Below are 57,671 nucleotides of genomic sequence, written 5' to 3' on the forward strand. Positions count from 1 at the left end.
TTTCGGATTAGGTCCTTTTGCTAATGACTTCCCGTTTTTACCACGTGTAGAGTTCAACAACTTAATTTTCCATGATGCAACTTGGAACTTAAAGAAAAGTCATATTGAACCACTGTTAAAAAGTAAAAATGACAATGATAAATTAACAGAAGCGATACAAACATTGCGCGACAGTTTAAAAATTCCGCAATACGTTATGCTTGCTGATGGTGATAATGAATTGCTTGTAAACTTTGACAATCTTACCTCAGTACGTATGCTACTGAATACCGTAAGCAAACGAGGTTCATTCAAACTTACGGAGTTCCTATTTAGCGAACGCGGTATTGTAAAAGAAGGAAGTGAATATTACACAAATCAAGTAGTAATTTCATTTTATAACGAACAAAAATTAACGCAAAGCAAGCAGAGCAATGAGTAACAACATACAAAGAAATTTTATCCTAGGAGACAGTTGGCTGTATTACAAAATTTATACCGGACCAAAAACCTGTGATGCTGTGTTAACGGAAATTATAAAGCCTGTTGCAGAGCAATTAATTGAACATGGAATTATTGATAAATGGTTTTTTATCAGATATGCCGATCCAAAACACCATGTACGTGTTCGTTTCCATTATACACGTCCAGAAAATGTTGGATTTATCATTAACGGATTGTATCCAAAGTTTAAAGAGTTTATCGATCAAGATTTAATTTACAAGATTCAAATTGACACCTATCAGCGTGAAATAGAACGTTATGGAGCCAATACTATGGAATTGGCTGAAGCTATGTTTTATCACGACAGTAAAATGATTGTGGACTTTGTTGATATGATTGAAGGTGACGAAGGTGAAGAATTGCGTTGGTTATTCTCTATCAGAGCCATGGACTCTCATTTAACTAGTTACGGCTATACCGATGCTGAAAAACTTGTCATTATGGAGCGTTTAAAGACTGGATTTGGAAACGAATTTGGAATGGGACGACCATTAAAAAAGCAATTGGACGATAAATTTAGAGCTGAACGTAAAAAAATTGAAGAATTCATGGTATTCACCGCGGAGGAAAACCCTGATTATGCTCCAATTTTAGATGTGCTAAAACAAAAAGAAGACGGAATTGCCGAAATAGCAGCAGCCATTATCAAACACAAAGACGACGAGACACTCATGATGCCTATTAATGACCTCATGGGAAGTTATTTACACATGTTGATGAATCGTTTATTCAAGTCAAAAAACCGTATTCATGAAATGGTGTGTTACGATTTCTTATATCGTTACTACAAATCAATGATTGCGCGTAAAAAGCACATGAATAAAAACAAGAAGAAGTAACAGTATTAACAAATAATTATCAAGCAGATAATAATAATGTTTTAGATTTAAATCATAATACATATTCATTTAAACCTTATGCATTATGAAAAAACAAAATGCAAAACTCCTTTTAGCTAAAAAAGTAAGTTCTATTGTAAAAAAGAAGCTATTAAAGGAGGATTACATCCAAGTAATGGAACCAATCCTTCTATTACTGAATCAAAAGATAATCGTTAATTTCAATCACATATTCGCAAAAAAAGTCTAGCAATCAGCTAGGCTTTTTTTATGATAAGTTATTGGTCATCAGAGAATCAACTTTCACCATTCTTATTTTTTTTCTCCACATAAAACTGTTATTATTGTAACGATTGACTGCCACTAATTTTCAATATATGCACTTACAAAAATCATTTTTTATTGTTAGTTGTTTCCTTTTTCTCTGTTTGCTTTCACTGAATGCACAAACCGATTCACTTCAAGGAAAATCGTATGAGGAATTGATTAAGTTATATGAAAGTACATTATTTAAAAATCCATATAATGCTAGAACCTATGCTTATGCAGCTAATAAACTTGCAGAAAAAGAACGTAATCTTCAAAAATTAGGTTGGTCAACATTTCATATTGCGTATGCAAATAGCTTCATTCCATCATATGAAGAAGCAATGGAAGGAATTGAAAAATCAATAATCATAGCTGAGAAAATAGATGATAACTTTCTTTTATTCAAAAATCATAATCTTAAAGGAAATGTACTCTCAGAAACCGATAAAGAGTTTAAAGCCTTAGATGAATATAAAATTGCTAAAAAATATGCTGATTTAACAGGTGATCCGTTAAACAAAATAGTTGTAGCAGTGAATGTAGCGTACATAAAAAAAATTCACAAAGACCATAAGGAAGCTATAAAAATTTATAAAGAAAATCTAAACATACTTGATAAATTAAAAACTTCCAACCCAAAAAAAGACACTTACAAGAAGCAGATACTCTTCAATCTTTCGGACTGTTATTTACGAATCAAGAAGCCCACAATAGCCAATGAATACAACGACTTAGCTTTGAGTATATGTAGTGATAAAGAGGCTCCTGTTTTATTTAATTCATTGTTGATGAACAAAGCAATTGCCCATTTTCAAAAAAAAGAATATGATTCTTCAATGGTTATCGCTAAAAAAGTAATAGCCTATTTTTCAAGTATTCATCAAGAAGAAAGATTAATGATTCCTTATTTCTATCTAGGAAGAAATTATTTTAAAAAGGAAAAATTCAAAGAGGCAATTCGTTTTTTAGAAAAAGCAAATGATATCATAAGAAAGAATAAAATTGCATATAGTGATCAAAAGGATGGATATGAAATACTATATGAAAGCTACAATAAACTTGGAGATTCTATAAAGGCTGTTAAATATTTAAATATTTACTTAAAATTAGACAAAAAAGCGGATAGTATAAACATAGACTTAAACAATAAGATTCATAATGAAATTGATATTGTTCCTCTACAAGAGGAAATTGATTCTTTAGGATCTTATACCAACTATTTATACGGAGCTTCTATCCTTTTATTACTTGTTTTGATTGGATTTGTTGTTTGGTTCAAACTAAAGCAAAAACAAAATAAAGTTCGTTTCCAAGAATTATTAGTCACCATTGAACTTCTAGAACAAGATAAAAAAAATACAACTCCTGAGGTTGTTGTAAAAGAAGCTTCAAGTACAGTTACAGATGAAAATGCATTGCAAATCTTAAAAAATTTAGCAGTGTTTGAAGAAAAAGAATTATACTTAAGACAAGATTGTAACTTAGCTTATGTCGCTAAAAAATTAAAAACAAACACTACGTATTTATCAAATGTAATCAATACGTATAAAGAGAAATCATTTAAATCCTACCTTTCTGAATTGCGAATCAATGCCGCTTTGATTAAACTCAAAAATGATGAAAAATTACGCTCGTATACCATCAAAGCCATTGCCGAAGAATTTGGTTTTAAGCGTTCTGAAACCTTTTCCAGAGCTTTTAAAACACAGACAAATATGTATCCTTCAAACTATATCAAAAATATTGACAATCATATAGATACATAAGTGACATTTTATAAAACATCACCATAAGTCTTCAATATATTAATGTTTTTTTTAGATATTACAATTGTTAACTAAACAGATATGATATGAAAATGCTAAAATTAAGAAAAGTAAAAATCTCTAGAGTAACAAACCCATATTTGATTACAGGAGGCGGACATCAGCAAGCTCAAGGTAATTCAGATAAAAATACTAATACTGTGACGCTTGGAGATTGTCGACATACATATGATGACAAAGATCAAGCCTGTCAAGAACATACTAACTATACTGGAACAGTAGGAAGAACTGGTGCTCCAGCTTCAGGAAGCCAAACTGAAAATGATCATTAAGTCTAAATATTCATAAGACAACCTAGCTAATTATTTACGAGCCTTCATTATATAAAATGGAGGCTCATTTTTTGTTAATTAACAGTCTAACTATATGATTTCTATGCTACGTTCGTTATCTTTATAATGAATTTCCCAAAAACCTAATGGTGTATTTTTTACTAATTAAAAATTAAGTCGTGAAAAAACACAAATTAGGACTCAACAAATTGGCTCTATCCAAGTCAAAAATCGCTGAATTAAATCGTGAAAACGCAAAAGGTGGCTGTAACACTGCTTCTACCAATCCTTTTTGCATTGCAACAGGATATTATGATGAAACCTGTGATGTGACTGCTTTATGTAATACTGCAAATCATTGCGGTGCTAGTAATGCTTGCCCGCCAGCTACTGCAAATTGTAACCCAAACCAAACCGTACAATTTTTTACATGTATTGAATCCTGTTAAACAAAAAAATTAAGAGCATTCTAGTATAGTATATTCCCTTTTGATAAAACTGTATTTATTCATTAACCATAAAATTTTAATCATGAAAAAACAAAAATTAGGATTAAACAAATTAAGTTTGACAAAATCAAGAATTGCTGAATTAAACAAGTTTAGTGCTACAGGTGGAACAGGAAGAGAATCTACAGCGCCTCAATGTATTTTTACAGGTCCTTTAACAGGATGCGTTGTTTCAGCCAATTGTCAAGGTGGCACAAATGATTGTGGTACAAATAATTGCGGCACAAACGATCCAACATGTAATACACAAGCTATTTTGTCTTGTTTATTTGCTTGCTAAGGAACGAAAAATGCAAAACAAAAGCCTCAAAGTGTCCATCTTTGAGGCTTTTTATATATGGTAATCATGAAAAAAATGTTAATGTATACTTTTATTTTCTACTAAATACTTCTCGTAATTGATAGAAGATACGTTGCATTACCGTTAGCTCTTCTACCACAATTTCAGCTGTTCCTTCCATTTCTTGTTTAAAATCGATATCCTTCTCAAAAGAACTCGATAAGGAATCTACTTTTAAATAAGCTACATACATTGCTGATCCTCCTTGTTGACTTAGCTGTGGCACACCTGAAATATTAATAATTTCTCCAGACAAACTTCCCCATTCTTGGTACGGATAACTATCCAACTTTATAATTACTCTTTGTCCTTTCTTAATTTTTCCTGAATTCGCTACTGGAAAAGAAACTCTTCCTATAATTCCTTCTATTTCATCTGGAATAATGGTAAATAAATCTTGTCCTGCAGTTACATTTTGGTATTTTGACCAAATATCAAATACGGTAACTTCTCCTTTTATAGGCGATTTCAACACAAATTGTTGTTCCCATTGCAAAATTTGATTCTCTAAATCTTGCTTCGCTTGCTCTAAGTTTTGATCAGTTGAAATTTCTGAACTTTTATCACCAACAGATGCTTGACGTAAGTTATTTAGCAGACCCAAAATAGAATTCTCATCGTTCTCAATAGCAGATAACAATCCTTGATAAGCGCGTTGATTGGCTAAATACGTATTCTCTATACCTTTATATTCTCGTTCAGAAGTGCTTCCTTTTGCTAACAAACGCTTGTACCTTTCATGGTCTTCTTTAGCATTTTGCAACTCTTTTTCCTGTATTTTGAGTTGATTTTTACTATCTTGTAAACGATTACGAACTCTACCCAATTGCAAACGTATATTCGCAGCTTGGTTTTGATCTTCACTAAAAATGGTATAATTCAAATACGTTAAATATTGTGCTCTAAATTGATTGTACGTAGGCTGTATAGGTCCTAATTTCAATTTTGAAGGAAGTACATAGTGCAACGAATCAAAATCACTTTCCTTAGCCATAAAGTTCTCGAGTTTTTGTTTTAACAACTGTACATCTTCATAATTTGCCGTATTCTCAATAACAGCCAACACCTCATCTGCTTCCACTTTTTGTCCAGCTTCTACAAAAATACTTGTCAATTTCCCCGAAGCCTTTGCTGTCAAATGCGCTGGCGGGTTTTCAGAAGTAATGGTAACTCTAGCTCCAATAATATCGTTATAACTCAACAAGGAAGATCCTACCAAAAAGAGAATTATAATAATAAATACTACTGAAATTCCCCATTGAATTACCCAATTTGGCGCTTGGCCAAGTATCTCCTTAACCTGATCGGAACGTTCGTCAAGATCATTAATTTTCTTGCGTCTCTCTTCCTTTTTTTCTTCCTGTTCTTCTTGTTTCTTCTTAGCCATATTAGTTTCCTAGCTCTAATTGATTTTTTACTAATGTGTAATATGCTCCGCGTTTTGCGGTTAGTTCTTCGTGATTTCCTAGTTCTATGATTTTTCCTTTATCTAGTACTATAATTTGATCTGCATTTTTTACGGTACTCAAACGATGCGCTACAACCACTACTGTTTTTCCTCGGTAGAACTCTTGTAAATTCTCCATAATAACCTTCTCATTATTAGCATCTAAAGCACTAGTTGCTTCATCAAAGAAAATATACTTTGGATCTTTATATACCGAACGTGCAATCAAAATACGCTGCTTTTGTCCTCCAGAAACATTGACACCACTCGATCCGATTTTTGTATTATATCCAGATGGCAATTCTTCAATAAATTCTTCAATATTGGCAACTTTTACTGCGTGAATCAAACGCTGCTTGTCTATAATTCCTTCCGAATCAGATTCTGTAATATTTCTCGCAATTGTATCTCCAAACAAGAAACCATCTTGCATTACCGAACCGCAGGCTTTACGCCAAACTTTGGTACTCATATCACTCAACTTGTGTGGTCCAATATGAAGCGAACCTTCGTTAAACTCATAGAATTTCAACAATAATTTAATCAACGTTGTTTTTCCACTACCACTGGCACCTACAATAGCTGTTACTTTTCCTTCAGGAATACTCACTGTTAAATCATCTAAGATTAATGGTGAACTCTTTCCTCCATAACGGAAACTTGCATTGGTAAGTCGGATAGTTTTATCTTCTGGTAACTCTTTGATATTTTCTTCAAAACGATCTTCTTCATCATCTTTATTATGAATCTCAGACAAACGCTCCAAACTGATTTTTGCATCTTGTCCAGATTGAATGAATGTAATGAAGTTATTAATTGGTAAGTTTAACTGTCCAATAATATACTGTACCGAAAGCATCATACCTAAAGTAAACATTGGATCGTCAATTACAGAAGTTGCTGCAATATAGGTAATGATAATATTTTTAAGTTCGTTGATAAATCGTCCACCTGTATTTTGCGTCTGCGAAAGCGCTAAACCTTTAATAGAGATTTTGAATAAACGTACCTGAATCGCTTCCCATTCCCAACGTCTTCTTCGTTCAGAACCATTCAATTTAATTTCTTGCATTCCAGAAATTAGCTGATACAAACTACTTTGGTTATCTGAAGATTGATCGAATCGTTTGTAATCGAGTTCTGCCCTCTTTTTCATGAACAATAATGTCCAACCAATATATAGCGCCGATCCAATAAAGAAAACCGTAAAAATTGGCATATTATAATATGCTAATACAGCTCCAAAAATAATCATATTAAACGCAGAGAACAGTGTATTTAACGTCGTAGATGACAAAAAACTTTGAATTCTGTTATGGTCATAAATACGCTGAATAATATCTCCCGTATTTTTGGAATCGAAAAAGGCAATCGGCAATCGCATCAACTTGATTAAAAAATCGGAAATCAGGTTGATATTGATCCGGCTGGTCATGTGTAATAAAATCCAACCTCGAATCAGTTCCACGGTTGTTTGCGAAATAAAGAGCGTCAATTGCGCAATTAATATTAGGAAGACAAAGTTTTTATTCTGATAATTAATACCATAATCCACGACCGATTGGGTTAAAAACGGAAATATCAATTGCAGCAAACTTCCGACGACAAGTCCTAAAATTAACTGAACAATATATTTTTTATACGGTTTAAAATACCAGAATAAGAACTTAAAACCATATTCTTTCTTTTCTTCCTTCTCCAATTCATAAAACTCTGGAGTTGGCTCTAATAATAATAAATATCCTTCTGCACTTTCTGGATCAGCATTGCTTCCTATCCAACCTTTAATAAAATCTTGCTTAGAATACTTTACCAAACCATGCGCAGGATCGGCAACATATACCGTATTTCTTTTAATTTTATATACAACAACGAAGTGACGTTGTCTCCAGTGTGCAATACATGGATATGGAACTTCGTCTACTAAGGTTTTATAATCGACACTAACAGCCAGTGTATGCAAACCGATTTCTTCAGCAGCTTCGGCAATTCCCCCTAAAGAAACACCTTCTCTAGTAATATTGGCTTTCTTTCTCAGAAAGTCAATGGTATAGGCACGCCCAAAATGCTTTGCCACCATACGCAAACACGTTGGTCCGCAATCCATCTGATCTAACTGTCGGAAAAAAGGAAATTCTCTCTTTATCATTAACTTTCTTTCTTGTGTAATTTATAGTTTGGTTTTTATTTTTTGAGAAATATATAAGCGATCTCCTTCATTTTAATTATTCACACGACATTTACGATGATTTCTCAAACAACTGTTGTTTTTTTCAAAAAAAATTGTTCTTTATGAGAAAAACACGCACAAATATATACTTTTATTTAATTCACGCCAAATAAAAAATGGTCATTTGTACGATATTTTCGCATAAATTGATATATTTGTAATGTAAAAACCTAAAAAATTACCCAAATGCTCGTAAAATTCACGGTAGAAAACTATTTATCTTTCAAAAATAGAACCTCTATTGATTTCACAGCGACTTCCCTTACCGAGCTGCGAGATACGAATCTATATCAGACACCATTAAAAAATGTGACCTTATTAAAGAGCATGATTATCTATGGAGCTAACTCCAATGGAAAGAGTAATTTGTTCAAAGCAATCAGCTTTGCGCGAAAGTTTATGATTAATTCTTCTAAAGATTCACAATCAGATGAACCTATAGAAGTACAACCTTTTTGCTTATCTACGGAAACCATTGAAAACCCAAGTTTCTTTGAATTGGTATTTGTATATGATGCGGTAAAATATCGCTATGGTTTTGAAGTTGACGAAACAGAAATACATAAAGAATGGTTGTATATGACAACGAAAAACAAGGAACAACTCTTGTTTGAAAGATCGTTTCAAGATATTACCATCACTAAAAAATATGATGCTGCAAGTAACAACTTGACGTCTATTACACGAAAAAATGCCTTGTTTCTTTCAGTATGTGCACAATTCAATATTCCAACAGGAATGGCAATTTTAAAAGCTTTGAGCAGTGTACACTATATTTCAGGAATGCAAGACCGTTACACTGTTAATTTTACAATTGATATGATGGACGATCCAACGAAAAAGAAATACATTGATAATTTTATTGCCAGTGCCGATTTAGGATTTACTGAAACAAAAGTAGAACGTTTCAAACTTACGGAAGAAATTTTAGAGAAAGGAAACGTACCTAAAGAGATTCGAAAAATGATTTTAGAATCGGACGAGGAAAATGTCGTGGTAAGCACCAAACACAGTATTTATGATGAAAACAATGAAGAAGTGGATAATATTTACTTCAATTTATTTGTGAATGAATCTTTGGGAACAGGAAAATATGTGGCGCTTTCAGGACCAATTATTGATACGTTAATGCACGGAAAAACCTTGATTATTGACGAATTTGACGCGCAATTGCATCCACATTTGAGCAAAGCTATCGTAGAGTTGTTCAATTCTAAAGAAAATAATCCACATGGAGCGCAGCTTATTTTTGCTTCTCATAACCCGGCATTGATCAATCCAAAACGTAAACTTTTCCGCCGTGATCAAATCATTATTACACAAAAAGATCAATTTGGCGTGACTAACATGGAATCACTTTACGATAAAAAAATCCGAAAAGATGCTTCGTTTGAAAAAGACTATCTCGAAGGAAAGTATGATGGAATTCCAGATATTAAAATTGATGATGACTTCCGTTTATTTGATGAATAACCTTTAACTATTTAATCTTTAAACTATTGATAATGAAAAAGACTTTACTCCTAACACTATATACCTTTATGACAACTATTGGATTTAGCCAATCAAAAGTAATGACACCAGAGCAACTTATTCAACTAAATAGAGTTTCTGCTGTGGGTTTAAGTGATGATGGAAAACAAGTCATCTATAAGACATCAACTTTTGATCTAAAGACAAATGAACGCTCCACTAAATTTTTTACAGTTTCTGTAAATGGAGGCGCTGTCAAAACCATTGAAGAAGTTGGGGATTTAGTAAAAGATAAAAATGTATCACCAGATGGAAAATGGAAATTAGTCGCAAAAGAAGTAAAACTTCAAAAAGTAAGTGGCTCTGATCATTATGAAGATGTTCCAAACTCCAATGTTTACATTTACAATCAACTCAACTATAGACATTGGGACAAGTGGGAAGATGGTGCTTTTAGCCATGTATTCCTGCAATCTGCTACTGATTCTAATGATAAAGGAATTGATTTGATGGAGGGAGAACCTTATGATTGTCCACAGCAACCTTTTGGCGGTGATGAAGACTATATTTGGAGTCCTGACTCAAAAAAAGTGTTATACGTTACTAAAAAATTAGCAGGTACGGAATATGCTGTTAGTACAAATACGAACATCTATGAATATGACCTAGACACAAAACAAACCGTCAATCTTACCGAAAAAAACAAAGGCTACGATACACATCCTGCTTTTTCGTCAAAAGGTACACTTGCTTGGCTTCAAATGAAAAGAGACGGATATGAATCTGATAAAAATGATATTATTGTTAGGTTGCCTGAAGGATATGTAAATCTTACCGAAAATTGGGATGGCACTGTTAATGGATTTATTTGGAGTGTGGACGGATCAAAAATTTATTTTAATGCGCCTGTTGGCGGAACAGTTCATGCCTTTGAAATTGATGTTCCAACTGGGAAAAAAAAGCCTTCTAAACCGAAGCAAATTTCTAAAGGTCAATTTGATGTAAATGGCATCATTGGTCAAAGTGGAAATCAGTTAATTGTGAACAGACGTGACATGAATCATGCGACAGAGATTTACAGTCTAAATCTCAAAACAGGAGCCATGAACCAATTATCCAAGGCAAATGATGATATTTATAAAGACATCAAAATGTCTAATATTGAGAAGCGAATTGTAAAAACTACCGATGGAAAAGATATGGTTACTTGGGTAATTTATCCACCAGATTTTGATCCAACGAAAAAGTATCCCACACTTTTATATTGTCAAGGTGGTCCACAAGGAGCATTGTCGCAGTTTTATTCTTTTAGATGGAACTTTCAAGTAATGGCTGCCAATGGCTATATCATTGTTGCTCCGAACCGAAGAGGAATGCCTGGTCACGGTGTGGAATGGAATGAACAAATTTCAAAAGATTATGGTGGACAGAATATGAAAGATTACTTAGCTGCTATTGATGATATTGCCAAAGAATCTTATGTAGATAAAAATAAATTGGGTTGTATTGGAGCTAGTTATGGAGGATACTCTGTGTTCTATTTGGCGTCAAGACATGAAGGTAGATTTAAGTCATTTATTTCTCATGATGGAATTTTCAATTGGCGATCTATGTATGGAACTACGGAAGAATTATTCTTTGTGAATTGGGATCTTGGTGGAAATTATTGGGATAAAACAAATGCAGCTGCTCAAAAGTCGTATGCGGAATTCAATCCGATCAATTTTGTTGACAAATGGGATACGCCTATCTTGATTATTCAAGGAGGAAAAGACTTTAGAGTACCGATCGGACAAGGATTAGAAGCATTTCAAGCAGCTCAACTACGAGGTGTCAAATCAAGGCTTTTATATTTTCCAGAAGAAAACCACTGGGTACTTTCTGCACAAAATAGCTTAGTTTGGCAACGAGAATTCTTTAAATGGTTGGATGAGACTCTGAAGAATGTAAACTAAGAAAAGGAAATATTTGTTCGAGCATTATCATAAATGCTGTATACAACTTATCAAAGTACTAGTAAAACTGATGCTTCAATTCAATTTCCATAGTTATGCCTAGCTCTATTAGTAATGATTGATTTGATATTTACCAAAAACCATTAAATGAGATCACTATGTTAAAATTCCTAAAATCGTGATATATCTATTTTTATTTCTTTTATTTTGAGTCAACTACTTCGAAACAAACCATGAAGTATTGAAAAAGGAAAATTAAAAACATTGTGACACTTGCGTCATATTGTTCAAATTTTGATTATCTAACTAAAAAACCAAAATGATTAAATTACTCAACCTCAAAAAGGTGGCAAGAGTTCTGACTTTTACTTTTGCCTTTCTTATGTTCGTATCGAACAGTTATGCACAAAAAAACAACAAAGAAAAAGACAAGAAAAAAGACAATGTAAGTTCCATTTATAATGGCTTAACATTCAGAAGTATCGGCCCAGCATTCATGTCTGGTAGAATTGCTGACATTGTAATTCATCCAACGAATGAAAACTTATGGTATGTAGCAGTTGCCTCTGGTGGTGTTTGGAAAACCGAAAACGCTGGAACTACTTGGAAATCTATGTTTGATGGCCAAGTAAGTTATTCCATTGGTTGTATTACATTAGATCCGCAAAATCCAGAAATTGTATGGGTCGGAACAGGAGAAAATGTTGGTGGAAGACATATTGGTTATGGAGACGGAATCTACAAAAGTGAAGACGGTGGGAAATCATGGAAAAACATGGGACTCAAAAAATCTGAACACTTATCAAAAATTATCATTCATCCAACAGACTCTAACATCATGTGGGTTGCTTCACAAGGACCACTTTGGAGTAGTGGCGGTGAACGTGGTGTGTACAAATCAACAGATGGTGGAAAAACTTGGAAGCGAACACTTGGCGATGCTGAATGGGTAGGTGCTACTGACATGTTGATTGATCCAAGAAATCCAGATTTATTATATGCCGCTACTTGGCAACGCCATCGTACAGTGGCAGGATATTTAGGCGGAGGACCTGGAACAGCTATTCACAGATCAACAGATGGCGGTGAAACTTGGACAAAGTTAACCAATGGTTTACCAGGTAGCAATATGGGAAAAATTGGTTTGGCAATCTCTCCTCAAACGCCTGATGTCATCTACGCTGCTATAGAACTGGATAGAAGAAAAGGTGGTGTATACAAAAGTGAAAACAAAGGCACGTCATGGAAAAAAATGAGTGATGCTGTTTCTGGTGGAACAGGACCGCACTACTATCAAGAATTATATGCTTCACCACATAAATTTGATCACCTGTATTTAGCGAACAACTATATGTTAGAATCATTTGATGGAGGAAAAACCTTTACGCAAATGAATGAATCAGAAAAGCATGTGGACAATCATGCTGTGGCTTTTAAAAAAGATGATCCTAACTATATTTTAGTAGGTTGCGATGGTGGTTTGTATGAAAGTTTCGACAGGACTAAAAACTGGAAATTCATTGACAACTTACCTGTGACACAGTTTTATAAAATAGCTGTAGATGATGCTGAACCTTTCTACTATGTGTATGGAGGAACGCAAGACAACAACACGCAAGGTGGACCTTCTCAAACAGATAATACTAGTGGAATTCGCAATTCTGATTGGTTTGTTGTTTTGGGCGGAGATGGTCATCAACCAGCCACAGAGCCTGGAAATCCTAATATTGTGTATGCACAGTGGCAACAAGGAAACCTGAATCGTCACGATCGAATTACAGGTGAAAATGTATACATTAAACCACAACCAGACCTAGGTGAGAAAACAGAACGTTACAACTGGGACGCTCCTATTTTGGTAAGTCCGCATAATCCTAAGCGAATTTATCATGCTTCTCAACGCGTTTGGAAATCGGATGATAGAGGAGATTCTTGGCAAGCAATTTCAGGTGATTTAACCAATAATATAGAACGTATTCAAACGCCTTTTTACGGAAAAAAACAAAAATGGGACAATGCATGGGATATTTACGCCATGTCTAGCTACAGTACAATTACATCTCTATCAGAATCACCTAAGCAAGAAGGATTAATTTATGCAGGAACTGACGATGGTATCATTCAAGTCACTGAAGATGGAGGTGCAAACTGGAGAAAAGTAGATTTTTCAAAAATCAACGGATTACCAAACACCGCTTTTGTAAATGATATTAAAGCAGACTTATATGATGAAAATGTTGTGTATGCTGTATTTGACAATCATAAATACGGTGACTATCAACCATACCTATTCAAAAGTTCAGACAAAGGAAAGACTTGGCAAAATATAGCGAACAACCTTCCTAATCGTACCTTATTATGGCGCATTGTTCAAGATCATGAAAATTCTCAATTGATGTTCTTAGGAACTGAATATGGTGTATATTTTACGCTTGACGGAGCCAAAACATGGACAAAATTAAAAGGTGGAATTCCAAATATCTCTGTGCGTGATTTGGCTATTCAGAAAAGAGAAAATGACTTGGTTGCAGGGACATTTGGAAGAGGGATTTACATTTTGGACGATTATTCAGCGCTTCGCACAATGAATACTGACAACGAAGCAAAACTATTTAAACCAAGAGATGGAAAGTGGTATATGCAACGTAGAATTTTAGGAAGAGCCAAAAAAGCAACACAAGGTGACAACTTCTTTGTAGCTGACAATCCTCCATATGGTGTTGAGTTTACGTATTATCTTAAAGATAGTTACAAATCAAAAGTAGCGCAGCGTAAAAAGCAAGAAAGTGAAACTGAGAAAAACAAAGGAACTGTCGGTGTTCCAGAATGGTCTGTATTAGAAGCAGAACAAAAGGAACTAAAACCGCAAGTATGGTTGTTTATTTCCGATGCAAATGGTAACATTCTTAAAAGAATTAAAGCAAAAAATGCCAAAGGAATGCACCGAATCAGTTGGAATCTTTCCACAGAACCTACCAACACTATTTCTTCAAATAACATAAATAGAAACGGTAGCGGATATATGTCAGCACCAGGAAGCTATAGTGCTCAGCTTTTCAAGCAAATTGAAGGGAAATACACAAGTCTTGGAGAAAAGGTTTCGTTTGCCGTAAAAGCATCTAATAAAGGCGCATTAAACGGAAGTTCGCCTGATAAAGTAGTAGCGCACTGGAAAACGATTGCAGATTTATCAACAAAAGTAAGTGATTTAGGAACAGATGTAAGAGATACCAAAAATGCTATTAATGTCATGCTTAAAGCATATGACAGAGCACCGAAAAGCAATGAAAATCTTCATACCAAATTACTTACATTAAGAGATCAAATTTTAGATATAGATCAGCAATTTAACGGAAGTAAAGTACGTAGAGAAGTAGGTGAAAAAGATGAATATCCAACCATCAGAGATTATATGTGGGCTGCAAGTGCTGGTACAACATACGGACCTACAAAAGCACACCTAAAGTATTTAGACAATGCTACTAAGCTCTTCAATCAAATGGCTACAAAACTACAGGAAGTTAAAGATGCAATGACTCCTTTAGAAGGTCAATTAAAAAACATTGGAGCACCTAGAATAAAGAAGTAAAAAAACAAAAGCACAACAATACAAAACCTAAGTTATAAATATGTAATTTAGGTTCTGTTGTGTTTAATACTAAAAATGGAAATAGAAAATCTAAATAGAGAGTTAGCAGCAGCTGGAGCACACAACAATTATCAGTATCTAGGTCAAAAACTAACGCCATTGGAAGCTTTGGTTAATGGTCCTTTCTCAGCCAAACCTTATGTAAATATTTTGGTCAAATATCTGAGTCGTGTAGCAGTTAAAAATAAAGATATGATTATCAGAGCGCTCTCTGAAAAAGGACTGTACACTGCCACAAAACCTCTTCTAGATTTATTTGATGATCCACAAATGACAGAATTGCAACTTTGGACAGTGGGTAATGCGCTTCATGTCTTAGATGATACATCTAGCTATGAGAAGATTATCCATCTTACCTAAAGATCCCATCTTGGCAATGCACGACAAATGCTCTTATCAATACTAGGGCGCTCAAAAGATAAAGAGGCTTATAAGGTTTTAATTGACTGTCTAAGCGACGATCAACTAAAAGGACATGCAATAGCAGCTTTGGGTCAATTTGGAAATGTAGCTGCAATTGAAATTCTTGAAAAAATAAAAGTTGAGAAAGGGAAATATGAGTTTAAGGCAAAACTAACAGCTTTAAAAAGATTGCACGCACTCCTAAAAAATTAATTATCAAAATTTTAGCAATGCTCAAAAGAAAAAAATTCAAATACTCGGACTTACCACCAGGCGATCGAATTCGAAAATTGATGGAGGAATATGTAGCACCTGAATTATCTAAAATTGGGTTTAAATTGCTAAAATCTAAATTGACATTCAAACGAAAAATTGGGAATTTTACTCAGGAAATACACATTTCAAAAAGCGATCGAAATTTTGGAAATACAGTCGTTTGTTTTTGGGCAATTCTATCTGTAAATTCTAATTTTTATGTGAAATGGCATGAAAAAACCTATGGAATAAAACCTATAAATGAGATTATTGACGCCTGGTACGACAATCATATTGAAACCTGGAAATCAAAATATAGAAGTGGTACAAAATATGACTTAACACAATTTGACAATGTCAAACTCATGAATGACTTGACCAAAAATATCTTGAATATTGGAGTTCCGTTACTCAATGAAGTCGCCAATTGGGAAAGTGCAGCAGACTATCTACTAAAACACCAAAAATTTGGAAGTATTTCAAAAATCTTTGACGTTTATATCCTAGCAAATAAAAAAGAAAAAGCAATTCAGTCATTACACATTGCTGAAGAATTTTTCAAAACCTATGAAGATGTACCCGAAGAAAGGTTAACAGAAATAAAAATTAGAAAAGACTACTTACAAGCACTTAACACTAATTTTAGTTAAAAATGAATCATACAATAGACAGCATTCACAAATCAGAATACCAAGAAGTTGTTGCGGTTTGGGAAGCTTCTGTTAGAGCCACGCACCATTTCCTCAAAGAAGAAGATATCCAATATTTCAAACCGCGTATTCTCAATATCTATTTAGATGCTGTAGATATACTTTGTATCCGAAATGAAAAAAAAGAAATCATAGGTTTTATAGGAGTTGCAGCGCACAATTTGGAAATGTTATTCATTCATCCTGATTACAGAGGAAAAAGCATCGGAAAATCACTGCTTAACTTCGCGCTGAAAAATATGCAAGTCACCAAGGTGGATGTGAATGAACAAAACGAGCAAGCACTTGGTTTTTATAAACACTTTGGTTTTCATGTGGTCAATCGTTCTGAAGTAGACGCTTCTGGAAAGCCTTATCCAATTTTGCATATGGAACTAAAGAATAAGTAATTATATTATTTTTTACGCTTTCGCAAAGACATTCAAAGCAAACTCTTTTTTCCATACTACACTTTTATCCGTTCGGTAAAAGTGACCTTTTCTACACCATACGTTCAAGTATAACTACCTATTTTTAAAATTCAACGGTTTTTACGCTTACAGAATTTGATTTTTTATGGCATATTTACGAACGTGCTACAAAAAGGTATTCGCATATAACTAACCTTAATAACCCTTAAAATGAAAAGACTAATTGTAATTGTACTACTATTGGCTGTTTTTGGCGTGCTTCTAATGAACATGGCTGGATCAACATCAAATAGCAGTAATTTTATATTTGATACACCAGCGTATCAAGGAAACAAAGATTTTCAAGATCCTGAAAAAAGAGCTGCTTTTGCGGATGCTTGGGATAAGTATGTACACCGATATACGGTAACTTCTGCTAACTATAATTTAAGTGGTGGATATGACTATACTGTTCCAGGAAAAACCTATGTGGATCCAAAAGAATATCCTGATTTCTTTAAAGATGCCGCTCAAATTCCAGTGCGTTGGGAAGCCTTTCCGGGAAGAGTTTTATACTATTTAAAACAAAAATTTATTGACACCTACGGATTTGTGAAAGGAACCGATAGAATGTATAAAATGGTAGATATTGGACCTGTAGCGTATCAAGCTGAATACAAAGACAGTATCGTATATATTCCTAAAAGTCCTTGCAATCCAAATCCTGACAATCTAAAACTATTTGATCCACTTGGACCAAGAGGTTGGCTCGATGAATATTGTGAAATGGGCATCAAACGAAATTCCTCAAAAAAAATTACCAGACTTCATTTTACCTGTGAAAACCCAGAGTACTATTGGACAATGTGGAAAGTTGACCCAAATAAAGTATTAGATATCTATCAAAAAACATTAAAGAACCCTAATATTCAGTTAGAAGATTTATACCTAACAGATGCTAAAGGAAATGCTGTAATTGACAGAACGACACAATTGCCTGCATACAATCCAATTAACAAATGGAACAGCGGTACTGAAATGTCCGAAACTAGTGGTGGCGCTATGCATTTAACCAGTCCTCCAAATGAATTGAGTGCAGAAATTGTATTAGCAGGTGGCGGTGCTGTATTGCGAAGCTATAATACAGAAGAAAACGCAGATGCCAATACGCTTATTTGTTGCAGTAAATACGGAAGACGCTTTAGACACAGTGATCCACATATTGGGCAAAATGTGTATCAAGCAGTGCAAGAAGGCTTAGAGGTTACCTTATTAAATCCTGTTGGATTGTATTTACAAGAACCATTATATCAATATTTTGAACTTCCAGATAATGCTCCTGAAGGGGCTAAAATTCAAGACTGTTTCAAATTTGTACGTGGTGAAGTTCATAACAAGCCAGACCAACTTAGCTATCCAAACAATATGATTTTACACATGATCATGGAAGTTCCAGATAGTTGGGACAAAAGCATCACATTGGAAGATTTTAAAGTGTTTGGAAAGAATGTAAAATACGGTTCACAGGTAATGGAAACCATCAAAGTACAACTGGCTGCAGCAGGAAAACCAGCTTCTGCAAAAACTAAAGCACAAGAGCTTGACTGTACTGCCGATAATGGAATTGTAGGTGTAGATTATTTTGTGGATGCTAATATTTTAGAAACAAGTATTGACAACTACAATAAACTGAATGTATTTTCGAATGTTACGAGCAATATTACACAAGTTGCACAAGGAAGTACTGTAGACAATCTTGCGGTTGTAATTAGTAATGTGGTTGATAAATATGGAAACGGAATTCCTTCAAATAAATTTAAACCTGAAAACTTCAATATCAGCTTTCCAGATACTAATATTGAGGTCACAGCAAACTATGTTGGAAATGATGCAGCTTATGCTACGCTTACCAAAAACGAAGAATACACGTTTAATATCAGTGTAAAAGTTCCTACTGATTTACCTGTTGGACAATACAGCATTTTAGTAACAAATAACGGCTTTGGCTTGGCAGTTCCACACATGATTGAAGTTGTTTCTGCGAATGCACTAGAAAAATAATAACCATTTAAAAATTATACAATGAAAACAAAAATTATAAGTTTTATCACAGTTGTAGCAATCCTTATGGTTATTGGCTGCAAGAATAATAAAAAGGCTAACTACGTAGATATGTCTGCTGCAAATGCTTGCGGTGTAGGATGTGATACCTTAGTTTTTTTACCAAACAATCCAATAGATGTAAAAATATTGAATCAGCAATGTGCCAATACCTTTGCTTGGCAATCGTTCATTGCATTAACATGGCCTTCTAGTCCTGTAGAAGCTGGACAACCTGATAGATCAAAAAGTGTGAAAGATTGGGGAAAACCTGGCGATTTAACACCGATGGCATTGGGTACTTATAAAAGTGCTGAAAGTATTTTTACGGATCAAGCTCCAACACGATGGGGAAATAATTTAAACCAATTAATGGACACAACTTCTACAGATAATAAATCTGCTAGATCGTTCGCAGACTTTAGTAAGTTTGATGATGATGCGGAAGTTGTTGATCAGTTGTTTCAAGCTTCAGGAGGAACATCATGGCTAACCGATCAAAACGGAAATTTAATCTGGTATGAAATCAAAACAAATTATACTGAGTTTGATTATATCGTTTCAAATAAATTGTATGATTCAATCGCACAACAGCAATTTGCAAAAGAAACAGGAATATGGTTGCCAAATGGTTCTATTGAAATTAAAGCTGCTTGGCGTGTAATTCCAGAAGTAGACTATAATAAGTTGAAAAGTCGTTATAAAATTATTACCGCATTGGTGCCTCAAAATGTTGTGGTGAAAAGCAGAAAAGATGTTACAATGACTGACTTTAAAGAAACAAAATTAGGTTTGGTAGGATTACACATTATTAAAAAAACACCAACGATGCCACAATTTCACTGGGCAACTTTTGAACATGTAGATTTGGCTCCAGAAACCAATGTAAAAGAATCTGATGTAGATTGGTTATTGTACAATCCAGAGAAATATAACGATCCAGTAAATCAAACTCCTAGAGTTGGAAAAGACCCAATAACAAAACCTGTCCAAGTAATTAAAGAACATGAAGCTGGTGTAGGATTGGATGCAAAAGTATTGAATACGTTTGTGAAAGAGAAAATTGCCAAATTAAATCCTGATAGTGTATTTCAATACTATAATTTAGTGGATAGCCAATGGCCATCTAGTGCGGTAGCTGATAGTGATAATAACATATATACACCGCTACAAAATGGTGGGCAGACACCAGTTATTATGACGAATGTAACCATGGAAACGTACATACAGAAAATTTCATGTTTGGATTGCCATATTAATGCTGGAGTTAGCTCTAGAACTCCAGAAGGTAAAGAATACGCTTCTGATTATAGTTTTATGTTTGGAATGGCTAAAAAGCAAAAACCATCAATAATTGAAGTGCCAAAAAAAGAAAAAGCGATGAAATAATATCAGTCAACTATAACAACGTGTTATCAAATGATAACTACACAAAAAGGTCGCTATTTCTAGCGACCTTTTTTAAACATTTTCTTCTATATTTTTAATTATAACAACACTAGCTACGAACAAGTTTAGTCAAATAACGATATATAGCTGATTCATTTATTAGAAAAAAATGTTATTCTATCAATAATCTTTTTGTAGTTGTTCCTTTATCAGAAACGACTTTTACTAGATATAATGCTCTTGTCAATTCTGAAACATCAAAAGAATGTCCTGCTGTAAAACCGCCTTGGAATGTTTTGATTTGTTTTCCTGTAACATCATAAATATGTACTTCTTCTACACGTTTGTCTAGTTTGAAACTATCAGAAGCAGGATTTGGATATAAAGAAAGCGTATTTGATGTATTTTGGAATTCTTCTGTACTTAAAACTGATTGCTGATTTCCAAAGATTCTAAATTGTCCCGCAGGAATTGCAATCGGATCTGCTGTATTGGTTACATTGATACTTGCAGCTCCTGTATCGTCCATTAAATCATACCAAGTTCCTGTGTATGGGAAATCTGGAACAATCGTTAAATCAGCCACTGAAAAGTTACATAAAATCACGATATTTTTTAATTCTGATGCAGGAATGGCATCATCCCAAATATAAATACGCTGTCTAATATCGTTGATATACGGACTAATTGCATAGTTTCCTTCAAATACAGGTTCTTGTACTTTAAGATCTATGATACGTGCCCAATCATTATATATTTTAGCCCTATTTGCATCAGCTAACCAATTGTTGGCCCATTGCGGTTGTGGTTTGGTATCCAATTTACAATCGCCTGGCGCTGGATCACTTGGTGTGTTTACACTTCCATTTCCACAGGTAAAGATTGAATTTTCCATTCCTAAAGCACCAAAATGCCAAATCATTTTTGGACCAGGAATTGTCAACGAAGCTGCTCCTAAGGCAGACATTCTAGACAATGCCGTGTTTAAGTCTTGTACATTATGCGTTGCCAATGCTGTAATTCCAAACTGCAAGTTTCTATACATTAAACGCTCTTCATCATGACTTTCTGCGTATCCTATCAATCTTGGTCCGTTGAAGCCTCTACTTACATGTCCCATTCGAGTAATATCTGCATTGGAAGCAAATCCCATCGTTAATTGATTGTATTGATCGGTCATTTTTCCCCACATCATAATACCTTTTCCTTCGCCTAAGCGGTAATCTGCCCATTCTTTCTCTTCGTTGTCTTGTCCTAAATGTTCAAAGATTACGTAATGATCATCGTCCAAGCTCCAAGAATAATCAGCATATTGCTTTAAAATAGCAACTCTATCGTTTCTGTAACCGTTTGTACAACCTTCATCACTTGCTGTACATTCTTGTGTGAATCCTTTGGTTAAATCCCAACGGAAACCATCAATTTTATACTCTTCTATCCAGTGTTTTACTACACGTTCTGTGTAATATTGTGTTCTTGTTTGTTGGTGATTAAAGTCAGAACCGACACTGTAACTATGCGTTGCGACTTGGTTAAAGTATGGATTTTCAGAACTTGGTTCTCCCCAACCATCATCATCTGGATCGTTCATCCACATACGCACCATCGGGTTTCTTCCAAATGCATGGTTTAATGCTACATCTAAAATCACCGCAATTCCATTTTGATGGCATAAGTCTACGAATTCTTTGAACTTATCTGCGGTTCCATAATACTTATCTAAAGCTAAATGGAAAGATGTATTGTATCCCCAACTTTCGTTACCTTCAAATTCCATGATTGGCATTAACTGAATTGCATTTACGTTTAAGTTTTTAAAGTAATCAATACGATCAATTAAGTTTTGATAGTTTCTATCCGTATCAAAATCACGAATCAATACTTCATATACAATTAAATCTTCTTTTTTAGGCTTTGTAAAGTTCTGCACTTGCCAGTTGTATGGTGTTTGACCAGTTTGCAATACCGTTACTTCACGTTCTTGTCCTGCAGGATATGTTGGGAGGTTTGGATATGTACTTGCTGGAATAAATGGATCGTCATAAGGCGATAACACTAATGTTGAATAGGGATCAGCAGTTTTTACTAATGCTGGTGAATTAGCGATTGGTGTTTCATCAATCACCCAATATTGATAGGTATAGTTTTGTCCAGGCGTTAATCCTGTAAGCTCTAACCAGAATTTTCCAGTTGTTCCATCTTTTTTCATTGCATAGTTTCCATCAGGCTGCCAGTTATTAAAGCTTCCTGCAATGTATACAAAGTCTTTGTTTGGTGCATCTAATACCAATGTCGCCTTTGATGTATCTGCGTCGTAATTAATTCCATCTTCTAATCCAGCAGGTGAAGATTCTATTACCGTTCCAGGATTGATAATTACGTTGAACGTTTTGGTAATGGTTGTTCCTCCTAAAGTAACTTCTAGAGCATAGCTTTTGTTCTCAGTGATATTTGTATCTGTATACGAATATGAATTTCCCATATTCGTGTTTATTGTTGTGCCATTTGCCTTTAAAACATACGTTGCTGTTCCACCTGTATTGTTTGCAGTAATAGCAAGGTTTGAACCTGATGCCAAGATAGAAGTACTTCCGTCATTTGGTGTTACTAATGTTGATTGAAACGCTCCAACATCAAAGAAAAAGTCGGTACAACCTGTAGCCTTAAGCTCTTGTCCTCCATTTTCATTTCTAAACACCATTCCCATTTTGGTAATCGTTGCTGCTTGTGCTGATGTTAGTCCATAATAGGTTTCTGGTACAATAGTAATTTGCCATAATCCGCCGCCCATATCGGTCATTTCTCCAATACCGTCGTCTTGTCCCCAATTTCCAATAACATAGGTCCAAGGATTTGCATTAGTTCCAATGCCTGAGTGCATGTATACTTTGTTTGGACTATTAATTCCGTCGCAGTCCGTATCTGTACTGTTGATATCTACTGTAATTGTAATTGATTGATTTACCTCAAAAGGTGTTGGTGTAATCGTCACCTGACCAAATGCAATACTCGCAAACAATAAACAGAGTATGTGTAGTTTTTTCTTCATCTATTTCCCTTTTTTCTTATTAAACTTGTCATGCGATGCTAACACGCCATGACATTTTCATAGCTTTTTATTGAAAGCTTGGTTAATTAAGATAAAAAAGGCTGTAATGATATGTATTACAGCCTTTTTGAATAATCGTTTTTAGTTAAGTGTCAGTGAGTATGTATATTCTCTTGGATTACTCAAGTCTAATACCACTGTATAGTTTCCTGCTGCTGGCACTGCAATGTTGTCTCCTCCATTGTTTAAGCGTCCATCAGCTCCTGTATCTCCATAATTCCAATCCCAACCATCATTTGCTCTAAACTTAATTTCGTCAGCTGTTAAATCGATTGTAATTGAGAATGTTTGTGTTACTGGATCATACGTCATGTCATTATCACTGTCCCAACCTGTTGGTGTTCCTGATCCAATCAATCCCCAGTTTGTATACTGCGCTGCGCTATATGTTAAGTTTTCAGTATCTACTTGTAAATAGTAGTATCCTGGAGTTGTTTGTACATTAGATTCTCCATCTTCTGTTAAGATTCCTGAGAAACTTCCATCATCTCCCCAATCTGTATTTCCCCAAGCAAAGTTTCCTGTATCATCTGGTGCTACAAATTTATATTCGTTGTTTAACCAAACATATCCTTCATAGTCAGAAGCTCCAAATTCAGAAGAAGCTAATCTTGGTGCTGTTCCTGGATCCCATCCTTGGTGATCTCCTGGTACTGCAATCATTGGCAATGAAGTTGTGTATGGAGTAACATTTAATGTTAATGTTCCTGAAGTTTGTTGTTGCGCATCTTGGGTTCCTATAGAAGAAATTACACGAATATCTAAATCACCTGCAACAAACGGACTTAAACCTGCAGCAATTGCTACGTCGTTTAATTGTTGGTTTGTCCAAGAGATAAATCTTTCATTTGTAGATCCACCTGCAATTGGTGTTGCAAAATCAGTTCCTCCTAAGGCAATTTCTACATCATACGTGATAGATGTTTGTGCGTCGTAATCCGCATCATTCCAAACAAGTGTAGTGGCTACGTTTTGTTCGTTGGCAGCACTTAAAACAATAGCTGTTCCTGATGCTGGTGTAACTAATTCTGGTCCGCCTTGTGGAGAAGCAATGATTAAGTTATCATCATCACTACATGCATTGAATCCAACAAAGGCAACGATTGCTAAAAAGCTTCCTGTTATTTTGTTTAATTTTTTCATTTGTATTTTTTTTTTAGTAACCTGGGTTTTGAGTTAAATTAGGGTTTGCGGTAATATCTGTAGATGGAATTGGGAATAAGTCTCTAAATGCTTCTGTAGTAGTTCCACTTTCTACATTTCCTTTCCATGGCCATACACCTTGATCTGAGAATTGTCCGAAACGAATTAAATCTGTTCTTCTATGTCCTTCCCAGTGCAATTCTTTTGAACGCTCTGATAATAAGAAATCATCTGTAATGTCTGAGAAACCTCCGATTGGACTTGCATTTGAACGTTGTCTTACTAAGTTTACGTACTGAACTGCTAATCCTTGATCACCTGATCCACTTCTTTTTACTGCTTCAGCATACATTAAATACACATCTGCCAAACGGAATACTGGGAAATCCGTGTCGATAAAGTCACCAGAACTATCTGATCCAGGAACTCCCATACTCGTAACGTTTTTGAATTTTTCTACTGCATATCCATCGTTAAAGTTAAATACATCGGCAATCTCTAATTCTTGTCCATCAGTAAAGAAGTTAGCTCTATCGTCTGTTAATAATTCTGAAGCTGAGAATTTATTTACGAATGCTTTCGTAGTTCTAATTCCGCCCCAACCTCCGTTGATACCGAAGTCTGCTGCACTCATATTTCCTCCAACTGGTGCGTGTACTAAGAAAGTCATCGCCCCAAAACCTTGTGTATTCAATCCATCAGAATTGAAAGAGAAAATCATTTCGTTTTGTGCTCCATTTGTATCATTATCAGCTAAGAATAATTCGTCATAATCTGTGTGAAGTGAATATCCAGCTCCAATAATATTTTCTAAGTAAGGAATTGCTTGTGCACTTTGATCTGTTCCTGTGTATACTTCTGCGTTTAAGTGTAATTTTGCCAATAACATCCAAACAGCAGCTTTGTCTGCTCTTCCGTATACATTTTGACGTGCTCCAATCATAATTGGTTCAATCGACGTTAATTCAGAAACAATAAAGTCAAATACTTCTTGTCTGCTTCCTTGTACTGGTAAAAATGCACCGATAGGATCTGCTTCTGTTACAAAAGGAACGTTTCCAAACATATCAATAGCATGCCAGTAGCTCAATGCTCTCAAGAAACGAACCTCAGCTTTATACGCTGCTGGTAAAAATTCTGATTCTGGAACATCTGCTGTTGCTCTTAAGAATTCATTTGAGATTGAAATCTGGAAATAAATTCTGTTATACATCGCTGTGATAAATTCGTTTGCTGGCGTCCATACTTGCCAGTTAAGGTCATGAATTGTACCATCGTTCCAAGCAATTAATGCTTCATCAGTAGTTAATTGTTGATGTTTCCAGTACTGTCTCAAATAGTTTGAAAATCCTTCATCAATTCCTGTAATATCAGGATTACCTGCTGGACCTTGCTGTCCACTAACTACGAAACCTGCATAAATTCTTGCAAGAAATTGTTCGTAAGCCGCAGGATCATCGAATACATCTGCTGCTGACTGCTCTACTATTGGCTCTAAGTCTAACTGATCTTCACAAGATGTGAATCCAAAGCTAGCTACAAGTAATAATAGTACAATACCTATACGATTTGATTGTTTTCTTAGTGTTTTCATCATTGTGTGTATTTGGTATGCTTTTATAAGTTCAAATTAAGTCCCATTAATATGTTTCTTGATCTTGGGTAGAAATTGTTATCAATTCCTCCATTGATTTCAGGATCTAATCCGTCGTAATCTGTAATTACAAATAAGTTTTGTCCTGTCGCGTATAACCTCATACGAATATCTTTATTGAAAAGATTGTCGAAGCTATAACCAATCGTTAAGTTGTCTAACTTTAAGAAAGAAGCATCTTGCACATAGTAATCAGAGAATAATTGCTGATTTTGGAAACCTGTATCTAAAATCGATGCATTTACATTGTTAATCGTATTTGCTCCAAATAGAGCTTGTGTATTTCCAGTACTAGAGGCTACGTTATTGTATGCAAAGTTTCCTAAACTAGCTCTCATTGTAAAGCTAAAGTCGAAGTTTCCATATTGCATGTTAGAGTTGAAACCGATGACTGCATCTGGGTTTGGACTCTTATATCTGTATCTGTCATTTGTATCTACAACACCATCTCCGTTAATATCTACATACGCTCCTTCAATTGGCGCTCCGTTTGGATCATAGATTTGTTTGAATACATAAAAAGAGTTTGCCTCAAAACCTACAGAGTTGATTTGGATAGTATTTCCAACTCCACCTGCAATTCCCCCAGTTAATGTTCCTGGAGATGTTGGATCGTCTGTTAAGAATAATTTTGTGATTTCGTTATCAAAGAATGATATATTGAAGTTTGTATTCCAAGAGAAATTATCATTTTCAACTATTCCTGCATTCAAGTTAATTTCCAATCCTCTGTTTTCTAAATTACCAACGTTTGTAAATAATGCGTTTGATAAGTTAGTTCCAGCTGGTACAGGAATAAAGTTGATTAAGTCTTCTACTTTACGCTCATATACTTCTACAGAACCTGTTAAACGATCGTTGAAAAATCCGAAATCTAAACCAAGGTTGATTGTTTTTGAACGTTCCCAACGTAAGTTTTCATCATATTCTTCTGGACGAAGTGTTGTTACAAAACGTGGTGTTCCGTCTGCATTGTATCCAAATTGGTATTGTACTTGTCCATCACCAGTTGTATAACGTGGAATGTATCCGTAGTCTTGTCCAAATTCTTGCTGACCTGTTTCTCCGTATCCAGCTCTTAACTTTAATTGAGAGAATACTTTTGAATCTTTCATGAAGTTTTCATCAATAATATTCCATCCTAAAGAAAGTCCTCCAAAGAAATCTGAACGATCATCTGGATTTAAACGTGACGAACTATCATTTCTTAAGTTGAAGGTAACTAAGTATTTATTATCGTATGCAAAGTTTAATCTTCCGAAATAAGACTCTAAAGCGTTTTCTGTTTTAAATATATTTCCTGTAACCTCATCTAATCCAGTCACATTTTGGAATCGATTCGATCTGTAAAAACTTTGGAATGAGTGACCAACTGTTACATCAATAGTACTTTTTATACTTTCAATCTCTTTTTTATAGAGTCCATATACATCTAATAATCTTGTTCTATTTAATGTATTGTACGTTCCAAATAATCCTTGATCGTTGAAGTTAGTCGCTGCAACTCCTGGAATATTTAATCTTCCATTTACTTCATTGTAATCATAACCTCCTTTAACAGTTACTTTTAAATCTCTAAAGAATGGTAGTGTATAATCTATTTTTAAACTTCCTGTGCTTCTTTTTGTATCTGCTGTATTGCTGTATAATTCTTGTAAACCAACTGGGTTACGGACTGCAATTGTATTGATAGAACCATCGTTGTTCACATTTTCAGTATAGCCACCAAAAGGACTATTTGGATCAAATACAGACTGTGTTGGATCAAAAGAAACGGCTGCTCCAATAGCACCATTATTTCCAAAGTTATCATCTAACAATGCTCCTAACACATTTGCTTCAATACTAAGGTCATCTTCTAATAATCGTTGTACAAACTTTACAGAACCTGTCCAACGCTCCACTTTAGAATGTCTTAATGTTCCTTCTTGATTTACAAAACCAATAGAAGCTCTATAGTTAGAATTGTCAAATCCACCAGAAACAGTAACATTTGTATCTGTTGTTAATGATCCTCTGTAAATTTGGTCTTGCCAATCTGTACTTGTATTTCCTAATTGAGCAATTTGATTTGTATTTCCGTTGGCTAAAATCAATTCTCTAAACTGTGATGATGATAATACATCAACTTCGTTTACGTTGTTCCCAACAGAAGTGAAGTGATTTACACTAACATTTACTGGTTGTCCTGATTTTCCAGTTTTTGTCGTAATTAAGATAACACCACCTGTTGCTCTCGATCCGTAGATAGAAGCGGCAGACGCATCTTTTAATACTGTAAACGATGCAATATCGTTTGCATTAATATAGTTAAGTCCTGCACTTCCTTGATCTAATGGAACTCCATCCACAACAATAAGTGGTGCAGAACTTGCTGATAAAGAAGAAACTCCACCTCTAATTTTAATAGCAGCACCTGTCCCTGGCGCTCCGCTTGGCGGTGTTACTTGAACTCCTGCGGTTTTACCTGCGATTAACTGTTCTGGCGAAACAATAGCTCCACCATTAAAGTCGTCAGAAGATACCGATTCAACAGCTCCAGTTACATCTTTCTTCACTGCAGAACCATATCCAACTATGACAACTTCATCTAGTTTGGAAGCATCTTCTTCCAAAGCTACATTGACAGTAGCTTGTCCTGTATATGCTATTTCTTGGATTTTGTAACCTACATACGTAAATACGATGGTTTGACCATTCGCAGCGTTAATTTGATACTTACCATCAAAATCCGTTGTGGTTCCAGTAGCTGTTCCTTTAATTACCACATTTACTCCTAATAATGGAGTTCCTGTAGACTGCTCAGTAACAACACCTGTCACTTTTGTTTGGGCAAGCATTCCAATGGGAATCAAAAAAGCCAAAAACAAAATAAATTTTTGCATTTTCTTCATTTGTTTAGTTTTTTATTTTCAAAATAATCATAAAATAATCACGTCTTTTTTAATTTTTTTCCGAATTATTTTTTGATAAAATCCGTGATATTTTTGTTTAAATACTATTATATTTTTACCTCTCGATGTTAAAACTATGTAAATTTTGAGTAAATCAAAATTGAGGCATCGCTTTTGGTCTTACTCAAACGTTTTCGTGTTGAAAACTTTTATGATCATTGGGTTTTTCTAATTAAAAACAGTGTATTTTTAACAAAAAAATAAAAATATAGAGCTTTAATTATTGATCTTGTAATCTATCCCTATGAAACGAAAAGTAACACTCAAACAAATAGCCAAAGAATTAGACGTTTCAGTATCAACTGTTTCAAAAGCATTAAGAAACAGTAAAGAAATTAGTTTAGACACCAGAAGTAAGGTTCAAGCATTCGCCAAACTCTATAATTATAGACCAAATAATATTGCCCTAAGTTTAAAAAATAAACGTACCAAAACTATTGGTGTCATTATTCCTGAAATTGTACATCATTTTTTCTCGAAAGTGATTAGCGGAATTGAGAAAGAAGCCAATAACAGAGGATACAATGTAATTATCGGATTATCGAACGAATCTTTTGATAAAGAAGTTATTAATATTGAAATGCTTGCTAATGGAAGTATTGACGGTTTTATTCTCTCAGTCGCTAAAGAAACCCTGTTACTTCAAGATTATCACCATTTCTATGAAACCATTAATCAAGGAATGCCAATTGTAATGTTTGATAGAGTTGTAAATGAGATTGCTTGTGACAAAGTGGTTGTGGATGACAAACTGGGTTCTAAAAAGGCTGTTGCCAAATTGATAGAAAGTGGTTGTGAAAACATAGCCTTAATTACCACGAAAGATTATGTAAATGTAGGCAAACTAAGAACTCAAGGGTATTTAGAAGCATTAGAAGAGCATAAAATAGAACCCAAAGCATCTCTCATTATTAAGGCTGAAGAAAATAAAGACAAAGAAGTAGAGATTGAAACTTTAGAAAAGGAGATTTCAGCATTATTGGAGAAAGAAAAAGCGATCGACGGAATTTTTGCTGTAAATGAATTGTACGCAATCACTGCCATGAAAATAGCAATCAACAAAGGATATAAAATCCCTGAAGATATTTCTATTATTGCCTTTACAGATGGTGTTTTATCCAAGCACGCCATTCCTTCGTTGAGCACAATTAGCCAACATGCTGTTGAAATGGGCGAAAAATCTGCAACTATGCTAATTGATAAATTAGAAGAGCTTACAGACGAAGAAGAGTATCAAACACAAGTCATCAATACAACACTAATAGAACGTGACACCACACGATAATAAATTGATTTTCAGTCATCAAATTGTTAAATTTTGACAGAATTCTAGTCTAGAATTGCAATTTCATAGTGGCTGTTTAAAAAAAACAACTATATTTACACCATAAATATCAAGACTTATATTTTTATCTCTCACCCAAAAAGTAAGTTTTGATAAGTTTAAACGCTTATCGTACATAGTTACAAACTAATACATTACGATAATGGAAAAGCGTAGATTAAGTTTCTGGGAAATATGGAATATGAGTTTCGGTTTCTTAGGAATACAGTTCGGATTTGCCTTGCAAGGTGGATTCATGTCTAGAATATTTCAAACTCTTGGTGCTTCTAAAGATGACATTCCAATGTTATGGATTGCTGCTCCTCTAACAGGTTTGTTAGTCCAACCAATTATTGGATACTTAAGTGACCGTACATGGCATCCTCGTCTAGGTAGACGAAGACCATATTTTCTCATTGGGGCAATTCTGAGTTCACTAGCACTATTTTTTGTGCCTTACTCTTCAGCTTTATGGATAGCAGCTGGTTTTTTATGGATACTTGATGCATCTATAAATGTTTCAATGGAGCCTTTCAGAGCATTAGTTGCCGATAAACTTCCAAAATCTCAACGATCTTATGGTTTTGTAGTACAAACATTAATTATTGGTATTGGTACTTGGGTTGCAAGTAATTTACCTAATATCATTTCTAATCTTGGTATTAGTGATGCTGCTGCAAGCGGTGTAGTTCCAATGTCTGTAAAAGTAGCATTCTCTATTGGTGCATTTGTTTTCCTAGTAAGCATTCTCTACACAATTTTTACTACTTCAGAATATCCTCCTGAAGATATGGAAGAATTTGAAAGAGAGAAGAAGCAAAAAAACAGATTTATTCCAGATATTATTGAAAATATTGGTAGTATGCCAAAAACAATGAAACGTTTAGGTGTCATTCAATTTTTTAGTTGGTTTGCATTTTTCACCATGTGGAGTATGTCTAATCCTGCTTTAACAGAACATGTATTCAATACACCAAATCCAACAAAAGACTTGTACGCGAAGGCAGAAAAAACAGATAGTTTCAAAAATGAAAATAAAATCGAATTCTTAGCTTTAGCAGCAAAAGATAGCCTATTTGTTAAAAATGCAATTAAGGATACATTAATTGCTGATGCTCCCATTTCAAAAGAAATTTTAACAACCTATTCTTCATTAAAAAATGAATCTGAAAAACTAGTATATCTAAAAAATAAAGCAAATTCTTTTCAAGATCAAAAAGTATGGTATTGGGTAAGCAATCATAAATTTCAAAAATCTTCTAATGCTGTAGGTTCTTATATGGGAACTTATGGATTATCATCTATGGCATTTGCTCTAATACTTGTATTCTATACTTCAAAAAGAAGAATCAACAGAAAGTTTGTACACATGGGATCTCTTATCTTAGGAGGAATTGGATTTATAATGATGTACTTTATTCCTTCTCCAGACTACTTACACATTAGCTTTACGCTTATTGGGTTTGCTTGGGGAAGTATTTTATCAATGCCCTATGCTATGCTATCCAGTTCGGTTGATCCTAAGAAGATGGGTGTGATTATGGGAATTTTCAATATGTTCATTGTAATTCCTCAAATCATTGCTGCTTTAGGAGGAATTGTATTTATCTCAGGGTTATTTGGAGAAGGAGCCATTAATGCCATGATTCTTGCTGGAATTAGCCTAATTATTGCTGGACTATGTAATTTCCTGATCACAGACAAAAACGCTATTAGTTACCAAACTGAAGAATCATAACATAATAATGAATAAAAAAGGATTTATATTTGATTTAGATGGTGTCATTGTAGATACTGCAAAATACCATTACCTAGCTTGGAAATCCCTTGCCAATGAACTAGGTTTTGACATCACACTAGAACAAAACGAACAACTCAAAGGTGTCAGTAGAGTACGTTCCCTAGAAATTATTTTAGGTTGGGGAAATGTAACACTCTCCCAAGAGCAGTTCTACAAATACATGGCAGAGAAAAACGATAATTATTTATCGCATATTGCACAAATGGATGCAGGAGAAATTCTTCCTGACATCCCAAAAACACTAAACTATTTACAAGAAACACAGCAAGGAATTGCACTTGGATCCGCAAGTAAAAACGCTCGCAAAATTCTACAAAAGGTAGGTCTACTTGAAGTGTTTGAAGGTATTGTGGATGGAAACGATGTAAGCAAAGCAAAACCCGATCCAGAAGTATTCCTAATTGCTGCCGAAAAACTAAATAAAGAACCTAAAAATTGTATTGTATTTGAAGACTCTGTAGCTGGTGTCACTGCTGCCAATAGTGCAGGAATGATTTCTATCGGAATTGGTTCCGAAGAAACACTAGGTCATGCAGATTATGTGTTCAAAGATTTTACCGAAATACAGACAAGTTTTATAGAAGAATTAATAAATAGATGATGGTATTAGGTTTTAAGTATTAGTATTAGTGTCAAGCTAACCTAACATCAAAACCCAAAACCAAACACCCAATAAAAAAATGAATCAGAATTATATAAAACCAGATAACTGGTCTATCATCGAAGAAGGATTTGATACCGAAAGCATCAAGTCTTCGGAAAGTCTTTTTAGCATCGGAAACGGTGCTATGGGACAACGAGCTAATTTTGAAGAATATTACTCTGGAGCTACCTTTCAGGGAAGTTACATCGCTGGAGTGTATTATCCAGACAAAACAAAAGTAGGTTGGTGGAAAAATGGATATCCAGAATATTTTGCCAAAGTACTGAATGCACCAAGTTGGATAGGAATCAATGTAAAGATTAATGATGAGGTATTAGATTTAAATACTTGCAAAAAAGTAGCAGAATTCCGTCGTGAACTCAATATGAAAGAAGGTTGGTACGAACGCTCATTTATAGCAACATTACAAAACGATATCGAAATCGAAGTTTCAGCAAAACGATATCTGAGTTTAGATATTGATGAAGTTGGTGCTATTGCCTATAGTGTAAAACCACTAAATAGTGATGCCACCATAAAATATACACCATATTTAGATTCGGGAATCAAAAATGAAGATGCCAACTGGGAGGAAAAATTCTGGGAAACCATTCAAGTAAAAGAAGAAAACAATCAGGCATTTATCGTTGCCAAAACACTCAAAACAGATTTCTATGCATGTACTTTCATGCAAACAGAAGTAGCCTTAAATGGTAAATCCCTTGAGTTACCGACAAATGTTTCTGAAAAATCAACATACATCTCTTTTAACTATTCACAAGAAGTGAAAGCAAACGAAAGCTTAACCATTTATAAATATGGAGGATATACAGTTTGCACAAATCATGATAAGTATGAACTTATCAATGCAGCTAAAAAAGCATTGCATGAAGCTTCTACACTAGGTTTTGATACCTTATTGGAAAATCAAAAAGAAGCTTGGGCTAAAATTTGGGAAATGGCAGACATCACGATTGAAGGTGATGTAAAAGCGCAACAAGGAATTCGTTTCAATATCTTCCAACTAAATCAAACCTATTTAGGGAAAGATTCTCGTCTTAATATCGGTCCAAAAGGATTTACAGGCGAAAAATATGGAGGAAGTACCTATTGGGATACAGAAGCATACTGCATTCCTTTCTATATGACTACCAAAGATCAGCAAGTAGCACGTAACCTGTTACAATATCGTTATAATCACTTAGAAAAAGCTATTGAAAATGCAGAAAAACTAGGTTTTAACAATGGTGCTGCCTTGTATCCTATGGTAACGATGAACGGTGAAGAATGTCACAACGAGTGGGAAATTACTTTTGAAGAAATTCACCGAAATGGAGCCATTGCTTTTGCCATCTACAACTATACTCGTTATACTGGCGATTACAGCTATATTCCAGAAATGGGACTAGAAGTCATGATCGGAATTGCCCGTTTTTGGCATCAAAGAGCAAGTTTCTCTACAGCAAAAAACAAGTATGTAATTTTAGGAGTTACAGGTCCAAACGAATACGAAAACAATGTCAATAACAATTGGTATACCAACCACATCGCAAAATGGTGTATCCAATTTGCCGCAGCAAATATTGAAAAAGTAAAGAACGAATACGCAACTGATTACGAACGCATCATGCAAAAAGCTCGTGTATCAGATCAAGAAATCTCTTCTTGGATGGAAGTTGCTGAAAACATGTATTTCCCATACAGTGAACAATACGGTGTATACTTACAACAAGATGGATTCTTAGACAAAGACTTGGTAAATGTTGCAGATTTAGATGCTTCTCAACGTCCTATAAATCAAAAATGGAGTTGGGATCGTATTCTACGCTCACCATACATCAAACAAGCAGATACCTTACAAGGTTTCTACTTCTTTGAAGATCATTTTACCAAAGAAGAATTGGAAAAACACTTTAATTTCTACGAACCATTTACAGTTCACGAATCGTCACTATCACCGTGTGTACATAGTATCCAAGCTGCCAAATTGGATAAAATGGACATGGCATATACGTTCTATTTACGTACATCGCGACTCGATTTAGATGATTATAACAAAGAAGTTGAAGAAGGTTTACACATTACCTCTATGGCAGGAACTTGGATGAGCATTGTAGAAGGTTTTGGTGGTATGCGCATGAAAAATGATACACTTTCGTTTGAGCCAAGAATTCCAGAACAATGGAAAGGATATTCATTCAAAGTAAACTATCGAAATCACATCCTTAAAATCAATGTCACACAAAACGGAACCTCTTTCGAACTTGAAAAAGGAAATGATTTAGTGATCTTAGTCGATGGAAAAAAAGTAGCAGTTTCACCAAACGATTTGGTAACTGTTTGAACATAAAGGAGCTATTTCCTGCTTTCCGCTGTATCTTTTTTTGCCATATAGGCAAGCAAAAAAAGGATGCCGCTGCAATCAGGGCTAGTCATAACAGTATTGAGAATTGAGAAATTAGTAGTGAGAGACATTCTGATATCTCAATTCTCAATACTAACAATTAACTACTAGAAAGACTTTCAGATGAAAAAACTAATCGTATTCACCTTACTCGCATTCTGCTTCTCTTGCAAACAAACTGAAGACACTTCATCTGAAAAAACAAAGGTTTCACTAACAGAAGTCACTGAAGTCAAAAACGATATCGAACGTCTAGAACCACCACATTGGTGGACAGGTTTCAAAAACACAAAACTCCAGCTCTTAGTCAAACATCCAAACATTGCAAAAGCAACACCAAGCATTGCAAATTCCAATATCAAAATTGAAAATATTCAAAAAGGAGAAAGTTCAAATTACCTTTTCATTGATCTAGATATTGCAGAAGCTCAGGTTGGAAAATTTAATATCGAGTTCAAATTAGAAAATAACACAACACTTACTCAAACCTACGAACTCAAAGAACGTACAAAAGCTGCTGATGATTACATAGGTTTCAACAGTTCAGATGCTATCTACCTTATCACACCTGATCGATTTGCTAATGCAAAACCTGAAAACGACGTATTTAAAAATATGAACGAAACTACGATCGATCGTACAGATCATTATGCACGTCATGGTGGAGATATTAAAGGAATTACTGAGCATTTGGACTATATTGAAGACTTAGGTTTTACAGCAATCTGGTCCTGTCCACTACTCACCAATGATATGAAACAAAGTTCCTATCACGGATACGCAATCACAGATTATTATCAAGTTGATCCTCGGTTTGGAACATTTGAAGAATACAAAGAATTGGCAAATAAAGCTGACGAACGTGGCATAAAGCTCATTATGGATCAAGTAGCAAACCATTGCGGGCTAGAACATTGGTGGATGAAAGATTTACCATTCAACGATTGGGTAAACTATCAAAAAGATTTTGAAAATGGTGAAAAAACAACCTTTTCAAATCATAGACGCACATCCAATCAAGATAATTATGCTTCTCAAAGCGATCAAAAAGGCATGACCGATGGTTGGTTTGTGAAGACAATGCCCGATTTAAACCAACGCAATCCATACATGGCAAACTATAGTATTCAAAACAGTATTTGGTGGATTGAATCTTTAGGTTTGAGCGGAATTCGTCAAGATACCTATCCGTATCCTGACAAAGAATTTATGAGCAAATGGGCAGGCGCAATAATGACAGAATATCCAAAGTTTAGTATTGTCGGTGAAGAATGGAGTTACAATCCATTATTAATTGGCTACTGGCAAACAAGCGCTAATAATAAAGACGGTTACGAAAGCAACTTAAAATCTACGATGGATTTTGCCATGCAACGTAAAACCGTAGAAGCATTAAACGAAGAAGAATCGTGGGACAAAGGTTTGGTAAAAATCTATGAAGGTTTGGCAAACGATTTTCATTATGCAACACCAAAAGATGTTATGATTTTTCCAGATAATCATGATATGAGTCGCATCTTTACACAACTCAAAGGGGACATTGTGAATACCAAAATGGCGTTGAGTTATTTACTGACGTTACCAAGAATTCCACAAGTATATTACGGAACTGAAATTTTAATGAACGATTTTGCAAAACCAGGCGATCATGGATTAATCAGAACAGATTTCCCTGGTGGTTGGCAAGGTGATAGCACCAATGCATTTACAGGTGAAGGCTTAACAGCAGAGCAAAAAGACATGCAATCCTACCTAAAAAAACTATTGAATTTCCGCAAAAATAGCAAAGTCATTCACGAAGGAAAAACGGTTCATTTTGCACCGTTCTTGGGAACCTATTTCTTATTTAGGACTCTAGGCGACCAAACGGTAGTGCATATCATTAATAAAAATGAACAGCCTATTATGATTGACTTAAAGCGTTATGCAGAGATGAATTTAAAAGCAAAAACATTGACGAATGTGATCACAGGAGAGCAATTTATGTGGAATGATGACATTAAACTCAAAGAAAAAGGAAGTATAATTTTGACAACGAAATAACATCTCGACTGCGCTCGATGCAACACATTATGAAATACAAAATCACTATCATATTAATCTCTTTGCTCTTACTTTCCTGCAAAGGACAACAAAAAGACGACAATACCAATGGTAAAAAATCAGTCATGATGATTGTGAATGATTTACCAAGCGATCATGATTATTCAAAAGACATTTATATTTCAGGTGATTTTGAAGGTTGGTCTGGCGGAAGACCAGAATTGAAACTAGAAAAAAAAGATAAATACTATCAAATTACACTTCCAAATCATAAGAACAATATCAGTTTCAAATTTACACTCGGAACTTGGGAAAGTGTAGAGCTTAACGAAAAGCGTCAGAACATAGAAAATAGAACCTATTCTTTTAAAGAAACTCCTGAAACAATTAATATTTCTATTGGCGCTTGGTCTGATGGCAAAGCAAACGAAACCGTTTCTAGCAAACAACCCAATGTAGAAATCTTTGCGGAAGCATTTAAAATTCCTCAACTCAATAAAACACGAAAAATCATGGTGTATTTGCCACCAAACTATGCAAACACTAACGATTCGTATCCTGTACTATACATGCATGATGGACAAAATGTATTTGACAAAGCAACTTCATATTCTGGTGAATGGGAAGTAGACGAAACGCTCAATAAATTACATTATACACATGGTTTGGATGTCATTGTAGTTGCTATTGACAACAGCGAAGATCGTATGGAAGAATACACTGCTTGGAAACATGAAAAATACGGAACGCCTCAAGGAAAGGAATATGTGGAATTTATTGTTAACACACTAAAACCAGCTATTGATCAGAAATATAGAACTAAAAAAGATGTAAAAAACACTGCCGTTATGGGAAGTTCTATGGGCGGATTAATTTCACATTATGCGGTATTTGCACATCCTGAAGTATTTGGAAAAGCAGGCATATTTTCACCATCATTCTGGATATCTGAGAAGTTATTTCGCTTCACAAAGCAACAAATGATGAAAACGAAAGACTCAAGATTATACTACTTAATGGGCAAAAAAGAAGGTGAAAACATGGTAGAAAACCTTCAAAAAATGCTAGAATTACTAGATACTAATGCTTTTCCAAAAAACAATATCAATGCTAAATTTTCTCCTGATGGAACGCATAATGAATCTTTTTGGCGCAGCGAATTAAAAACAGCCTTGCTTTGGTTATTTGCTGAAAACGTTAAATTTCAACCAAGTGATGGACCTAGTGCACGAGAAGTGACAACCGTAAATTTAGCTAGTGGAAAACTCATGCGTGTCGTCGATTTTCCATCAAACTATATTCGCCCAAGAAATGTAGATGTGTGGTTGCCTAAAAACTATTCAAAAGACAATAAATATAGTGTATTGTACATGCACGATGGGCAAATGTTATATGATGCTGCTACCACTTGGAACAAACAAGAATGGAAAGTAGATGAAGTGGCTTCTCAATTAATGAAAGAAGGAAAAGTTCAGGATTTTATAGTAGTATCGCCATGGAATATTTCAGAAATTAGATGGCAAGATTATTTTCCTCAAAAAGCATTTAGTTATCTGAATGCTGAAACACAAAAGAAACTTACTGATGAAGCAAAGCAAAGGAATTTTTCATTAGCGTTTAATGCAGATAACTATTTAAAATTCCTTACTAAAGAATTAAAACCATACATTGACAAAACCTATGCCGTAAAAACCGATCGTGAACATACCTTTGTCGCTGGTTAGAGTATGGGCGGATTAATTTCGATGTATGCGATGTGTGAATATCCAGAAATTTACAGTGCTGCTGCTTGTATTTCGACACATTGGGAAGGCATTGTTCCAACCACAGAAAATAACCCTGTTCCAGATACAATTTTTGCCTATATGAGCGATCATTTGCCATCACCTGAAACACATCGTTTCTATTTTGATTATGGAACTGAAACTCTTGATAAATATTATCCGCAATATGCGCCAATCGTGGATACGATATTTAAAAGAAAGGGATACACAGAGAAAAACTTTGCGAACTTGAAATTTGAAGGCGAAAATCATTCTGAAAATGCTTGGCAAAAACGATTGCATATTCCGTTCACCTTCTTATTAAAAAAATAGCCCATGAAATTCATTAAAATTCTACTCATATCAGTTTTATGTTTGCAATTTTCTGTTGCTCAAAATGCGGATCGAAAATTCATAAATTTTAAGGAAAGTTCTCCTAACAAATACTTTGTAAGTGTTTCTGATGGTGTGTATCTTTTTCGTCTGATAAATGACGAAATTATAGAAACAACTTTTGTCCCAAAAGGTCAAAAAATAGAAGGTATCAGTCATGCTGTCATTTTAAAAACAGCTGAAAAGATGAGTGCTACAGAAAAAGGTTCGTCAATTGAGTTAGTTTCTGATGGAATTTCAGTGACTATCACAAAATCACCATTTCAAATTGCATATAGTTACAAAGGAAGGCCTATCATTTCTGAAAAAAATGGCTATCAGAAAGTGAAAGAAGGTGAAGCGATTCAATTCAACTTAACAAAAGACGAAGTTTTATTTGGTGGTGGCGCACGCGCTTTAGGTATGAATCGTCGTGGAAATCGCTTAAAATTATACAACCGAGCTCATTATGGCTATGAAACTCGTTCAGAATTGATGAATTATACCATGCCCATTGTGATTTCATCCAACAGATACATGATTCATTTTGACAATGCGCCAATTGGTTATTTAGATTTAGATAGTAAAAAAGAAAATACTCTTACCTACGAAACCATTTCGGGTCGTAAAACCTATCAAGTGATTGCTGGTGATTCTTGGATTGATATGATTGACAAGTATACAGATTTGACGGGAAAACAACCATTGCCGCCACGTTGGGCATTTGGAAACTTTTCAAGTCGATTTGGTTATCATTCACAAGCAGAAACAGAAGCAACTATCAAAGCTTTTAAAACAGAAGAAATTCCCGTTGATGCGATCATTCTAGACTTGTATTGGTTTGGAAAAGAGATAAAAGGCACTATGGGAAATTTACAAGTCTACAAAGACTCGTTTCCAGATGCCAAACAAATGATCAAAAATTTAGATGATCAAGGAGTAAAAACTGTTTTCATTACAGAACCGTTTATTTTAACGACTTCCAAACGTTGGTATGAAGCTTCCAACTTAGGAATTTTAGCCAAAGATTCTATTGGTGAACCTTATAAATTCGATTTCTACTTTGGAAACACCGGTTTGGTCGATATTTACAATCCGAAAGGTGAAAAATGGTTTTGGAATATCTATAAAGATTTAGCTGACTTAGGTGTGGCAGGAGTTTGGGGCGATTTAGGCGAGCCAGAAGTACATCCAGAAAAACTCATACATCACACAGGAACTGCCAACGAAAAACATAATATCTACGGACATGATTGGGCACGATTGGTTTATGAAGGTTATGCCAAAGATTTTCCAAATGTGCGACCTTTTATTTTGATGCGTGCAGGCTATTCAGGTTCGCAACGTTATGGGCTCATTCCTTGGTCTGGTGATGTCAACAGAACTTGGGGCGGATTGGAATCGCAACCAGAAATTGCACTACAAATGGCAATGCAAGGTTTGAGCTATATGCATTCTGATTTAGGTGGTTTTGCTGGTGCAAATCTGAATGATAACTTATACATACGTTGGTTGCAATACGGCGTGTTTCAACCTATTTACAGACCGCATGCACAAGAGGAAGTGCCGAGTGAACCTGTATTTCGTTCGCCACGTGCTAAAAAATTAGCCAAAGAAGCCATTGAATTACGTTATCAACTGTTGCCGTATAATTATACTATTGCTTTTGAGAACAATCAAAAAGGAACACCATTGATGCGCCCGTTGTTTTTTGAAGAAACAGACAATAAAGCTTTATATACAAATGCTTCTACCTATTTATGGGGAAATGATTTCTTGGTAACACCCATTGTAAAAGATAGTGTACAAACTAAAAAAGTATATTTTCCAAAAGGTTCGGTTTGGTTTGACTTTGAAACAGATGAAAAAGTAAATGGCGGACAATCAAAAATAGTTCCTACTATAGAAAATGCGATTCCTGTGTATGTTCGTGGTGGCGCGTTTATTACTATGGCAAGTCCAATGCAAACAACCACAGAATACAATCCAAATACGCTTCAATTACACTATTATCACGATGAAAGTATTGCAAAAAGTGAACGCAACTTGTACAACGATGATGGAGAAACCAAGAATGCTTTTGAAAAAGGAATGTATGAATTGTTAACGTTTGAAAGTACACTGAAAAAGAATCGTTTGGAAATTGAGTTAGAAGCTGATACTGGGAAAAAATATGCTTCTAGTACAAAAAGCATTCAAGTCGTCATTCACAATATGAATGTAAAACCCAGAAAAATAAAGTTTCGCGGAAAGCGTGTCAAATTCAAATGGAATAAAACCTACAAGACGGTCAAATTTGACATTAGTTGGAATACTAAAAAAGAACGTAAAATAACGATCAAATTATAGAAATTAACATATAAGCCAATGAAAAATTTAAACTTATTCTTAATCATAGCACTTCTTTTCCTGTCATGTAAAACAGAAAAAAAAGAAGTTATAAAAACACCAGAACCCCAAATAAAAGAAATTGCTGCCGTTTCTTCTGATATGATGGAAAATGCGGTAATTTATGAAGCAAACATACGTCAATATTCAAAAGAAGGTTCTTTTGATGCCTTTACAAAAGATATTCCTCAATTAAAACAATTGGGCGTAAAAGTGATTTGGTTGATGCCTATTTTCCCTATTTCAGAAACCAAACGCAAAGCTACAGGCGATAAGTTTGCTAGTGATATTGAAGACCCTGAGGAACGTAAAAAATACTTAGGAAGTTATTATGCAGTTTCAGATTTTACGAAAATAAATCCTGAATTTGGAACAATTGAAGATTTTAGAGAACTCGTAAAAACGGCACATGCTAATGATATCTATGTTATCTTAGATTGGGTTCCAAATCATACAGGTTGGGATCATACATGGTTAAAAACAAATCCAGATTTCTACACAAAAAATGCAAAAGGCGAAATTACAGATCCACTAAATGAAGATGGAATACCAGTAGGTTGGGCAGATGTAGCAGATTTAAATTATGACAACAAAGAGCTTCGAAAAGCTATGATTAAAGACATGCAATATTGGTTAACCAAAGAAAATGTAGACGGTTTTCGTTGTGATGTGGCAGGTTCTGTACCAACTGATTTTTGGGAAGAAGCTATACCTCAACTCCGTGCTACAAAAGATATTTTTATGCTAGCAGAAGCTTGGGAACCTGAACTATTAAAAGGCAACTTATTTGACATGGCGTATGGTTGGGATACACATCATCGAATGAATCATATTGCCAAAGGTGAAGAAACGGTTGCCAACTGGGATAAACGGATACAACAAATTGATTCTTTGTATGAAAACAATGATATTTTGATGAATTTCGTTACCAATCATGATGAAAATTCATGGAATGGAACTATTGAAGAACGCATGGGCAAAGGAGCAGCTGCATTTACGGCTTTGAGTTATATAGCACCTGGAATGCCATTAATCTATTCTGGACAAGAGTATGATATGAAACATCGTTTGAAATTCTTTGAGAAAGACGAAATTCCAAAAGCAAAAGGTGAAATGTGGCCATTATTGGAAAAATTAGGCGCATTAAAAAATACAAATACAGCTTTACACGGCGGAAAAAATGCTGCCTCTTATACAAAGTTACAAACAAGCAAAGGCGATCAAGTGTTAGCTTTTAAACGCGAAAAAGATGGCAAGCAAGTGTATTATATTGGAAATTTATCCAAAGAGCCTGTCATCACGACGATTGAACTTGCAGGAAACTTTACGAATCACATAAATGGAGATACGATTATCTTCAGAGAAGGACAAGATGTTGCTTTACAACCTTGGCAATATATGGTGTTAGTTTCTGAGTAATTTACATTACAAAATACACACAAAATTAGACTCCGTTTTATTGCGGAGTTTTTTATTAAATGCATTCAAAAAATTGTTTGCAATACTTCAATTGAAGGCACATAAAAAGAGCCTTCTTGCGAAGGCTCTTTTCTCTTACCAAAAATTGGTTATTCTTATTTGGGGTCTTAGGGTAATAAGGGAAATAATTTATAACCAATAAATTACTTTAACCATGAAAAAAAGTTAAGTCCAAATATAACACCTCTAATTCATAAAACCCTATATATTAGACAATAACTTACATTCCTTCGACGAACGAATACTTTTTATAGACGAATGTAAAGCATATTGCCAAATTAATGTTAAATCTTTTTTCTAAAAATATCTTTAAAGTTAAAAAACACCTACAATCTGTATCAGACATCACAACATGGGATTTTTTGAGATATTTGTAAGCATATAAATAAAAAAATACTTTTATAAGTATCTTTGTTTTTTGTTAAAAAAAAGAAGACTCTATGGAAGAAAAAAATATGGAAATTGCAACAGTTGGTGGTGGTTGTTTTTGGTGTACCGAAGCTGTTTTTCAAGAAGTAAAAGGTGTGGAAACAATTGTTTCTGGATATACTGGTGGAACTGTTCCGGGAACACCAACCTATAGAGAAGTTTGTTCGGGACTTACAGGACATGCAGAAGTCGTACAATTAACCTTTGATGCTGATGTGATTTCTTTTCAGGAAATTTTAATCATTTTTATGGCCACCCACGATCCTACAACCCTGAATCGTCAAGGTGCTGATGTGGGAACGCAATATCGTTCTGTTATTTTTTATCACGATGAATTACAAAAGCAAACAGCTGAGGCTGTAGTTAAAGAACTGTCCGAATATTATGATGCTCCAATTGTAACCGAGATAGCTGCAGCCGAAACTTTCCATAAAGCTGAAGCTGAACATCAAAATTATTACAGACAACACCAACAGCAAGGATATTGCAGTTATGTGATTACGCCTAAACTGACAAAACTTCGTAAGCTGTTTGCCGATAAGTTGAAATAATCGTGTTTATTTTTTCATTACTTTGGCTTGGGTCGTCGCTTCAACGAATTGAACTTCCAATCAAGACTTAGCCTGAAAAAACGTTGTAATACCAAACTCTTTGTATTTTGTATAAAGTCTGTGATAACAATACGTCTTGTATTGATATTTTGATCGAGCACATCATAAACTTTGAGAGATATGCTAGCATTATCGTCCAAAAACTATAAGACAACGCACTGTTACATGACCACGTGTATTTGTCAAAATCACCTAAAACATTCGGATTGTAGATATAAAGCACCCTATTTGCCCTAATCAATCTATCCAAAATTTAAGTTTCTGTATAAAAATTCCGTGTATGCGTGATGACTTCTTTATACTTAAATCCCACTAACAAATATTTAGTTTATACAGAATAACAATTGTAATGTACTTTAAAATCAAACATTTTTTTCCAAAAAATGGGAACTCTAAACATAATACCAACATTGAAAAAATTGGTCAAATCGTCTGTATTTATAGACTTGTTCCTTAGAACACCATCTGTTATAGGGTTAAAAAACAGCTATTTAGAAAAAACCAATTCATTATTTTCAAAATTGTGTGAATTATGACCTAGTACGGGGCTTATTAGAGCACCTTAGATACTTTTTTTTGAGTAAAATTTAACTAAATTCAAAATTCTTTTTGAGCTTGTTCATTAATAGAATTGATCTTTATTTCTTTTTCCGATTTAATGAAGAAAAATTAAAATAGTTTTCTAGTAATTTCATTTCATTACCCTGTTTATTTCATTATGATACATGTACAAAAAAATCGTTGTTTACTTCCTGTTTGCGTAGTGCTTCAAAGACGACAATATTTTCACAATACATTTCCTTCACTGCCTTGTTTACCAAATGATAAAAAGCTCACTATCCAAAACAGATCCGAAAAAAAGTAGTTTTTATAAAAAGGTTTTCATAAATAAAAATTTTATTAGTTATATGTAAAGGTGAATTATTTTAAAAAAAGTGACGAAATGCTTGATATATGATTATGAGCTTGGCATACAAACTGTCCTATAAATGAAGGCAATAAATCAGTCGTTATCATCTCCAATAATACTCAACAACCATCATTAAAATAGATTGCCCCTCTATAGTTAATAAGCTCATCGCAATGATTGTCATGATGAGTACGCAGATAACCATGATAAAACCATTTCGTACTAGAAAGAAATTTTTTCGATGCATTATTTTGTCTAAATCTTGTTCCATAGCTTATAATTTACGCGCTTAATTCCAATTGATTTTTTACAAGGTTAAAGTAATAACCTCTCACAGACACTAATTCTTCATGTGTACCTTTTTCAACAATATTTCCTTTTTTTAGTACAATGATTTGATCGGCATGCTTTACTGTTGAAAGTCGATGGGCGATTTTGACCACTGTTTTTCCTTTAAAGAATTCATCTAAGTTTTCATAAATGATTTTCTCGTTTTCCGCATCTAATGCTGACGTAGCTTCATCAAAGAAGATAAAGTGTGGATTTTTATACACAGCTCTGGCTATAAACACGCGTTGTCGTTGTCCGCCCGACAATCCGTTTCCATTACTTCCTACTACTGTTTGTAAGCCTGAAGGTAACGAAGAAACAAAGTCTGTTAAATTTGCTATATGCAATGCTTTTTGTAATTGTTTTTGATCTACATCTTCATCGCCTGTGACAATGTTGCGTTCTAAGGTGTCTGAAAATAGGAATCCATCTTGCAGCACAATTCCACAATTTTTACGCAAGTCTTTTGCTGATATATGTTTTAAATCGTTATTTTCATATTTAATCATTCCGCCAACAGGTTCATAAAACTTGAGTAATAGTTTCATAAGTGTTGTTTTTCCACTTCCACTTTCGCCTACAATAGCTGTGGTTTTGCCTTTTGGAATATTAAAGCTGATGTTTTGAAGTACATGTGGTGAACGTGGACCATGATATTGAAATGCGACCTCTTTTAGTGTAATTCCTTTTGGAAGTTGTATTATGGAAACATCCGTTTCTTGATATAATGGAACATCGGTTTCTTGGACTTCATTTTCTACTTGTTGGACTTCGTATAAGCGTTCAAGACTGAGTTTTGCAAATTGCCACGATCTAAAAAATTCTATCAATTGATCTACGGGCGAATTCATTTGTCCGATGATGTACGAAATACTCAATAATGCGCCCAAGGTGATGTTTCCTAAGATGACTTCTCGCGCAGCAATAAAGATGACAATGATATTTTTGAGCTGATTGATAAAATCATATCCCATCAATTGTATTTGATCGAGTTTTAGTGATCTTAAATTGATTTTGAAGAGTTTTATTTGTGATTTTCTCCATTTTGAGATGCGATAACGCTCCATTCCATTCAACTTTACTTCTTGGATTCCATTGATCAATTCAAAAACAGATTGTTGACTTTCCGTTTTGTAGTTGAATTGATAGTAGTCTATTTTTTCCATCTTTTTTAGGAAGAATAACGACCATACAATGGCAAGCATCGTTAAGGATGAGTATATAACTAGTATTTTATAATCGTAATATGTCAATACTAAGAAGAATACAAAGAAGTTGAGTGATGAAAATACCACCATCATACTTTGTGAGGTGAGAAATTCTTCAATACGCTCATGATCTTGAATACGTTGAGAAAAGTCGCCCAATTGCCTAGAATCAAAGAATGAGAATGGTAAGAGTATGATTTTATTTAAAAAGTCAGAGACAATGGTAATGTTGATCTTTGAATTGATGAATAGTAATACCCAACTTTTGACGATTTCCACCACAGTAGAACTTAAAAATAGAAATACTTGCGCCAACAGAATGATAAATACAAAATCTAAATTTTCTGAATTTACGCCCGTATCTATCAATGCTTTTGTTAAAAATGGGAAAATTAATGTAAAGCAACTTGTAACTGCCAAACCTAAACCTAATATACCCATTTCGCGTTTGTATGGCTTTAAAAAGTTAAAGACAAAACTCCAACTAAAGGCTTTTTCTTTGGCCACTTCTTTTTCATAGAATGCTTCTGTAGGTTGCAAAAATAGCGCGATTCCACCGTCTTCATGTAGCCACAAGTTTTCAAAATCCTTGCGTGGCAAAGAAATGCGTCCGTGCGACGGATCTGCAATTTTAAAGGATTCTTTTTTATTGATAGGATGTCTTTTTACATCATACAATACTACATAATGTCCATCATCCCAGAATAAAATACATGGCAATGGTGCTTTTTCTATTAAGGTATCTACATCAATTTTTACGGCCATGGTTTCAAATCCCATGTGCATGGCTCCTTCTTCAATTCCGAGGAGACTCGCGCCGTCTTTGCCCAAAAAACACTCGTCTCGTACTTGTCGGATAAAGTATTTTTTTCCGTAATGACGTGCTACCATCACCAGACACGTTGGACCACAGTCCATAGCGTCGTGTTGATATACAAAATCAAAAGGTTTTATGGTATGTAACAAGTGTTTTAACATGAGTTCTTTTTTCTAGAATTCGGTGATTAGTGTTTTTAATGGATTGATGCTCCACTCGGTCCACTCGTTGGTATATGGATTGTAGCCGCATTTCAGTGGTTTGCTATGGTCATCGTCAGTATTTTGGGTAAAGGCTCTACAGTCCGAACAGTTGTATCTAAACTCGCAATCTTTACAAATGGCGATGTCGTCTTTTTTGACATTCCATAGTTTTTGGTAGCTTTTTTGTTGAATGACATCTTGGATACGTTTTTCTTTGAAGTTTCCGTATGTCTTGGTCATTTTTGGACAATTTTTGATATTCCCCATTTTGTCAATGGTTAGTTTTTTGAACAAACAACCATTATGTCTTTGATGAAGGAGATGCGTATTCATGTCAGAAAAATCGAGTGCATCAAACGAAATAACACCGCAGCAGCCTTCTTTGAAATTGATGGTACGATAATTTATTTTCCCAATTTCGATTGGATAAAAGTTTGCAGTTTGCAATCGGAATTCAAGTGATTTGTTTTCCGGAGCACTGTAAATATGTACATGACTCAGCATAGAATTGTCTTTAAAAATTGCATGCCACTCATCTTTAGTGATCGTGCCTGCATTAGCCAGATACATTTCAACAAATAGAATATTGGTTTGCTTTACAATTTGTAGTACTTTTTGCACGAATGTTATGTTGGTGTCGGAAGCTACTCGCAGTTGTACTTCGTTACAACGCATTTCATTGATTTGAAATAGTAGTGAGGTAAAGTCTTCTTCTTCAAATACTGCTTCGTCCAGTTCAATAATTGCATCTTTGATGAAAATTTGATCATCGTCAAAAGCGGTAGATATTTCTGGAAAGAGTGCAATATTTTCAGTTAAAAATCCGTACTCATTTATCAACATGTATTCAATGAACTGCAAAAAACTTCCTTTTGAGTCTTCATCAACAGCTTCCAAACTGTTTGTTACTTTTTTGCGATTGATATCTTGTACCAAATCGTAGTATTCATTCGGAATTACCTGTACTTCTCCGCGTCCGTAATCGATAATCACACTGCGTTTTGCTCCTTTGACCAGCTTGCAGCTTGACGACACGAAAAATATATCATTTGGTGTAAATTTCATCTTCTTTGGTGGTTTTAGGATTTTCTATTTTACATATAATTCTACTAGGGTGATACTGTCGCATTTCACTACTCTGGGTTCTAGAGTTGTGTTTGTAGAGTGTAAGTTCGTCTTCTATATTGGTAATTTGGTTATAGAATATTTTTTTGAAAAACATTGGCAAACCTTTGAGCTGTTCGTTGCTCAGTTCTACTCTATCTAGTGGTAAATCATTTTGTGCTTCCATGGATGAGGTATTTAGCGATTATTTGATCCAGATGATAATTACACGGTAAACTCGTCATTGCATATTGTCCAACTGGATTTATTTCTAAAAAGACGTATTCGCCTTTCTCATTGACAATCAAATCCACCGAACCGCAATTGAGATCTAAGTGATTAAAAACTTTAATAAGCTTGTCCTCAATGTGTTTTGGGACTTGATAGGTTTCAGTTTTATTGGGGCGTGCATCAGAATATTTTCTGAAATCTACTCTGGTTTGTCCAATAGATTGTGACATGATTGCCATGGAGTAGAATTTCCCATCTAGATAAAAAGCTCTAATTTCCATCTGCTTCTCTATGATGTTCATAATCATTGAAGGAAACACAGTGACATCACTTCCCGTAAAGTCTGCTTTTTTATGAGATTCTGTGTAGGTATAATAACTCTGATTTTCGATCATTTCATACACACCTTCTGCAATAGACTTAGTGACAAATTCTTCCTGTATCTTACTTTGTTCTATTTGATTGAGATTAGATATAATTTCATAATCAGGAGTTTGCAATCCGTATGAAGCCGCAATGTCTAATACTTCGAGTTTGTTTAATCCATAGCGCCAAGGACTTCCGATATTGATCTTACAGTTGTCATATATACGCTTTAAAATGTATTCTTTCAAATCTTTTGTTTCGGTAGAAAGTAAGTTTTTAGATCCTTTAATCAAGGGTGTTAAATCCAAGTCGTCCACTATAAATTCTTTTCTAGGATCGCCCAGTAAAAAATTCCTTTTACTAATTCCTGTGCGTCTCCACCAACAGCTTTTGGCATCTAGCAAATTGTACGTTTTGTTTGTTTGGGTATTTGTAAAATAAATACCATCCTTGTTAATGAGTGAAAATTTATAGAGATCATCGTCAGCATTAATTCTGACTACTTCTTCTCCATAGTGTTCTAACCAACCCATTACGTCAGCAGTAGAAAGTTCATGTGCTATAGAAAAAATTAGTATCATCTTCGTTTGTATTAGCGCATTGATGTCTCAATACTAGTTAAAAAAATTATTTGGTATATAGTTCTAAGTACAGAGAGCTAGTTGCTCACATTACTCCCTGTACTTAAAAGCTTTTACAGAAAATTAGTCTGTATCCACGTTTTTGAAATCGTGGTCAGTTCCCGTACAAGAGGTTCCTCTTCTACTTGACTTTGTTACACCACTTCCACCTTTAGTGTTCATTTTGTCGTTTAGCTCTAATTTTTCGTTTTCGAACTCGTTTAAATTGATTTTTTTACTCATAATTTAAATTTTTAATGATTAATATTGTTTTACAATTGAGAAGAGATTAGTCTGTATCCACATTTTTAAAATCATGGTCTGTTCCTGTACAAGAGGTTCCTCTTCTACTTGACTTTGTTACGCCGCTTCCACCTTTAGTGTTCATTTTGTCGTTTAATTCTAACTTTTCGTTTTCGAATTCATTCAAATTGATCTTTTTTTCCATAATTGAAAATTTTTAATATTTGATAATAAATCTTGTTATAGTTTTGTCTTCTTTTGGGCATTGACTTCTTCCCTGCCTTTTTCTTGTGGTAGCAAAGGCGTGCTACAATCATCGGCCTATGATGTTTTTTATATCTAAATTTTATTTTAGTCTCTGTCATGCTGTTGCTGATCTTGATCTTGTCCCATACTTCTGGTATACAATCGATGCGAAGTAGTTTTACCACTTCCTGCTCTGGTATGCATGTGCTCCTCGATGGATAGCTGCTAACTTTGAAACTCTTTTAGGTTGATTTTTTTCATGACTGTTGATTTTTACATTAACAATCTCTATCGAAAGCTGTGTAATCGCAATCCGTACTCGTGGATGCTGTTCCTCTTCTTCCTGTGCGGGTGACACCACTTCCTCCTTTGGTTTGTAAGCGTTCTTCAACCGATAATTTTTCACTTTGAAATTCTTTTAGATTGATTTTTTTACTCATGATTAAAAGTTTAGTTCATTTATTATATTATCCACAGTCCCAATCTGATGCCTTACAATCTGTATCTGCTCCTGTACTACTCGTATAACTTCTTCTCGTATACGTAATTCCACTTCCTCCTTTAGCTTGTAAGCGTTCGTCAACCGATAATTTTTCGCTTTGAAACTCTTTTAAATTGATTTTTTTCATGGTTACATCTTTTTAATTTTTATCGTATGGAAATCCGCCAGTTTGAGACTTGGCTTTTGTGGCGAATTCCACGATAAAAAACCTTTAACATATTATGATTCAAACTGTTTAACTATCACAGTCCTGACGACGGAAATCGTGATCTGTTGCCGTAGACATGGTGTAGTTTCGTCTTGAAGCTGTTCCACCACTATCTCCTTTGATATTTAGCTTTTCAGCCAACGTTAGTTGCACTGCTTCAAATTCTTTTAAATTAATTTTCTTAATCATTTTAAATACTTATTAATTGAACTATCACCTTTTCGTAGGCATGACGATTTCCTTGGTCTTTTCTTTTTATTTTCATGGTAAAGACCTAAACCATGGCTGTATTTTTAGTATTAGATAACTTCCTGAGTTATGCTAGTTGTTTGATATTGTGGCGCCAAGGCAACTACAATTTTCAAGGTTATTAAGTGTGCTATTCGCTGACTTATGGTTTCGATAAACGCTTCTTTTTGTTCTTCTGGAAAATCATCACTTACATAGTTGAGCGCTTTTATTTGAAAGGTTTCCCAGTGTTGTGGTGTGGTCAATTCGTTGAATATGACCTGATCAATGAGCATGTAATCTTCTAGAATATCTCTTTCATCAAATTCCTGTACTGTGATGAGTTTTTCTTCTGCATCAAGTGTAAATCCTGGTACTAGTTTGAGGACAAAGTCGCTGTGGTTGAACAGAAGCTCACAAAAGGTTTCCAATTTTCCTGTCATGTAAATATCTCTTGCCAGTAACGCTGTTTTGGATAGCGACTCTGAGACATGGTTTTCTTCAAGCAGTGTTTTGGTAAATTTTTGAATCAGCTTTTGGTTGGTTGCAACGGTGTAATCATACGGAACTTGTGTTGATAAGGCTCGCAAATCCAACAATACTTCTAGTCTTTCATAATACTCTGGATAAAATTGAATTACATACGTTTCCAGCTTTTTACATACTAATAATTGTCGTTTAAAATCGCCCAGCAAGTGCAAATAGGTTCGCTTGTGTGGTACGTCGTCAAAGTTGCCAAAGTTTGCGTATTGATTGTCTCCTATATCTTCATTAATATACGTATACACAGGTTGATTTGTAAATTGTGCCATCTCATGAAAGAGTACTTGTTCAAAGAAAATGTTGAAATTGAACTGATCGATATTTGCAAAGTTTGCTTGGTTTTTATTTACAAAATCAAACGAGGCTTTGCAGTATTTTTGTAAAAAATCTAAGTTGTTTCCTCCAAAAATCCCCATATTGTATGCCTTGTTGTGAATGGATTGATCAAACAATTCCATGGAAGCTGGTAAATGTGTCAAATGCGGTCGGATCTCTGCCCACATCGTACGGTAATAGTCTGATGTTGTTTCTATGTTTTGCGCTACTAGATTTGCATTTAGTAATTCGTCACTAAATCGTTCCCACACAAATACATCTCCATCAATGTGTAAAAATGGTTCTGTTTGCATTTGATAGGCTTCTATTTTTGCCAATGCCCACAAATCTTTTGGATAACTGTTCAATTCATCCAATACTACAAGTACATTGGTGTAGGGTAGTTGTAGTTTTTCAATTAGCAACTCATATCCAAAACGATCAGTTACTAATTCAACTTCGTCATAGTATTTTACCAATTGGTTAACGCTTAAAATCCAACCCAATAAGTGATATTTGTTTGAATACCAGCCGCAACTTGGAATTTCGTTACTGTTCCCTCCTGTCCAAAAGCTTTGTATAATTTTCATAGTTTCTTGTTTTTGGTTTGGTTACTACTAGTTTTTATAATCTGTCTTTATCAGAATCGTCAATTCCTCTGTTTGATGATTTGGATTTGTTGTTTCCAAATGTGTAGGTCAGTGATAGATTGAATCTTCTGATGTCGTTATATATTTTTGAATTGAAGCGATAGTCTTGATAGATTTCTCGGTTTCTGCTTCGGTTTTGTCTAAAAATATCGCTCACAAACGTATTTAAGGTCAATCGCTTGTCATAAAAGGTAAACTTTCCCCCAAGCTGTAAGTTTGCTACATTGAATGTTCTTAAGAAGCCTGTTGTTTGCGGAAAATTTTGGAAAAAATTCGCATACACTGTATTTCCTCTTTTTTTGTTGACCGTGAATGTATTTCGTGTCGATACAAAGTATCCATGGCCTGACAATTCTGCCAGCGTCACCTCTGGAATGTTGGAATCTGAATTGTTGTAATACGCACTGAATCCGTTGTTGGTACTGAACCAGCTCGTAGGGCTCCAGTTGTAATAAATATCGAGTCCGAAGGTTGATTGATCGTAAAAGTTTTCCGGTCGTGATACAATGGCGTTTTCATCTGCTGTAGTCAACGTGATGAAATCAACTGCGTCATTCAATCGTGAGTAATACATGCTTATTTCTAAGCTATTGTTAAAGATGTACGAGACATCAATGTTGTGTGTGATGGATGGCACCAATCTTGGATTTCCTTCACTAAAGAAGAAAAAATCAGAATAGGTTCTGAACGGATTAATGTCAAAGAAGCCTGGTCGGTCGATTCGCTTTGAGTATCCTAGTGAAAACGAATGCTTATCACTCGGGTCGTACGACAATGATATACTTGGAAATAAGTTACCAAACGTATTTTCATTTACTTCTCCTGTAGTGATTGAGTTTCCGCGTGTTTGTGTATACTCATAACGAAGTCCCATGATTAGATATACTTTTTCTCCCAATGGCTTTTGGAATGATGTATACAATGCATACACTTCTTCATCATATTCAAATATGTTACTCTGATTAGGATCTAAAATTGAGGTTCCTGTAGTGGTGTCAAAATATTGGATGTCACTATTATTCTTTAAAAATGTTAGTTTTCCACCAAAACCTAGTTTTGCTTCTTTTATTGGTAAACTTACATCTACATTTAAAGAGTTTACTTGAAAGTCTGAATACGAAAGGTTAATTGCCGAATTGACGAGTAACAAATTTGCTACATTACCTTCATAGGCTGACAGGAATAAATTTCGATCGTCTTTATTGTTTTTCTTTAAATGATTGTAATTGAATTGCAACATGCTTCCTACTGTGTCTAACTTTACGTCATAATAGGCTGAGGCAGATATGTAATTGTATTCATTGGTATTGTTTGAAGGTGCAATCAAAGTTGAATCTATGTGTTGTGAACCTATGGTTCGAAAAGCTGTGTTGTTTTGTAATTCATCTTGTATTTTCCAAATCTCACCGTTTAAAATGATTCCTGCTTTGTGATTGTTGTTGAACTTGTATTCCAAATTTAATCCGCCTGACAAACCATCTATTTCTTGTTTGGTTTCTGTGGTACTGTTTCTTCTGAGTGATGGATAAATGAATTCACTTGAAGATTCGTTGCCCTTACCTTCTGAGGTCGCAAATAAATTCATAGAGACCAATAGTTTGTCTGTAGAATATTTTAAATAGGATGATGGAGAGATTCCTGCATACGAGCGTTGTACATAAGTTCCGGTCACAGAACCGTCAAATCCAACATCCGTGTTCTTTTTTAGGATGATATTGATCATTCCACTGTTTCCTGAGGCATCAAATCGTGCTGGCGGATTGGTGACAATCTCAATACGTTCTATATTTTCAGAGCGCAATGATTTTAAGTAAGAATCCAAACTTTGTCCATCTAAATTCAGCAGACGATCATTAACCATTACGGCAAGTGAACTTTTTCCAATCATTCGAATACCATCGCTAGTCGGATCAATTTTTGGTGCAAACTTGAGTGCTTCCATTGCATTAAAACCATTGGAGACAACGCTATTTTTAACATTAAATATAAGTTTGCCTGCTTTTCGTTGAATGATAGGTTTCTTGGCTGTTACGACGACAGTAGCGAGCTCATTTTGACTTTCTTTGATGATGATTGATCCTAAATTATTCGGGCTTTCGGAATTAATGATTTGCTCAACACTTTCATATCCTATAAAACTAATCACAAGTTTGAAAGGATTTTTACCAACGGTAATATCAAAAGAACCATCTTCATTGGTAATAACTCCATTTAATAAACTTCCATCCGTCACATCTTTGGCAATCACATTAGCAAAAGCTACAGTTGCATTTTGTGTATCTTTTACAACACCTATGTATTGCTGTGCGAACGTAAGTTGACTTACTAAAAGAAATAATATGTATAACTTGTTTTTCATTTTATTACTTGATATTACTTGATAACTTTTTATTTTTGAAGAGATTTATAAAAATTCTCTTGATGATTGTTATAGTAGAATCACATTGCTAAATAATAATGTTATTTCTTCTTTATCAAGTAGTTACTAATGACGTTTATAAATATCATGCAACGGATTTATAAATATCATGTATCACATTTTTGAAAAAAGCCTTTGTACCACTTGTCTCGGACGCACATATCGATTATCAGAAAAAAAAAGGCTGTTCTATGCTTATTCACATTGGTCTTTTACGAATATTTTTGATTTTTCTGATTGTTTTATACGTTTTTACCGTTATTTTTGATAGATTTTATGTGTAGAAATTTGCCTTTTTACCTGCATTTTATATCAATCAGAAAAAAATTGAAGAAAAATTGAAAAGACCTACTTACATTTTTACGTTTTTTGAGGTGATTCGATCTTCTTTTTTGCTTAAAAAGATAAGTGCTGCGCAACTTTACATCATAATTTTTATGATGTTTTGTACATCTACTGTATTTCCACAACTGAATTCTGGCTCTTTTGAAGATATGGTGTCAGACTTTTATGCTGCTTCAGACAATCCTGAAAAGGCTTTTACCATTGCAAAAAATTATCTAGCGAAAGCTAAAGAAGTGAATGATGTAGCAGAAATTATAAGCGCGTACGAATTATTTGTTACACATTTTAGTCATACTCCAAAAGCAATTTCATATACAGATAGTATTATACTATTGACTAAAAACACAAAGTTGGACAACTATCCTGCGGAAGGATATTTACTTAAAGGAACACAATTATATTATAATTCAAAGTATAATGATGCGCTAACCAATTTTGCAACTGCTAATGATTTAGCATTGGCTGCTAATAATATAGGTCAACAAATTTCCATTAAACATTATATTGGTTTACTTAAAAATGTAAGTGAAGAACGTAAAGAAGCGTTGCAAATTTTTCAACAGAATATTCAATTTATTCGAAAAAATGCTTTTGAAAAGAAAGATCCAGAGCAATATTTAAAATCCTTATTGGCGCTAGCAGATTCGTATAATAAAAATCGTGTATTGGATTCTGCTGAAATTGTGCACCAACGTGGAATTAAAGCTAGTTTACAACACTCCAATAAATATTTGTATCCTTTCTTTTTAACATCTCACGGTGTACTGTCTTATTATAAAGAGAATTACAATAGAGGAATCGACAGTTTATTAAAAGCTTCCGATTTTTTATCGAGTGAAGAAAAAGTACTTTGCGCTAACTACCTATATATATATAAGTGTTTAGACAAACTTGGAAAAAATGAAGAAGGGATTATGTATTTATCGAAAGTAGATTCGATTTATAAGAAGAAACCCAAAGTTATTTTTCAAGCAAAAGAAGCGTATGAGTTTTTAAACAAAGAGTATAAAAATGCTAATAATGCTGAAAAACAATTGGCTGCTATTGAAAAATTATTAGCTGTTGATGAAATTATCACTAAGAAATATCAAAATTTAGGAAAGGAGATTGTTCAAAAATATGAAACTCCTCTGATGATTTCTGAAAAGGTAGAATTGCTTAATGAGAAAGAAGAATTGATCACGCAATTACAGGATAAAAACTTCTTGTCACAAAAAGTGGTAATTGTTCTCATAATTCTATCCATTATATTATGTGTCATTATTTTTTACTTTTTCAGAAGAAATGCTATCAACAAGAAGCGTTTTATTGCATTGATGGAAGAGTATAATCAGAAAAAAGTTCAGAAGGAAAAGGAGAAAGGTGCTCAAGAAGAAAAAGTAAATGAAGAAAAAGCAGCCATAGTTTTATCCGCTGATAAAGAAAGTATTGGTCTATCGGAAGATATTGTGGCACCAATTTTAGTCAAACTGAAAAAGTTTGAAGACGC

The 57,671-nt window shown here is 34.5% G+C and carries 41 protein-coding genes and 1 pseudogene (2 of these 42 running past the window's edge); 25 read left to right on the forward strand and 17 right to left on the reverse strand.

Annotation, left to right across the window (positions count from 1 at the left end; translation table 11 throughout):
• From MK119_RS01130 to MK119_RS01155, 6 genes are all read left to right on the forward strand, one after another.
• Positions 1 to 421, forward strand: partial view of a lantibiotic dehydratase family protein gene (locus MK119_RS01130; RefSeq protein ID WP_290669797.1) — the end only. 1,835 nt of this gene lie to the left of the window's left edge; 421 of the gene's 2,256 nt are visible here — the last part of the coding sequence; its start codon lies off the left edge, out of view; the stop codon is at positions 419 to 421.
• Entirely contained in the window at positions 414 to 1,322 is a 909-nt protein-coding gene (locus MK119_RS01135) for a thiopeptide-type bacteriocin biosynthesis protein (RefSeq protein WP_290669800.1), read from the forward strand. The genes MK119_RS01130 and MK119_RS01135 overlap by 8 nt, the downstream gene beginning before the upstream one ends.
• 377 nt (positions 1,323 to 1,699) lie before the next feature.
• The gene (locus tag MK119_RS01140; RefSeq protein WP_290669803.1) at positions 1,700 to 3,397 is read left to right on the forward strand and encodes a helix-turn-helix domain-containing protein; all 1,698 of its coding nucleotides are present in this window, start codon (positions 1,700 to 1,702) and stop codon (positions 3,395 to 3,397) included.
• Positions 3,398 to 3,483: 86 nt separating this feature from the next.
• Entirely contained in the window at positions 3,484 to 3,729 is a 246-nt protein-coding gene (locus tag MK119_RS01145) for a hypothetical protein (protein WP_290669806.1), read from the forward strand.
• A 179-nt stretch (positions 3,730 to 3,908) separates the two neighbouring features.
• The gene (locus MK119_RS01150; protein WP_290669808.1) at positions 3,909 to 4,178 is read left to right on the forward strand and encodes a hypothetical protein; all 270 of its coding nucleotides are present in this window, start codon (positions 3,909 to 3,911) and stop codon (positions 4,176 to 4,178) included.
• Between the two features lie 82 nt (positions 4,179 to 4,260).
• A complete protein-coding gene (locus MK119_RS01155) occupies positions 4,261 to 4,518 on the forward strand; it encodes a hypothetical protein (RefSeq protein ID WP_290669810.1) in 258 nt (85 codons plus the stop codon).
• Between the two features lie 91 nt (positions 4,519 to 4,609).
• Here the strand turns inward: MK119_RS01155 and MK119_RS01160 are convergent, their stop codons facing one another.
• Positions 4,610 to 5,965 carry an HlyD family efflux transporter periplasmic adaptor subunit gene (locus tag MK119_RS01160; RefSeq protein WP_290669813.1) on the reverse strand — a complete coding sequence of 452 codons (1,356 nt, stop codon included), beginning with the start codon at positions 5,963 to 5,965 and terminating at the stop codon, positions 4,610 to 4,612.
• Between the two features lies 1 nt (position 5,966).
• Complete coding sequence (locus MK119_RS01165; RefSeq protein ID WP_290669816.1) at positions 5,967 to 8,174, reverse strand: peptidase domain-containing ABC transporter; 2,208 nt, start codon at positions 8,172 to 8,174, stop codon at positions 5,967 to 5,969.
• Between the two features lie 267 nt (positions 8,175 to 8,441).
• On the opposite strand from MK119_RS01165, the gene MK119_RS01170 reads away from it, so the two are divergent.
• The 9 genes from MK119_RS01170 to MK119_RS01210 all read left to right on the forward strand — a co-directional run bounded on the left by MK119_RS01170 (position 8,442) and on the right by MK119_RS01210 (position 20,577).
• Complete coding sequence (locus MK119_RS01170) at positions 8,442 to 9,728, forward strand: ATP-binding protein (RefSeq protein WP_290669819.1); 1,287 nt, start codon at positions 8,442 to 8,444, stop codon at positions 9,726 to 9,728.
• A 32-nt stretch (positions 9,729 to 9,760) separates the two neighbouring features.
• Positions 9,761 to 11,683, forward strand: a complete 1,923-nt coding sequence (locus MK119_RS01175) for a S9 family peptidase (protein ID WP_290669822.1) — start codon at positions 9,761 to 9,763, stop codon at positions 11,681 to 11,683.
• 319 nt (positions 11,684 to 12,002) lie between these two features.
• Entirely contained in the window at positions 12,003 to 15,272 is a 3,270-nt protein-coding gene (locus MK119_RS01180; RefSeq protein WP_290669824.1) for a glycosyl hydrolase, read from the forward strand.
• A gap of 57 nt (positions 15,273 to 15,329) precedes the next feature.
• On the forward strand, positions 15,330 to 15,692 hold the full coding sequence (locus MK119_RS01185) for a hypothetical protein (RefSeq protein WP_290669827.1): 363 nt from the start codon (positions 15,330 to 15,332) through the stop codon (positions 15,690 to 15,692).
• Between the two features lie 27 nt (positions 15,693 to 15,719).
• Positions 15,720 to 15,947, forward strand: a complete 228-nt coding sequence (locus MK119_RS01190; RefSeq protein WP_290669830.1) for a HEAT repeat domain-containing protein — start codon at positions 15,720 to 15,722, stop codon at positions 15,945 to 15,947.
• A gap of 17 nt (positions 15,948 to 15,964) precedes the next feature.
• A complete protein-coding gene (locus MK119_RS01195) occupies positions 15,965 to 16,639 on the forward strand; it encodes a hypothetical protein (protein ID WP_290669834.1) in 675 nt (224 codons plus the stop codon).
• A gap of 2 nt (positions 16,640 to 16,641) precedes the next feature.
• Positions 16,642 to 17,088, forward strand: a complete 447-nt coding sequence (locus MK119_RS01200) for a GNAT family N-acetyltransferase (protein WP_290669837.1) — start codon at positions 16,642 to 16,644, stop codon at positions 17,086 to 17,088.
• Positions 17,089 to 17,319: 231 nt separating this feature from the next.
• Positions 17,320 to 19,149, forward strand: a complete 1,830-nt coding sequence (locus MK119_RS01205) for a hypothetical protein (RefSeq protein WP_290669838.1) — start codon at positions 17,320 to 17,322, stop codon at positions 19,147 to 19,149.
• Positions 19,150 to 19,170: 21 nt separating this feature from the next.
• Positions 19,171 to 20,577 carry a hypothetical protein gene (locus MK119_RS01210; RefSeq protein ID WP_290669841.1) on the forward strand — a complete coding sequence of 469 codons (1,407 nt, stop codon included), beginning with the start codon at positions 19,171 to 19,173 and terminating at the stop codon, positions 20,575 to 20,577.
• Between the two features lie 172 nt (positions 20,578 to 20,749).
• Here the strand turns inward: MK119_RS01210 and MK119_RS01215 are convergent, their stop codons facing one another.
• The 4 genes from MK119_RS01215 to MK119_RS01230 form a co-directional block, all read right to left on the reverse strand.
• Positions 20,750 to 23,626 (reverse strand): alpha-amylase family glycosyl hydrolase, encoded by a 2,877-nt coding sequence (locus MK119_RS01215; RefSeq protein ID WP_290669844.1) that lies wholly within the window; start codon positions 23,624 to 23,626, stop codon positions 20,750 to 20,752.
• Positions 23,627 to 23,767: 141 nt separating this feature from the next.
• Positions 23,768 to 24,829, reverse strand: coding sequence for a SusE domain-containing protein (locus MK119_RS01220; protein ID WP_290669847.1), 1,062 nt, complete (start codon positions 24,827 to 24,829; stop codon positions 23,768 to 23,770).
• A gap of 13 nt (positions 24,830 to 24,842) precedes the next feature.
• On the reverse strand, positions 24,843 to 26,423 hold the full coding sequence (locus MK119_RS01225) for a RagB/SusD family nutrient uptake outer membrane protein (RefSeq protein ID WP_290669919.1): 1,581 nt from the start codon (positions 26,421 to 26,423) through the stop codon (positions 24,843 to 24,845).
• Positions 26,424 to 26,446: 23 nt separating this feature from the next.
• A complete protein-coding gene (locus MK119_RS01230; protein ID WP_290669851.1) occupies positions 26,447 to 29,368 on the reverse strand; it encodes a SusC/RagA family TonB-linked outer membrane protein in 2,922 nt (973 codons plus the stop codon).
• A 313-nt stretch (positions 29,369 to 29,681) separates the two neighbouring features.
• On the opposite strand from MK119_RS01230, the gene MK119_RS01235 reads away from it, so the two are divergent.
• The 9 genes and pseudogenes from MK119_RS01235 to msrA all read left to right on the forward strand — a co-directional run bounded on the left by MK119_RS01235 (position 29,682) and on the right by msrA (position 44,634).
• Positions 29,682 to 30,722, forward strand: a complete 1,041-nt coding sequence (locus tag MK119_RS01235) for a LacI family DNA-binding transcriptional regulator (protein WP_290669854.1) — start codon at positions 29,682 to 29,684, stop codon at positions 30,720 to 30,722.
• Positions 30,723 to 30,924: 202 nt separating this feature from the next.
• Positions 30,925 to 32,499 carry an MFS transporter gene (locus MK119_RS01240; RefSeq protein WP_290669857.1) on the forward strand — a complete coding sequence of 525 codons (1,575 nt, stop codon included), beginning with the start codon at positions 30,925 to 30,927 and terminating at the stop codon, positions 32,497 to 32,499.
• Between the two features lie 7 nt (positions 32,500 to 32,506).
• Entirely contained in the window at positions 32,507 to 33,163 is a 657-nt protein-coding gene (gene pgmB / locus MK119_RS01245) for a beta-phosphoglucomutase (protein WP_290669860.1), read from the forward strand.
• Positions 33,164 to 33,242: 79 nt separating this feature from the next.
• Positions 33,243 to 35,549 (forward strand): glycoside hydrolase family 65 protein, encoded by a 2,307-nt coding sequence (locus MK119_RS01250; RefSeq protein ID WP_290669863.1) that lies wholly within the window; start codon positions 33,243 to 33,245, stop codon positions 35,547 to 35,549.
• Positions 35,550 to 35,732: 183 nt separating this feature from the next.
• Positions 35,733 to 37,652, forward strand: coding sequence for a glycoside hydrolase family 13 protein (locus MK119_RS01255; protein WP_290669866.1), 1,920 nt, complete (start codon positions 35,733 to 35,735; stop codon positions 37,650 to 37,652).
• Between the two features lie 128 nt (positions 37,653 to 37,780).
• A pseudogene (locus tag MK119_RS01260) lies at positions 37,781 to 39,748 on the forward strand (alpha/beta hydrolase-fold protein).
• 3 nt (positions 39,749 to 39,751) lie between these two features.
• Positions 39,752 to 42,136 carry a TIM-barrel domain-containing protein gene (locus tag MK119_RS01270; RefSeq protein ID WP_290669875.1) on the forward strand — a complete coding sequence of 795 codons (2,385 nt, stop codon included), beginning with the start codon at positions 39,752 to 39,754 and terminating at the stop codon, positions 42,134 to 42,136.
• Positions 42,137 to 42,154: 18 nt separating this feature from the next.
• Positions 42,155 to 43,594: an alpha-amylase family glycosyl hydrolase gene (locus MK119_RS01275; RefSeq protein WP_290669877.1), complete on the forward strand. Its 1,440-nt coding sequence runs from the start codon at positions 42,155 to 42,157 to the stop codon at positions 43,592 to 43,594.
• 500 nt (positions 43,595 to 44,094) lie between these two features.
• Positions 44,095 to 44,634, forward strand: a complete 540-nt coding sequence (msrA, locus tag MK119_RS01280; RefSeq protein ID WP_290669879.1) for a peptide-methionine (S)-S-oxide reductase MsrA — start codon at positions 44,095 to 44,097, stop codon at positions 44,632 to 44,634.
• A gap of 1,251 nt (positions 44,635 to 45,885) precedes the next feature.
• Here msrA and MK119_RS01285 read toward each other — a convergent pair.
• From MK119_RS01285 to MK119_RS01335, 11 genes are all read right to left on the reverse strand, one after another.
• Positions 45,886 to 48,120, reverse strand: coding sequence for a peptidase domain-containing ABC transporter (locus tag MK119_RS01285; protein WP_290669882.1), 2,235 nt, complete (start codon positions 48,118 to 48,120; stop codon positions 45,886 to 45,888).
• Between the two features lie 12 nt (positions 48,121 to 48,132).
• On the reverse strand, positions 48,133 to 49,227 hold the full coding sequence (gene gwsS / locus MK119_RS01290; protein WP_290669883.1) for a grasp-with-spasm system SPASM domain peptide maturase: 1,095 nt from the start codon (positions 49,225 to 49,227) through the stop codon (positions 48,133 to 48,135).
• A complete protein-coding gene (locus MK119_RS01295; RefSeq protein WP_290669885.1) occupies positions 49,208 to 49,453 on the reverse strand; it encodes a hypothetical protein in 246 nt (81 codons plus the stop codon). Before MK119_RS01295 ends, gwsS begins: the two co-directional genes overlap by 20 nt.
• Positions 49,437 to 50,444 carry a grasp-with-spasm system ATP-grasp peptide maturase gene (gene gwsG / locus MK119_RS01300; protein ID WP_290669887.1) on the reverse strand — a complete coding sequence of 336 codons (1,008 nt, stop codon included), beginning with the start codon at positions 50,442 to 50,444 and terminating at the stop codon, positions 49,437 to 49,439. Before gwsG ends, MK119_RS01295 begins: the two co-directional genes overlap by 17 nt.
• A 123-nt stretch (positions 50,445 to 50,567) precedes the next feature.
• A complete protein-coding gene (locus tag MK119_RS01305; RefSeq protein ID WP_290669889.1) occupies positions 50,568 to 50,726 on the reverse strand; it encodes a hypothetical protein in 159 nt (52 codons plus the stop codon).
• Positions 50,727 to 50,772: 46 nt separating this feature from the next.
• On the reverse strand, positions 50,773 to 50,931 hold the full coding sequence (locus tag MK119_RS01310) for a hypothetical protein (RefSeq protein WP_290669891.1): 159 nt from the start codon (positions 50,929 to 50,931) through the stop codon (positions 50,773 to 50,775).
• A 319-nt stretch (positions 50,932 to 51,250) separates the two neighbouring features.
• Positions 51,251 to 51,412: a hypothetical protein gene (locus MK119_RS01315; RefSeq protein WP_290669893.1), complete on the reverse strand. Its 162-nt coding sequence runs from the start codon at positions 51,410 to 51,412 to the stop codon at positions 51,251 to 51,253.
• A gap of 27 nt (positions 51,413 to 51,439) precedes the next feature.
• Complete coding sequence (locus MK119_RS01320; RefSeq protein WP_290669895.1) at positions 51,440 to 51,601, reverse strand: hypothetical protein; 162 nt, start codon at positions 51,599 to 51,601, stop codon at positions 51,440 to 51,442.
• 108 nt (positions 51,602 to 51,709) lie between these two features.
• Positions 51,710 to 51,871 (reverse strand): hypothetical protein, encoded by a 162-nt coding sequence (locus MK119_RS01325; RefSeq protein ID WP_290669897.1) that lies wholly within the window; start codon positions 51,869 to 51,871, stop codon positions 51,710 to 51,712.
• Positions 51,872 to 51,981: 110 nt separating this feature from the next.
• Entirely contained in the window at positions 51,982 to 53,358 is a 1,377-nt protein-coding gene (locus MK119_RS01330) for a DUF6734 family protein (RefSeq protein WP_290669899.1), read from the reverse strand.
• 34 nt (positions 53,359 to 53,392) lie between these two features.
• The gene (locus tag MK119_RS01335; RefSeq protein ID WP_290669902.1) at positions 53,393 to 55,777 is read right to left on the reverse strand and encodes an outer membrane beta-barrel family protein; all 2,385 of its coding nucleotides are present in this window, start codon (positions 55,775 to 55,777) and stop codon (positions 53,393 to 53,395) included.
• Between the two features lie 497 nt (positions 55,778 to 56,274).
• Between MK119_RS01335 and MK119_RS01340 the strand changes: the two genes are divergently transcribed.
• Positions 56,275 to 57,671 carry the 5' portion of a helix-turn-helix domain-containing protein gene (locus MK119_RS01340; RefSeq protein WP_290669903.1) on the forward strand. 307 nt of this gene lie beyond the right edge of the window, so only the first 1,397 of its 1,704 coding nucleotides appear in the window; the start codon lies at positions 56,275 to 56,277; the stop codon falls past the right edge of the window.

The sequence above is a fragment of the Kordia sp. genome, from assembly GCF_022447245.1.
Classification (GTDB): Bacteria; Bacteroidota; Bacteroidia; order Flavobacteriales; family Flavobacteriaceae; genus Kordia.

Bases quoted from the DNA above. Each gene is read 5' to 3' on its own strand.
- MK119_RS01135 (WP_290669800.1), top strand. From the start codon at position 414: ATGAGTAACAACATACAAAGAAATTTTATCCTAGGAGACAGTTGGCTG.
- MK119_RS01140 (WP_290669803.1), top strand. From the start codon at position 1,700: ATGCACTTACAAAAATCATTTTTTATTGTTAGTTGTTTCCTTTTTCTC.
- MK119_RS01145 (WP_290669806.1), top strand. From the start codon at position 3,484: ATGAAAATGCTAAAATTAAGAAAAGTAAAAATCTCTAGAGTAACAAAC.
- MK119_RS01155 (WP_290669810.1), top strand. From the start codon at position 4,261: ATGAAAAAACAAAAATTAGGATTAAACAAATTAAGTTTGACAAAATCA.
- MK119_RS01160 (WP_290669813.1), bottom strand. From the start codon at position 5,965: ATGGCTAAGAAGAAACAAGAAGAACAGGAAGAAAAAAAGGAAGAGAGA.
- MK119_RS01165 (WP_290669816.1), bottom strand. From the start codon at position 8,174: ATGATAAAGAGAGAATTTCCTTTTTTCCGACAGTTAGATCAGATGGAT.
- MK119_RS01170 (WP_290669819.1), top strand. From the start codon at position 8,442: ATGCTCGTAAAATTCACGGTAGAAAACTATTTATCTTTCAAAAATAGA.
- MK119_RS01175 (WP_290669822.1), top strand. From the start codon at position 9,761: ATGAAAAAGACTTTACTCCTAACACTATATACCTTTATGACAACTATT.
- MK119_RS01180 (WP_290669824.1), top strand. From the start codon at position 12,003: ATGATTAAATTACTCAACCTCAAAAAGGTGGCAAGAGTTCTGACTTTT.
- MK119_RS01190 (WP_290669830.1), top strand. From the start codon at position 15,720: ATGCTCTTATCAATACTAGGGCGCTCAAAAGATAAAGAGGCTTATAAG.
- MK119_RS01195 (WP_290669834.1), top strand. From the start codon at position 15,965: ATGCTCAAAAGAAAAAAATTCAAATACTCGGACTTACCACCAGGCGAT.
- MK119_RS01200 (WP_290669837.1), top strand. From the start codon at position 16,642: ATGAATCATACAATAGACAGCATTCACAAATCAGAATACCAAGAAGTT.
- MK119_RS01205 (WP_290669838.1), top strand. From the start codon at position 17,320: ATGAAAAGACTAATTGTAATTGTACTACTATTGGCTGTTTTTGGCGTG.
- MK119_RS01210 (WP_290669841.1), top strand. From the start codon at position 19,171: ATGAAAACAAAAATTATAAGTTTTATCACAGTTGTAGCAATCCTTATG.
- MK119_RS01215 (WP_290669844.1), bottom strand. From the start codon at position 23,626: ATGAAGAAAAAACTACACATACTCTGTTTATTGTTTGCGAGTATTGCA.
- MK119_RS01220 (WP_290669847.1), bottom strand. From the start codon at position 24,829: ATGAAAAAATTAAACAAAATAACAGGAAGCTTTTTAGCAATCGTTGCC.
- MK119_RS01225 (WP_290669919.1), bottom strand. From the start codon at position 26,423: ATGAAAACACTAAGAAAACAATCAAATCGTATAGGTATTGTACTATTA.
- MK119_RS01230 (WP_290669851.1), bottom strand. From the start codon at position 29,368: ATGCAAAAATTTATTTTGTTTTTGGCTTTTTTGATTCCCATTGGAATG.
- MK119_RS01235 (WP_290669854.1), top strand. From the start codon at position 29,682: ATGAAACGAAAAGTAACACTCAAACAAATAGCCAAAGAATTAGACGTT.
- MK119_RS01240 (WP_290669857.1), top strand. From the start codon at position 30,925: ATGGAAAAGCGTAGATTAAGTTTCTGGGAAATATGGAATATGAGTTTC.
- pgmB (WP_290669860.1), top strand. From the start codon at position 32,507: ATGAATAAAAAAGGATTTATATTTGATTTAGATGGTGTCATTGTAGAT.
- MK119_RS01250 (WP_290669863.1), top strand. From the start codon at position 33,243: ATGAATCAGAATTATATAAAACCAGATAACTGGTCTATCATCGAAGAA.
- MK119_RS01255 (WP_290669866.1), top strand. From the start codon at position 35,733: ATGAAAAAACTAATCGTATTCACCTTACTCGCATTCTGCTTCTCTTGC.
- MK119_RS01270 (WP_290669875.1), top strand. From the start codon at position 39,752: ATGAAATTCATTAAAATTCTACTCATATCAGTTTTATGTTTGCAATTT.
- MK119_RS01275 (WP_290669877.1), top strand. From the start codon at position 42,155: ATGAAAAATTTAAACTTATTCTTAATCATAGCACTTCTTTTCCTGTCA.
- msrA (WP_290669879.1), top strand. From the start codon at position 44,095: ATGGAAGAAAAAAATATGGAAATTGCAACAGTTGGTGGTGGTTGTTTT.
- MK119_RS01285 (WP_290669882.1), bottom strand. From the start codon at position 48,120: ATGTTAAAACACTTGTTACATACCATAAAACCTTTTGATTTTGTATAT.
- gwsS (WP_290669883.1), bottom strand. From the start codon at position 49,227: ATGAAATTTACACCAAATGATATATTTTTCGTGTCGTCAAGCTGCAAG.
- MK119_RS01295 (WP_290669885.1), bottom strand. From the start codon at position 49,453: ATGGAAGCACAAAATGATTTACCACTAGATAGAGTAGAACTGAGCAAC.
- gwsG (WP_290669887.1), bottom strand. From the start codon at position 50,444: ATGATACTAATTTTTTCTATAGCACATGAACTTTCTACTGCTGACGTA.
- MK119_RS01305 (WP_290669889.1), bottom strand. From the start codon at position 50,726: ATGAGTAAAAAAATCAATTTAAACGAGTTCGAAAACGAAAAATTAGAG.
- MK119_RS01310 (WP_290669891.1), bottom strand. From the start codon at position 50,931: ATGGAAAAAAAGATCAATTTGAATGAATTCGAAAACGAAAAGTTAGAA.
- MK119_RS01315 (WP_290669893.1), bottom strand. From the start codon at position 51,412: ATGAGTAAAAAAATCAATCTAAAAGAATTTCAAAGTGAAAAATTATCG.
- MK119_RS01320 (WP_290669895.1), bottom strand. From the start codon at position 51,601: ATGAAAAAAATCAATTTAAAAGAGTTTCAAAGCGAAAAATTATCGGTT.
- MK119_RS01325 (WP_290669897.1), bottom strand. From the start codon at position 51,871: ATGATTAAGAAAATTAATTTAAAAGAATTTGAAGCAGTGCAACTAACG.
- MK119_RS01330 (WP_290669899.1), bottom strand. From the start codon at position 53,358: ATGAAAATTATACAAAGCTTTTGGACAGGAGGGAACAGTAACGAAATT.
- MK119_RS01335 (WP_290669902.1), bottom strand. From the start codon at position 55,777: ATGAAAAACAAGTTATACATATTATTTCTTTTAGTAAGTCAACTTACG.